Source organism: Paenibacillus sp. ACRSA, from assembly GCF_022346845.1.
Lineage (GTDB): Bacteria > Bacillota > Bacilli > Paenibacillales > Paenibacillaceae > Paenibacillus.
In genome coordinates, this window is sequence record NZ_JAKRNP010000002.1 from 288,358 (window position 1) to 346,028 (window position 57,671).

Sequence of the window (57,671 nt, forward strand, 5' to 3'; positions counted from 1 at the left end):
ACACCGCTTCGTATATTTTTTTGCGGGTAAATACTCTGCCCGGTTGTTCTAACAGCAGGTCCACAATTTTATACTCTGTTGAGGTCAACGTCACAGGTCGTCCCGAGCGATACAACATACATTTGGAACGATCAAGGGATAGCTCACCAAGCGTGCGGGTCGCCTCTTGAGGTGCCGAGAGTTCCATTGCATCAAACTGGTTGACCCGTCTTAACAAAGCCTCGACCCTAGCTACAATCTCAAGGGGGTTGAATGGTTTGGATATGTAGTCATCAGCTCCTAGTCCAAGTCCCAAAATCTTGTCATGATCCTGGCTCTTCGCAGACAAAAAGAGTACTGGCATATGATAGGTAGCCCGGATCTGTTTGATCAGTTGTAGACCATCCATTACAGGCATCATAATGTCCAAGATAACCAGGTCAATTGGGCCTGAATGTATGCACTGCAATGCTTCCTCTCCATTGGCAGCGGTTAAAATGTTGTAGTCCTTCTCCAAATACAGTTGAAGCAGTTCCACAATTTCGGGTTCGTCATCTGCAATCAACAATGTGTATCTCATACGTTCCCTCTCATTTCAGTGTTAAGTTAGAATGTTCATATACCTACTATAACCTACGTCTCTTAATACAACCTAAATCCTTTCTAAAGATAATCTAAATAAAACGCCCAGGTTCGTAAACCCAGGCGGTTGAATTTTGTACTACGATGTACTGCTTCAAACGAAATCGTTAGCAAAGTCACAGGTTAGGACGTTATATTATGCTTTCAGCCAAGGCTTGACTCGATCAACCAAGTGCTGTTTGTCATATTGCATATACTGATTTGCACGGTTGCGGAGTGGGTCACCTGCATAGAAGCGCTCATATAGATCATGTCTGGCACCCAGCGGACTTCCCGTAAGCTCCCAAGCAAGTTGAAAGAGTCTTGTTTTCTCCTGTGCCGATATCGTCACACCACCTAAATACTGATGGATCATATGCTCCAAGGGTTTGTTCGAACCTGGCATTCCGGAGGGAATCTGAATAAGTCCACCTGCGGCGATTGTTTTCAAAATTTCGATGGAACGTGGATAATAATGGTTGCCTAAGTTTCGCGCAGTTTCAATGTACTTAAATTCAGGAAGCCAATTTCCGTACACATCCGGCTTGGCTTTTGCTTCCGCAGCAATAATTAATCCCTCAATCGTTTGCATCTGGCTGATCATCTCTCCCAACTGCTCTTGCACATTGAGGAAGGAGTCCACGCCAATTTCTTGGGCAATGGAGGAGGTGATGGCCGTAACGAACTCTAGCTTGGAATACAGACGAATGACACTTTGATGGTAGGCTAGGCTGGCGGAGGCTTCATTGCAACGGATCTGCCATACCGCTTCTGGATTTTGATGAAGTAACACACGTTCCCAAGGAACCAATACATCTTCAAAAAATAAGACGGCATCCATCTCATCATATTGATGACTTAATGGGTGGGAAGACTGCTTATCCGTTGCAGCGAACGATTCTCTGCATAATACGTGCAAGCCCGGGCTGTTCAAAGGCACAATCATCATATGAGCCAGCTCCGGTTTATCCCCAGGAATACGTTGTACAGGATAAATAAGGATATCGTCGGCATACGGAGCCGCAGTCGCAATCATCTTAGCACCCCGGATCACAACGCCCTCTTCGTTCTTTCGTACAATACGTAGCATCGCATCCTCATCTTCACCTATCGGTAAAGAACGATTCATCTGTGGATCACGCTGCACAATCGTCAGGAACAGATCACGGCGTTTCGCTTCTTCGTAATACCTAGATATTTTGTCCGCATAATATGTATCATGAATCCCCATGGCATCCCGAGTTGCATACCACCCCGTCAGACGTGAGCGAGCATAATCGGATAATCGACTCATGACGCCATACGTACGTTCAGACCACAACCGAAATGCACCGGCACGTTGACGAAGGTCTTCCCCACACCTTGGTACTTGAAAGGCTCGATGCACATACCCACCGATGTTCTCGTCCCAATATGCTACGGTATCTCTTGATTCTGGTTCATCCACCAGATTGAAGAGGCCTTCAATCGTCTGTAATGTACCTTGGAACGCAGAATGATTGGTTACATGAATTCGATCACCATCTAGCCATACGTTACGTTCATCATTCAATCGGTGTATGTAAGCTTGTCCCCGAGACATGGTTATGCTCAAACTAAATCCTCCTTCAAAGGAAATATTCGCATCCCTTTTCGAATGATACAATATGTATCTAAGAAAATAGTACTTCGCTTTGCTTATGAAAGTCAACCAACACCAAACGCAGGTCTGGTGTTGGTTGTGAAGATGTTACATATATGCGTATCCGTTAAGCAATGAAAGATGTCCTTAAGTAAGATTTATAACAAGCCCCTAGGACAACTTCGTATACATGTTGCGTAGATAACGCCAGCGTACAAGTACAAAATATAGAACTTGCATGGAGGAGAACACCAAGAAAATTCGAAGTGTATACCCCACTACGGAGAAATCGACCAATTGTTGCAATGCGATAAAAGCGACGGAGCTGTGAATGATCGCAACCAGAATCGGCAGGAAAAACATCAGTAATAGTTGACGTGTGACCATTCGGCGAAGCTCTGGGCGACTTAATCCCATTTTGCCAATCATACGGTACTGCTCTTCATCCCGCTCCAGATCTGCATATAGCCGGAAATACGTGAAGCTTGCAGCGAAAGTAAAGAAGACGATGCCAATCAATCCGCTCAGAATAAGAATGATCCCATTCGTCTGCTTCGAATTCAGCCAATCTACAACAAGCGCGCTAACCGAGAAGTAACCGTGCTCCAGCGGCTCTGATCTAAGGGATTCGATGAGTTCAGGAGCGAAGCTGCGTGTTCCCATCCAATCGGTAACGACAAATTGGGTTGTTCGGTTAGAGTAGAACGTTTCGTCCAAATTGGCTTCTTCAAAGTAAGCCCGCTTAATCTTGTCAAACAACTCATCGGAAACGACATACAGATTCATTTCATAATCTACAGGAATCACGATCTCGGTACCTGGAGCAGTTAATCGAACCTGTTCATGCTGCTCTTCCACCTCCAGATTCATTTCCGTTGTTGAGAAGCCTGAATCAATCTGTGCACGCAACTTTTTACGCTCCGTTAGATTGCCTGGTGTGAGAAATACTTCATCCTGCTTCAATTCCCTCTCTTCGTAACCAAGTGCCTTCGCTAAATAATTGTATTGACTTAACTTGATTAGATTACCGTTATTGTTCTCATAAAGGGTTTCATAACTACCTCGAACATAAGGTACTTCATGTTCAATTAATGACTCCTCAATCTGATTAAGTTGCTTCTCAGCCACTTCGGTATTCCATGAATTCATATATGTGAATGCATATGGATTCGTCATGGACGACAGACCCGGATCAGCAATAGCTAACATCGTTCCAATCCCTGTGAAGGACGAAGCTGAGATGACACTCACCATAAAGAACATAATGGCATTATCTTTCATCCGATAGGTAAGCTCAGATAGAAACAGCAAATTCGTTTTGCGGAAAAATAGACGTTGATTACGCTTAAGTGCTCGTATGATATACACACTCAGTTGGGTGAATAGCAGGTACGTACCTACGATGACCAATAGCACACTTCCAAACAGTAGTGGGAATGAATACGATCCCCATACAAAGATGAATACACCCGCATAACCCCCACCAATGAAAGCTACGGACAACCATGCCAGCATGCGAGAAGCCTTCGGCTCGGGTTTCGGTTTTTCCTCTGATTTGACCAGGTCAATCAGTGTTCCTTTGCGAATGAGTAGTGATGATGACATAGCGATAACCACGAAGAGCAACAGAAATGCGCCCATCGTAAGTGCAATACCTTTCAAGGGTAAATAGAACGGCAAACCATTTTCCACAGCTAACATGGAGCTACAGATCAGCAAAATCAACTTGCCGAAGATCATTCCCAGTGAAATTCCTGCGATGATGGCGGCGAGGCCAATGCACATGTTCTCCATAAATAAAAGTCGATTCATCTGCTTGCGCGTCATGCCTAGGATCAGGAAAATACCAAATTCCTTTTTGCGTGTTTTGAGAAATGAACCAACGGAGTACAACAAGAAAAGAAACGAGAAGATAAATATAATGAACTCAGCAATAACAAATCCTTGATTGGCAAGCGATGTGACCGTTTCACTTGAGCCCTTCAACCCCTCGCTTAGATCGGGGTGAAATAATAACAAGGCATAGATAAAAAAGATCATGACAGAGAATGTACTGCTCAGGAAATGAGCCAGATAGATTCTTTTGTTCCGAACAACATTATTAATAGCGAACTGGCGAAAATTCATGTCCTGACCCTCCCATTAGGGATAAAACATTAATAATCTTTTGGTAAAAAGCCGCTCGATTATCGCCGTAATGTATCTCGTTGTACAACTTGCCATCTTTGATAAATACAACCCTACTGCAGTAACTCGCCGCCACAGCGTCATGAGTAACCAGTAACATCGTCGCTTGATCCTCCCGATTGCGCTGTTCCAACATTTCCATGACGTCACGGGCAGCCTTAGAATCTAAATTCCCTGTCGGTTCATCAGCCAAAATCAGCTTGGGTGTATGGATTAGTGCTCGTGCAATTGCCGTACGCTGAGCTTGACCACCAGAGATTTCATATGTGCGCTTATCCAGAATTGCTGTGATTCCCAGCTTCTCTGCAAGTTGGGCAACACGTTCATTCATCTCATGAAGGGCAACCCCATCCAGGGTAAGAGGCAAAACAATATTCTCCTTCACGGTCAGGGTGTTTAACAAATTGAAGGATTGAAAAACAAATCCTAACTGTCTACGCCTGAACAATGCGAGCTCGTCGTGCCCCAGTTGGAACGGATTCTGCCCTGCGATTCGAAGCTCTCCTGATGTTGGATGATCAATTGTGGAGATCATGTTCAGCAGCGTTGTTTTCCCGCTACCCGATGGTCCCATGATGCCTACAAACTCACCTTCTTGAATACTTAAATCGATACCTGACAATGCTTCATGTGAGACAATACCTTTATAAATTTTGCTAATCTGTTGCACTGAACATATTTCCATCAGATAACCACTCCTCTTGACCTGTATCTCATTACGTTGGATTAAGCATGTTGAATGTTCATTCCATTCCATAGCTCTTTCCTTCAACTTATACATTCAGTCTATCCGAATCGCTGTTTTTCTCCTATGGCTTAACCTTTCATCTACATGACAATAATGTAAGGTTACGGTTCAATACCGTTTCATTCAGAAAATAAAAAGAAAGACGCCGTTTCCTCTCATAGAGTTTCGGACATCTTTTCTTTTCACACATGGTTTTTAGTTCTGATATGAACTCCAGTATATGAACTCCATAGCTTCATGTATTAAATATAATCTTCACGGTTGTGCCTTCTCCTTGAACGGACTGCAATTCAATCTGATGATTCATCTGGGTCAACACTTCTTTTACGATATATAGCCCCATACCCGTGGATTCTTTGAAATGTCGGCCATTCTCTCCTGTAAAGAAAGGCTGGAACACCCGTTTATGATCTGATGTGGGAATGCCCACCCCGTAATCTTGTACTTCAAGTATGATTGAACTTTCGAGCTCGTAAGCTCGTACATATATCTTCTGCCCATTACCAGTGGTATACTGAATCGCATTAGATAATAGCTGGACGAGAACGAACCGTATCCATTTGGCATCGGATTGTACCACAATAGATGGATCCATCTGCATTTCCGGATAGACATGATTGCGAATGAAGAAGCGCTTTAACTCGTGAATCGCAGCTTCCCCCGCCGCTTTAAGTGATACAGGTTCTACCGTAAAATCCTGTTCAAATGTTTCTAGACGAGCAACATATAGAACATTTTCCAGACTGCGTCTCATCTGATCCGCTTCCTCCCGAATACTTCTGAGACGCGGATCATCATCCTCGTGATCCTGAATTGTTAATTCGATGACAGACAGCGGAGTTTTCATCTGATGAATCCATTGGTTCATGAACGTCACGTATTCCTGCTTACGCTTCTCCATTCGATGCAAATCCGTATGATAATGACTATATTGCGAATCTAGTAATTTGGCCAATGCGGCTGACAAAGGCACCGATGCAGAAAGCGGAACGAACTCTTTTAACGAATCCATCGGTTGAGACAGCCGAGTGTAAAATGCACGATGAGACATATAGCGATACGTTAAATAACCAATATACACAATGAGACCTAGAAAAACAGCATAGGCTGCGGTTAACCCATGATCATAACCATCGTACCAGAATACCGCCACCACAGTGAATAACATCCCAACTACCCAACAGGTTAACGCAATATGTTCTTTAATGAATAATTTCATGTGCGTGCGATGTCTTTCCAATTACTATTCAGCCGATAACCTGATCCGCGTACTGTTTCTAAGGCGTCTGTAATACCGATCTCATTCAAACGCTTGCGCACACGAGTAACATTGACGCTAAGCGTGTTATCATCTACGAAGGAGTCGTCCCATAACTTTTCTAATATTGTCTCTCGACTGACTAATTTCGGACTACGACGCAATAACGTTTCCAGCAATATCGTCTCCTTCTTCGTCAATTGTACCTTCTGTTCACCCAACTGCATTTCCATACTCTCTAAGAAAATCGTTAAACCATGCAACTCCACTTTACGTTCCTCATGGCGAGTAGCATAATCCCCATACACCCGTCGGAGCTGGCTTCGAATTTTAGCCATTACAATCTCATGCTCGAACGGCTTCGTAATATAATCGTCAGCACCATTCTCTAGTGCCATCACTTGATCCATCTTGCCACTCCGCGCGGAGATGAACAGAATTGGACAAGTAGAGAGTGAACGTATCTGTCGACACCAGTAGTATCCGTCATAACTCGGTAAGTTAATATCCATTAGGACAACATGAGGTTGGAGCAGCTCAAACTGCTGTAGAACCAGTTCAAAATCCTCAACAATGACTGCTCTATCCCCATAACGCTCAATATGAGATTTCAGCAAATCGGCGATTTTGGGATCATCTTCAATAATTAATACCGTATACATATGGGGCATCACCTCTAACCAGTAATCAAATTATAAATAGGAAAGGGCTTATTGGATCACTGCCCTTTCCTTATCTAATGCTTAGCTTCACTTCTGCACTTTGACCTCATTGCGCCAATCCTTGATGTCTTCATTCAACTGCTTCAGGTTGCCCGAAGCTTGCTGTTCATCCGAAAGTTTATAGTGTTGCTTCAGTGATAGAATTCGATATACACTCTCATCAATTCGGGACTCTGCAATTTTACCACTTCGTACTGCATTCAACAGTGTATCAAAGATCGTCTTGGCACTTTCATAGCTATGAGCTACAAGCAGAATATCACTTCCGGCCTGTACTGTCGTTATTGCAGCTTCATTCAGCTTATAGTTCTTAGCAATCGCTCCCATACTGAGATCGTCCGTAATTACTACTCCATCATAGCCGAATTTGCCTCGTAAGTGTTCACCGATAATGACATCTGACAAGGAAGCTGGATGATCTGGATCAAGCTTAGGGAACAGAATATGTGCTACCATAACGGCTTCTGCTTGTTCTTTCACGGCCGCTTGGAATGGAATCCATTCAAGCTCTGCAAGTTGTTTTAACGTTTTGTTCACCACCGGCAGATCCAGATGAGAATCTACGGACGTATCCCCATGACCAGGAAAATGTTTCACGACGGGAATGACGCCTTCACTGCGTAGCCCCTTCATCTCCGCCACACCCATCTTAGCGACAAGCTCTGCAGAACTACCGAAGCTACGATCACCGATAACCGGGTTCTTCGGATTACTGTTCACATCAAGCACTGGAGCAAAATCAAGATTAAAGCCAACGAGTTTTACTTGTCTAGCTAATAATTGACCCATCGTTTCTGCCAGCTTGGCCTGATTGGTGTCTCCAACTGTACGATTTGAAGGAATGGACTCCACAGAATCGGGCATACGGCTCACTTTGCCACCCTCTTGATCCACACTCATGAAGATTGGTACTGGATTGGAACGATTGGCCTCCTTAATGGACTGTATAAACTTAGCTGTTGCATCAAGAGTTGTAACGTTATTGGCATAGAAGATAATGCCGCCTACCTTTTGATTGGAGATCATCTTCTTGCCTTGATCATCAAGCTCCGTACCCTGTACTCCTGCGAGAATCATCTGTCCAATCTTCTCTTCTAATGACAGTTGGCTAAGCTGTTCTTTCACAGGGTCTTGTTCCTCCTGCGATGGAGTCACTTGATCAGATTCAGTCTGTGTTTCCTCGTCTGTGTCCGAGCCCGCTCCATTTCCCTCTCCATTATTCGGATTGTTATTCGGTTCAGGCGAAGGTGATGCGCTATCGCTAGTTCCTGAATTCGATTCTGGTGATGTAGCCGATGTATTCGTTTGTCCGCAAGCGGTTAATAGCACACATAAGCTGATGATTAGCAATAACATATATCGTTTGGCTAGCTGTGTGAGTATGGTGTTGGAGTGTGATTTGCTGTGATTCAAGGATGTTCATCTCCCTAGATAAGTGGTATGTACTGCTTTGCTTTTCAGGCATAACCTTATCATAAGGTGTACCATTTTCAAAATACCGTGGACAGAAATCTTACCTACGATTCAAATAGGTTGTCCAAGAACAAGTTGTCACAAAAAAAGCTTTGCATCACTAGGTGCGGTATGGTACTTTTCTGTATTTTTTCAATGCGCGTGTGCGATGGAAGGTGATGAGGATAAGAAGGTGCGGAGTGATTATTTTTTTCTATTGTGAATTTTTCATATGTTGAAATAATTATTATAGAGAGAAGTAACCCCGCTTTCTTTTGGTTCGTTTGTTTTTTTGGTTTTTATTGGAATTCCTCTGAGCTGGGATCTTGATCTTTCGTTCACGCTTTTATGGTTGTTGAGTGTTATTTTTTGAAATAAAAAATAGAGCAGACTTCACAGCAATTTGTCCATCTTACGTAGATCTGCTGTAATATACCTGCTCTTTGTTTGGATTATCGGCTGTTCTCCCGTAACCAATAATGTGGATGAAGCATATTATATAATCCATAATATCCCTGTAAATGATTTATTTAGAATTGATAGCAATATTGTCGCGCCTCACTCTAAGCAATTTACCCGAAGAAGCAGAGAGTACGTCTGGATCAGTTCCGAGGCCAAAATAAAAGTCTCCTTCACTCTCCTCAAACGACCTTGCATACGTATCCTGTTCAAAAGAAAGAATTTCAGTCCACGTCACCAGGTCGGTCGTCTCATACACACGATTAACATAGTTCAAATTTTGTCTAGTATACGTCAGCACATATGCCTTACCATCACGCGTGAGTACGTCAGTTGGGAGTGCAGCAGTATCCGGCAAAATAACACGTCGTGCTTGATTAATTGCTGTCATGACATTTAATGATCTTGGCGTCAACTGTCCATCATTGAAGACCTGGCCTGCAATATATAACAATTTATTATCGTAGTTTACATTCTTTCCTATTCGATTGTAGGGGGTTGTTCCAAGTTGATATGTTAGACCAGGCAACATTCTACTTCCATAGATAACGACATCTCTCTTTTGAAGATTCGTATTAATCTCTAGAATATAGGTTCTATCTCCCCAAATATTGTTCGCTGGGTACATCATACCCGAAGCATATAACTTACCGCCTATTTGAAACAACGTATACGCTCTATATCCATACGTATTGATCGTTCCGTAATGCTGCCAGCTCTCTCCTTGGTCGTGGGATATAAGAACCGTCGGTTTATCATCAGTACCTAAGGCCGCAAACAGCTTGCCCCTGTACGAAGCTAGGTCATACACATGTACGCCAAGCGGTAAATTACGATATTTCGTCCAGATCTCGCCGTCCAATCGATAGAAATTACCTAACCCCCAGCTCTCTCCGTCTGAATCATTACCAGGAATAAATAACTTACCGTCGAGCACTTTGTAAATATCAATCTGTTCTTCATCTACGAACATCTTCGTCGTGGGCAGAATTCCTGGGTTACTACTACTCACCGTTTGAGTCTGGAAGGTTGAAGTAATCGTGTCATAATAGATGACAGGGATTGGGCCAGCGTTAGGGGCTACCCCTACGTTACTGCTGTTTCCATGTCCCATATAGATCTTCCCCCTGTAAAGCTGCAGATCCCAGACGTTGTTGGCGTAGGGTGCTTTCTTAAACGGTTTACCCAGGGATTCAACCATAGCGGTTACATCAGTCGACAATACAGCTGCTGCGGTTCTGCTCGTTGCGTTGGTAACAGCACGTTCAGCTTTTGGCTGCACACTTGCAGAAGTACTATTTTTCAATTTCGTGCTGCCAATAATCATTCCACCTACACCGGCAACGACAGACAGAATAAGAGCTGTCCATTTCGTTCCACTCTGCATATCCTCTTCCTCCTTCAATTTAAATATCTTCATTTTGTGATGATACAAAATGTATCTTTGTATATTATGTAGAAGTATACATCTACGCAACAAATTTCGCCCGTTTCGTGCAAAAAAATAGACAACCACATTCTGAGATGGGTTGTCCATACGTCGTTTAACCGTAGCATTGAGCGGAAGCACTATTGTACTAACCGAAAGTTGCTCATGGATTAATACAAATTGCTGCTGAAGAATTGTTTTGTTTCTTTTTTATTCAGCCTTGACTAGAATTTTCACCTGATTCTTCTCTTTTAACAAAGCTTCAAAGCCATGATCAACGACTTCATCAAGTGAAATTCGTTTGGTAACCAGTTTATCTGCTGGGAAGAAGCCCTTCTCCATCAGACTAATTACCGCTGGAAATACATCACGGTAACCAATAATGCCATTCACTGTACGTTCTTTCATTACGATAGCGTTAGGCTGAATAGGTGCTTCCTGTTCAAAAATGCTAACAATCATCAATTCGCCGCCAATTCGAGTCGTGTCCATAGCTTGTTGAAGCACCTTCGGAACTCCCGTTACTTCGTACGCTACGTGGACTCCGCCTGCTGTGCGTGAATGAATCTCGGTCACCACATCATACTCGGTAGGATCGATCACAATAGCACCAAGCTCTGCAGCTTTTGCCTTGCGTTCAGCTGATAACTCCACTACATATATATCGGAGGCACCAGATGCTTTGAGAGCTTCAATCACCAATAGCCCAATCGGACCCGCGCCGAACACAGCGGCAGTATCCCCAACTTTTAGTTTACTCTGACGAACCGCGTGCAGAGCAACAGCGGAAGGTTCTACTAAAGCCCCTTGCTCATAGGAGATCGCATCTGGAATGGAATGGACCATGTTCTCGGCCGCTGTCACATATTCGGAGAATCCTCCACCCCCACCTGCAAGACCCAAGAAGCCCATTTGATCGCAAAGGTTATATCTGCCCTGATTGCACGCTTCACAATGACCACATGCATAGATCGGTTCAACTACTACCCGATCACCAGCTTGGAAACGAGTTACTCCTTCACCCACTTCAACAACTTGTCCTGAGAACTCATGCCCCATAACGATAGGAGCTTGTTCCCCTGTTAACGGATGCGGTGCTTGAGCAGGTATAAAAATAGGCCCTGCCGTATACTCGTGCAGATCACTACCACAAATACCGCACCACTCCACTTTTATTTTAACCTGCCCTTGGTTAGGACGGGGTTCACCAATGTTTTCGAGTCGTAAATCTTTGACACCATACCAACGTAATGCTTTCATTTTGTTCATCTCCTAGATGATAAATTATATATTATAATCGGAAACGTTTCCGTAGTTAAATATGTCATAGTTTAAATACGCTGTCAAACATATTTGCCCAGAAATATGTCGATTTTATGATTTTTTTTGCGTTTTAATTTAACTCACATCTCAGGTATCAGTAACTCATCCGTGACTATGAGGCTGTTTTTCAATCAGCTATATCATTAGCTATACCAGGATGGAATCCATTTTTCAGCATAGCTTCTCTGCATGCATGTATTGCAACATACGTACAAGTGATATAATCATAAAGTAAGCAAAAAAATATCGTTTATAGATCATATATCAGGAATCGTTTCCGGTAATTAAAGTGAGGTCATATCATCATGGGTAAAGATCAAAAAGTCACGATTAAGGATGTTGCAGAACATGCGGGTGTAGGTATCGCGACGGTATCCAGAGCCATCAACAATTCCGAAGGCATTAGCAGCAAGACGAGAGATCGGATCATACAAGCTATTGAAGAATTAGGATTTGTTCCGAATACGTCTGCACAAAGTCTGAAGATTCGTCAGACGAATCAGATTGCACTCGTTGTGCCTGATATTCGCAACGCAATCATTCCTGAAATATCTTGGTCGGTTGAACAAACAGCGAAGCAGCACGGCTACCACGTTGTTCAGATTAATACCGCCGGTAATGCACGCACAGAACTAGAAACGATTCGCACGATCAAAAAATTGCATGTTGACGGACTTATATTCATGCCACTCGCCTATCCGAAAACCTTGCCAAATCTTATCGACAAGGCTCCACTGCCTATTTCTCTGATTAATTATGGCAAAAAACTCGAACCAGGTATGAAAGCAGATATCGTTTCACTGTCCAAGCCGGAAGGAAAGCTCGTGATGGAGCATCTGATCAAGATCGGTCGGACACGAATCGCATATGCCGGAGCGCCAAAAGATATTATTGAGGAACGTTATCGAGCTTACGAACAGGCACTTGGGCAAGTCGATATCTCTCTCGTATATTTCGGGGAAGACTTCTCATTGAACACAGGAGCTAATGCGGCAGACTATTTCTATGGATTAACTCATATGCCGGATGCGGTGTACGCCATTAATGACATGGTTGCCATTGGGCTTGTGAATCGCTTCAAAGAGTTGGGAGTACGTGTACCAGAGGATGTTGCTGTTGTAGGTGTAGATAATAACCAATGGACTACAGTCACGTCGCCACAGATTAGTTCTGTTTCCATTATGGGTGAGGAGGTTGCTAGGCTAGCGACTGAATTGCTGTTAAAACGAATTCGAGATCGCCATACCGAGGATTATGAACATATTCAATTTGAACCACGTCTAATCGTGCGAGAATCCAGTCTTGCCATGATTCGGACTACCGACCCTCATAAAAGATAACCACAGAACAAAGAGTCGGAATATGCTTCCGACTCTCACACGAACAGGAATATCAATTTAACGAGCAAGCTCGTCAGGATCACGGCTACCGTCACTTGGATCACTGCACGTAATTTGTATACAAACTGGTCTAGCTTAAATTGGTCAGTAGTAGATAATGAAAAAACTATCGCATAGAAAGCAAGTATGAAAAATGTCGTTAATATAAATGATAGTAAGCCTATTTTGCCTGTAGCAAGTGCTAGAACCCAGATCAAATAATACGCAACAAGAAGACTTCGTTGCCAGACCACCTGCATCTTATCACTCCCTCTGGTATGTAATTACTCTGTTGAATCGTTCGATAAGTAAACCGAGTACTATGTATATATTTACGTTTATTTATACATATGGTTTCATATTATTCCATTTTTAGGTGTAGTTTCGGTTCATTTCTGCATAAGACATCGGGATATCCCTTCTACAAGCAGTCTGAGTTTAGCCCCCGTTACTCTTCAGACATAATAATGTAGCCTCAATACTTTGCTCGACAAATGAACGATCAGGTACTGATTTCATCATGACGGTCAACCCAATCATCGACACAACGAGTGACTGTGCAATGGAAGTGGCATGTAGATGACTGGATATCTCCCCGGAACGCTGACCACGCTCAATCAATTCCTGGAAAAGTACTGCCAGATACATCTGATGCTCACGTGTCAGAACCGCAAACTTGGGATCATGAGGCGCAAGTTCAACCATCGTATTAATGCAAAAGCAACCATGCCGAGGATCAGTAACGTCCCCCTCAGACCCAATATGCTCAAAGAGTCTTCGAAACGCCTCTATCACACTCTCTCCCTGTTGGAGCATCGCCCGAACTTTCGCTGCATGCTGGGTTGTATACCTGCGTAGTGCCGTTTCAAACAATTCCTTCTTATCTCCAAACGCAGCATATAAGCTGGGGCGCTGAATCCCCATGCCTGTTGTAAGGTCACTAAGTGACGCAGCCTCGTATCCTTTATCCCAAAAAATATGCATTGCAGCGTCAAGCGCTCGATCGAGATCAAATTCCCGCTGTCTTGCCATTTCAACACCTCTTTTTTTATATCGATAGGTACAAATAAAAACATATCTTTCACTATAGTACATGTCAAACAAGTTTATCATTTTGTCTAGTTCAATTTATAGTAAAATAATAAATCAATTGACTTCCTTCTAAAATGTGGAGTATGTTTTACATAAATATTATGTACCGATCAGTATATTATATTGAATACATACTTTATTATCTCGAAAAGGAGTCTACTATGAATACCTCAGCTCAAACGATACAACTTACCTCACAAAAACAACCCGGTATCTCCCGAATGGTCGCTTTATTATTTGCATTATGCAGCGGTCTTGCGGTCGCAAACATCTACTATGCTCAGCCTCTACTCGATTCCATGGCTCAAGAGTTTAACATCACGACTTCTTCCATAGGCATTGTAGTAACAGTAACGCAAATCTGTTATGCCATAGGTTTGTTGTTACTGGTACCTTTAGGGGATCTTCTGAATCGACGAAAACTCATCATCGTGCAAATGTCCCTATCTATACTCGCTTTAGTTGTTGTTGGAACAGCTGGGTCAAGCTCTCTTTTATTTATTGGCATGGCCATCGTTGGCCTGCTGGCTGTCGTTACACAAACTCTCGTTGCCTCTGCGGCTTCCCTTGCCGCCCCTTCGGAGCGCGGGTACATTGTAGGTTTGGTTACGAGCGGCATTGTTATTGGTATTTTGTTGGCTCGAACAGTTGCCGGGGTGTTAAACGATTGGCTCGGGTGGCGATCGGTCTATCTCGTCTCTGCCAGTTTAACCTCGCTGGGAGTGGTTGCTATGAGCCTGATCATGCCCAGACAGCAAACCAACAAAGCGAAACTTCGCTATAGCACGTTGCTGTTGTCTGTCCTTCAATTGTATCGTGACATGCGCATCTTGCGTGTACGCGGAGTGTTAGCCATGCTTGTTTTCACAGCCTTTAGTATATTGTGGACTTCCATGGTTTTGCCTCTAAGCGATTCACCGTTCAACCTTTCTCACACGGCGATTGGCGCATTCGGGCTGGCGGGTGTAGCCGGTGCACTTGCAGCTACACGAGCTGGTAAGCTCGCAGACCAAGGTCTTGGACAAAAGACCACTGGAATTTCGCTACTCCTATTGCTTGTATCTTGGCTGCCTATTAGCTATATCCATCAATCACTAGGATATCTGATCGTAGGTGTTATTCTTCTTGATCTATCTGTGCAAGCTGTACACGTAACGAACCAAAGTCTAATCTATGCAGTACATCCTGAGGCACAGAGCCGTTTAACCGCTGCGTATATGATCTTTTATTCCATTGGAAGTGCCGTCGGTTCCATCGCTTCTACACAGATGTACGCCTTAACAGGCTGGATCGGTGTATGCTGGTTAGGTGCAGGGGTGAGCGCCGCTGCTCTCGTATTTTGGATCTGGGACCGTTTCGCAACAAGGCAAGCCGCTCATGGATAAAAGCAATACGCTTTATCTTGACTGACTACTCGGCATCTAGTTTACTCGATAAAACTAGAAATAGTGTTGCCACTGGGCCAAGCAACAGGGAAAGCAGAAACCAATTTAGACCACTTCTGTTTTTCCCCTGTGCAAGTCCAGCATTAATTAAGGCAAGTGTTCCCCAGCCGACAAAATATCCATTTTCCATAAGAGATCGCTCCTTAGTTATTTTTATTTGTCCGTATATTCACATTTTGACTATTGTCATTATAGACAGGTCTGACATAACCTGACTCCACAATCATCTTCAACTTCTGATTTCGACTCTCTAAGAATGCCGTCATATATCGTTTCAATACAATTCGTTCAGCAATCCAACCCAGAACACCAAGAGGCGCCTCAAATTTAAGCGTATCGGTCATACGTGTAGTGTGATTACCCAGCTGGGTGAAGCTGTGTTCATGACGCATACTTTTGAAAGCACCGTTCAGCATCTGGTCAACAAAACGATAGGGACGCTCATACTCTGCAATCTCAGAGGTCAATCTCTGACGTACTCCTAAATGTGTCGCTTCGAAAGTTACCGTATCTCCATCCCCAATAAGACCTGTAGTCACCCCCGAAACTGCTTGTTCACGGGTATGTCCCCATACGGTCTGCGTATGTAAATCAATGTCACGAGCAGCATCGAAGCATCGTTCAATTGGAGCGTCAATGGTTATCTCCGTAACAACTTGAATCAAGTAGATCTCCCCTTTTGGATGTTCACAGTAATACTACGCTGAATCAGGATGAACTTCGTTGATAGAATCATAGGGTTCAGGGAAAGTATACCGTTCCTCGGTTGGAAGAACAATGTATTAGATGATATATGATGCCAAAAAAAGCCTCCCGGTTGTACAGGAGACTCTTTCAACTTCTTATCTATCATTCCTAATTTGCTGAAACTAGCTGTTAATAATTAAGTCGTCGATCGAGAGACTACGTTCCTTGGACAGGTCGCGGTACTGCTCTGATTCCACTTTAATCAATGGCTTGAAGATATCAGATGGATTATTCATAACAATAACCCCCTTCTCTCCATTGCTAAGCAACACTTGTTTACCAATAAAGTTAGGCAGTAAATGCTGCATTAACGCCTGAACTGGCTTTTCATTCAATTTACCGAAGCCCATGGAATAAATATCGCGCAGATTGTTGATCAAGTTAGGATTACTACTTCCGAAATCCCCAGATCTCATACTGATGTAAACATCCGCCACGGAGACGATTTGGGTATATGGGTGTATCTCGTCTTTCTTGATCTGCATTGGATATCCTGAGCCATCTTCACGTTCATGATGCTGGAGTGCAACAAGGGCTGTAGCCTCATCTCTCATGGAGCTCTTAATAATGTCATGCCCATAGATGGTGTGGCGCTGGTACTCTAACTGCTCATCTGGTGTTAAAGGCTCCGTCTTATTCCGGATGCGATGAGATACTTTGCATTTTCCGATATCGTGCAGGTATCCCCCGCGGCTAATTTGGTAACATTCCTTCGGGGAATATCCCAACCAGGTAGCCATATAGAAGGACAACAATCCAACTTGTATGGAATGTGTGTAGTTATTTACATCGTCCCGCTCCAGCATCATCAGCAAGTGAACAACGTCCTTTTGCTCATCCAAACCTTCAACCATTGGCTGTAGCGCATCGTCTACCATCGTGGCGTTAAATTTTCCCACAGTGAGTGCCTCAAGAAAAGCAGATTGATAATTATGTACGGTTTGCACAAATTGCGATTTCATTTCTTCTTCGGGAGGTATATCTCCATTCATTCTAGTCGAATGTACCGCAGCGGCTGCAAAAAATTCAGCTTCTGTAATTTCTTCCTCGCGTGGTTCGATATCCACATAGTCCACACGGTGCTGCATCAGTAAGGTAATATCCTCACTTTTTAGTACAGTCCCTTGACCCAAAACGTGTAATCCTGCATCGCTAAACGTGTCAGCAGTCAGACGATCCCCGTCTTGCAGGTTCATAATATGGATTCTCAACTCGGTATTCCCCCTGAATGTTTCATTTATAGTCAACGGCTCCCACGTAACATGGGTTCCAAAAATCCCTCTACTTCTTTATATCGAGTTTTTCGACCATTTTATCCATAGTTCTTATGACCTTAATCACAACGGGAAACACGAATATCTAAGACTTTATTCTCATGCGCATTACGATAAAAATGCTAATTCACCGCGAATTAGCTATATAATGTTAAGCGCCTTCATTTATGTATGTGAGAAGCAGCCCAAATCAAGTGTATGGACTGCTCATCGAGTTCAATCAAGTTGATTAGATCTTAATGGAAGCCAGGCTCCCACCTTTGGCAAATAAGCGTTCAATTCTTTTCTCTACCGCTGGATCAGCAATGAGTGGCGGAGCTTGATGTGGCTTCACACGTGCATCAATAATGATCTGGTCACAACCCCAATGTTTGTTCTCATATCCGCTGTTAACCCCGTACATATCATGGGATGGATTACTGCGAGTAAATGTTGCCCATAAGAAATTACTGAGGTTCTCGCTGATGAATGTGCTATCGTCGCACAAAATAATCATTGGACACGAAGACATGTCCCCCTTCTCCTTCAGCAATGTCGTAAAAGCGTCCATTTCCTTCACAGTATCTTCATAACTGATGAACGGCGACGTCTGAATGGATACAATTCCCGGCATGACCAGTTGAGGATTTTCATAACCACGGATTCCCTTCAATGTTTCAGGCACTTCCTTGCATAACTCTCTGACTGGATCTCCATAAGCTGCAAAAACAACCTTGCTCCCGCTATTCAAGCCCGTACCCGAATAATCGAGTGTATCCATTGTTGTATTCGTATAGAAATGGATATCTCTCTTCAGATTTAACCGCTCTAAGATATAAGTCAGGAATTCAACCTCCCGATGGGTGCTCAGCGGTTGTTGATCCTCAGCTGTAATAAATAGATACTTCGCTAAACTAAGCTGTCCTGTACCCAGAATGCGATTAGCGATGGTCAGTAGCTCTGTGGGTTGTTTGACCACTTGGTACGGTGTATAGCGCTCACTTCCAATGGCAAACAAGAGCGGGTGTACACCCGCAGCATCGACGGCATGTACTTCTTTAACACCTGGAATCTCCTGCTTGATTGCGTCACCTGTTATTTCGTGAATCAAGTCACCAAATGCCGTATCCTCCTGCGGTGGACGACCAACGACAGTAAATGGCCAAATCGCATTCGGTTTAGCATACACCTTGTGCACTCTCATTAGTGGGAACTCATGTGTGAGACTGTAGTATCCAAGATGGTCACCGAAGGGTCCCTCAGGTTTCGTTTCTCCAGGATAAATATCTCCTGTAATGACAAAATCCGCATCGTTACTGATGCAATAACCATCCTTGTAACTATACCGGAAACGGCGTCCGGCAAGCAGTCCGGCAAAGGTCATCTCACTGAGTCCTTCGGGCAGCGGCATTACAGCAGATAACGTATGCGCAGGTGGTCCACCGATGAAAATGCTGACTTTCAGTGGCTCTCCCTTTTTGACCGCTTTCGCCTGATGCACACCGATTCCCCGATGAATCTGGTAATGCAATCCGATCTCCTTGTTCATGTCATACTCATTACCACTAAGCTGTACACGGTACATCCCTAAGTTGGAGTTCATAATGCCCGGTTTGTCTGGATCTTCCGAATAGACTTGCGGCAACGTAACAAATGCGCCTCCATCCATCGGCCAATGCTTAATCAATGGCAAATCAGAGATTTGAATCTCCTGAGCAGACACCGGCAAGCTAATCGATTTTTGCTTAGGCAACGCTTGCCAAGCAGCCAGAGCTGTCCCCATATGGGCAAAAGGCCTTTTCAAAGCTTTCATCGGGTCTCCCCGTACCTCCATGACACGTTGCACACCTTCAAGCGTCTCACGGAATAGAAATTTACTACGTTCCATGTTGCCAAAAAGGTTGGAAAGTGCCCGGAACTTAGAACCTTTTACCTGTTCAAATAACAACGCAGGCCCTTGAGCTTCAAACACTTTCATATGAATCGCTGCCATCTCTAGATCCGGATCAACCTCTTCCTTCACACGAATTAGATGTCCATGCTGTTCCAGATCGTTAATACAATCTTCCATATTGCGATATTTCATCGGACGGCTCCATTCTTCAATAGATTCTGAGATAAGATTATATAATTATTGTTATGTTCAACTATTCACATACATTAGCAGACGTGTACCTGGCACAGCCTGAATGCACGATGTGCTTTGAGCAGCTTCACTACAAAGCTCTCCATATTAAACCATTTATCAGTTTCTATATTTGATTTAATCAGGGATTGATATTAATCGGAATGATTCTATCTATCTCTTTACATACAAATAATTCATTAGAGTTGTGAATCGGATTCAACTACTCTATATTATCAGATGTCCTGCTGCTTCGACAAACGCAATATGATTGGGCAACGGTGTAACTGTGACCCTTTACTACATCGGAACAAAAAAAGCCTCGCCCCTATCGGGACGAGCACTCTCTTTAAATTCTATCAAGTATATTAAGCATACTCTTTTACTTAAATAAGCCCTGCCTTGCTCAATAGGCGTTTGACAATAGCTACGGTTTGAGAACGACTAATGGATGAATTCGCCATTAATTTGCCGTCACTGCCTTCTACCAAACCTTGTTTAATGGCAGATGCCACCGGATCTGCAGCCCACGTCTGTACGTTATTTCCATCGGTATAGGAATTCAACAGAGCAGCCGTCTCAGATGAGGAAGCTTGCTCCAATTCCACTAGATTCATGGCACGAGATATGATCGTTAATGCTTCTGCACGTGTAATAACACCACTTGGACGGAAGCTATCATCTGAATAACCGTTCACTAGACCATAGGAAACTGCCGTCTGAACTTCATCTGCATACCAACTACTCTCTGAAACATCGGAGAATGCAATTGCTCCTGTTCCCTTTGGAGTATGCAACCCAAGACTACGCAGAAGAACTGCCGTGAACTCTGCTCGTGTAATGCTGCGATCTGGCGCAAAAGTGCCTTCGTTTGTACCTTGGATAATCATACGGGAAGCAAGATCCTCCACATCGTTACGACTCCAATGTGATGCGATATCATCAAATGTCGCCTGATGATACACTAATGCGTATGTGCTATTGGTCAGACTGTTAATAACAGCTGAGTAGTGACCGTCTGTATTGCTTACTTTGGTAGGTACATGAAGCACACTTCCGTCAGATAGAAGCACCACACCTGTCGTGATTTTGGTAGGATCAATATCATCCGGTAAAGTAATGGTACGTTCAACATACGTATCGAACTGATTCACTTGAACTTGCTTCTCACCTACAGTTGCCCTAACTTCAAAATCGATAGGTGAACCAACGATGCTAGTGTTACTTTGTTTGGCTGCAGCAGCTTCCACAGTGGCTTTGGTTGTGTCAGAGCTTTTGGAAACCGTCAGCTGAATTACGATATTTTCTAGCGAAGAGCCCGCTCCCAGTTCAGACGCAAGTCGATCGATTTGCAGCTGGTTCGCCGGAAGTGTATAAGTACCAAAATCCGTTTGGAGAATAAGCTCTGCATCTTTTCCATCCATCGCCTTCACCAGTTTACCATTCAGTTCACCAACTACTTTGTCAGCACCTGTGCCAGTAATTGGGAGCATGACCGATCTTAGTCCACTGCCGATTTGAGTAATAACCTTCTCATTATCCACCTTTACAGTAGTCGTTATCTGATTGCCAATAGTCGATGTGGAAGCCGTTGCCGACTGTTCTTGTTTTTGTCCATTAACATAAATATCTACACCTTTGGTTACTGCAGGCGTTGTAGGAGTCGTCGTAATTGCCGGCGATGTTGTACTTGTAGATGGTGTTCCACCTGTAGAAGATGTAGGTGGTGTAGATGGGTTCGTTGGTGTAGGCGTGCCCGAATTACCACCACCAGATGAACCTCCACCTGTAACCGTAATCGCTCCGCCGGACCATTCAGCTGGTTGTTCGTAGATCGAATTGGTAAAGTTCCAGTGCTCGGAATCATCTTTTATATTAAGTTGTTTGATTCCCGATGTTGCATTGGCTTTAGCTTTAAATTCGATATCAAATAGTTGCTGTTCAGATGAAATATTGTGATCTCCAGCCGTAAAATCTGCCCAGATAATTCTTACAAAACCGGATTGATTATCATAAAAATACTGGAAGCAACCTTCCGTATCCTCTACACAGCCAGGAAATTCATTATTGCCATATTTCGGGGTAATTCGAACAATCTCCAAAGCTGTTGAATCGTAGTCCACCTGCATATTGTAACTGGTTACCTTATTACGTTCTGGTTTTTTCAGGGTTACCGGAACATGAACCGTCTGACCTGCTTGTACACTAACATTATCAATCTGAACTTTAAACGACTCCGATGGTGCCGCTCCTACGCTACTCGGTATTGCGAGCGATGAAAGAAGTGAGAGAGCAATCAAGCCAGACATCGTTTTTTTGACTTTTACACGCTTCTTACTCGGTTGAATCATGTGATAACCTCCGTGATAATTTTATAAATTGAAAAGAATATATACTCTGCTTAGATTGGTGACCACGTTGTAAATGTCCAAGGTTCCTTACCTGATCCAGTTCCGATACTCGGCCCTTCAACAAGTGAACCATCTCCGTTGTCAAAGTATAGGAAATCTGCGGGAATTTCAACTGAATATCTTGTATAAGGCTCCAAATCCTTTAGGAAAACAATTAACTTTTCACCATTTATTACATACTCTTCGGTCGAGTTATAGCTTGCTACTACATCACCTGTAGTTGCATCTTTAATCACAAATCCAATAAAAGGTTGATGAGTATGAATCATCTTGTCATAAGTAATTTCTATCATTCCAAAGGTACTCACGTTTTCCGTCCCATTTGCAGGCGATAAACTTTGCACTTTGACGCTTGACTCCGTCTTACTTACCGTAGTAGACGCTTTTACGGTCACAGGTTTCCCTTCTCCACCATAATTTGATCTAGGCGTAATTTTTAATGAAAGTTGTCTGCCTTCATCTTCTGGTCGAATCAGATACTCTCTTGATGCGGCTTCAGCAATCGCATGTTCTACTCCCTGATCATCCGTCCAGTACCATTGAAACTCTGTATGAGACTCTACAGCATCACTATTTTCTAAATCCCAATATTCGTAGTTCCCAGTTACTGTGCTTCCTACTTTCAGATCACCTGAAAGTTTAGCATCAAGCGCAAATGGTCCATCTTCGACCTGCTGGAATGTAAGGACATAGTGGTTATCCTTAGCACCAAGCTCTTTCTTGGTGTAACCTTGCATCAACGCATGTACATCGTCTAATTTCACTTTTCCGTCTCGATTAACATCCATCCGATTCAATTCCACTTGGTTATACGAACGTCTGAATATCTCATTACGGATGTGAGAGAGAATCTGAGTTGCATCGGTTGAGTTAACCTTGCCATCATAGTTGGCATCACCTTTTTTACTGATGTACAGTTTAATTTGATCCGTTACTTTCTCTTCAGAATCAATATAATTTGCACTTAGTGAAATTGTAATTTCACCATCTTGTAGAGGCTCCACAATTAAATTACCAGAGGATTCAAACACTCTTGCTACATGTGAGTCTTCGGTAGAAACACTTATGTTGCTAAAAGAATTGTCTGGAAAATGGCTAGACAGATCAATAGAAATAACTTCATCATTAAGTACGTTGATAGGAACATGGTTCATGATATAGTCCGTATTATTTAAAGCTTTAGATGATGTATTAAGCCAGCTAATATCATCGTTTAGAACCGGTTGAGAAATAATAATTCCGTTCCCACCAGCATCAGCATTAGCCTGAGGAAGTGATGCACCTACCGGTAAAGCAATGCTCAAGCCGAGCGCAGTTAACATGCTTTTTCTCATCAACGGAGCAAGTTGTTTTTTGTCTGTTTTCCCCTTCACGTTCATGTTCCTCCTTGATTAACCTTCAAATTTGAACAACTATATGCTCAGTATAGAGAGCAATTCTGGACCAATTCTGAACATCAAATTTCTTCATTTTCCAAGTAATAACGACAAAAAGCGCCACGAACATTCAGTTCGTAACGCATAATTTATAATTCAGATGCTATAAAAGGTTTTTATTCCCAATAAATTTATATAAATATATTTTTTCAGCAGATCTTTTAGATTCCTTCAACAATCCGTTTAACGCGTGTACGAGCCTCGTGAAATAGTATTTCTTCATCAATCGTAAGCAGCTGTCTGCCCTTCATCAAGATTTTACCGTTCACAATGGTTGTATCTACATCTGCACCGTTCACACTGTAGGCTACGAGAGACTCCAGATTATGGACAGGCTGCAGATGTGGTTTTAACAGATCTATCAAAATGATATCCGCTTTACGTCCTACTTCCAATACTCCCACCTGCTCTTCAAGATTTAACAATTCTGCACTCCCACGGGTAGCCATCTGCAGCACCTTTTGTGCTGGTAAACGCGTAGGATCACCGTAATCGAGTTTTTGCAACCAGGTTGCTGCCTTGATCTCCTCGAACATATCGACCGTTGTTGCACTACCTGCCCCATCCGTGCCAAGTCCAACTTGAATTCCTTGTGCCATCATCTCGGTAATAGGGGCAATGCCACAGCCGAGCTTCAGATTACTTACCGGGTTATGGGATACCCCTCCACGCATGCCCTTTAACCTACCGATATCTTGCTGATCCAAATGAATAGCGTGAGCTAACAGCAGATGTGCCTGCTCGAACATTCCTAGATTCTCAAGATATTCGGTTGGGGTCATCCCATATCTCTCCTGGATCTTGATCACTTCTTCTCTCGTCTCTGCCAGATGAATATGGATGGGGACATCTTCCTTCACCGCCATGGCGATCACATCCCGTAGCGGTTCTGGTGCACAGGTATAAGGGGAGTGTGGTCCGTACATGGTTGTAATTCGCCCTTCCGCCTTACCCGACCAACGCTGTACAAGATCAATGGCTTCCTGCAACCTGCGTCCACCATCATCCTCCATAAACACCATACCTCGTGTTAACGAAGCTCGAATCCCGGTTAACGTCACAGCCTCTGCGATCTCATTCATGTGTACGTACATATCGGCATATGTTGTTGTGCCTGATCTAATCATCTCAGCATGGGATAACTGCGCGCCCCAGTAAATATCTTCAGGAGTCATATTCGCTTCTGCAGGCAGCATTTTGCGATCTAACCAGTCCATAAGCTTCAGATCATCCGAGAAACCACGCAATAAACTCATTGGGGAATGTTGATGCGCATTTATTAATCCAGGCATGGCTAGCATGTCTTTTCCACGAATCACTTCTTCTCCCGGTTGACTGGTGATATGCTTCGCAATCTCAACAATCCGATCTCCTTCAACACGAATATCCCCCATAAAGGGGGCATCGTTATCGTTCATCGTCATAATCATCGCTTGCTGAATCAATATACTCATTCTATACACAGCTCCTCTTCGTTTGGTTTCGATCTTCCAAACTGAGGATAAGCCTTAACGTAACGTGAAGGTCAAGAAAGAAATGGGATACGAGCAATCATCGACGACCCCTTACTTTGCGGTCTTTTGTGAAAGTACGCCAATAAGATTTTTCTTAGGTTAAGCGCTTAGATGTTATTGTCCGAAATTTCTGAATGAAGGGCTTGGGATCGATTTTGACCATATATGGATAAACCCCAGTACTTGTATGCAGATAAAAGAAACCACCCTCATTCCCCATTCTGCGAAAGGACATGTCGAACACTTCTGTAATCTTAAACTCGCGATACTGAGTTACAATCTTGTCTTCGTATAGGATCATCGAACGGTCACTGGATACGATTTCCTGTGCGAGACTTGTCAATTCTCTCTGTATTTTGTAATAAGGTAATACAGCAATCGTGCTCATGATCTCCCTCCGTCCTCGCATCATCTTGAAGTTATGATAACAGAAGTCGAAGGGGTTGAGCAAAATCAGCCTATATACTAACTAATCCTCGTTGTAATCTGGAGTGGTGTATGAAGCACACGCTGTATATCCTGAATGGAGAGCGCCTGCTCGATATGAAATACACCGGGGGAAAGCTTCTCTTGATACATCTTTTCCGCCGTAGCTGCTGCAACCGCTGCCGTCACATCCGCTTCGCGCTGTCCAACAATAAGCTGCTGCATTACAATAGGTTTTCCACTCGTCCATCCTTTTGCGTCCACCTTAACAGCATACATTTCTTCGCCGCCTGGAATCAGACCAAATGCCTTAACCGTAGCATTACGAATCGAAGAAATACGCAACAATCGGAATATCCCTAAACGTTTGGCAAGTGACATCGCTTTTGTAATCCATCGTGAGTCCAGACACAGCCTGGTAGAAACCGTTGGAATCTGTAATGTACGAGCTACGACATGCTGGTCAGAGAAATTAAATCGATACGCTTTTCTGCGTCCAAGTTGTTCTCCAAAATCAATCCATCTGCCATCGTCAAAACTATCTACCTCCGCATACTCTCCCTTCTGGGTAACCTGATATGTCGTATTCATCTGATCCACCGTCCACTCCACGGCTGCTTTTCCATGTTTTTCACCAAGACCTAACATCACCGTAATATTTACTTCATCCGTCTGATCCATGCCATCTACAGCTTCACGAACGAGTAGATTGGTGACTCCAGGTGATAGCCCAACACTCAACATCGCCGTCGCTTGTTTAGCCTGCATATGTTCGTGTAATCGTTCTACTTGAGCCAAAAAATCGTATTTCGCTGTAATATCCATATAATCTGTTCCTGCCTCCGCACATGCTTCGACAAAATGAGTATGCATCTGATCTACACACATCACCACAAGCTTAACCGTAGATAACATCACAGGATCGATATGCTTTCTTACATCAAGCTGGAGCGGAAGGACAGCTCCATTCGTAGATCGACTGAATTCCTCAGCCCGATTCAACCTCGGACCCACAGCCCATACCTTTCCAGGGAAAGCTTGCCCTAGCTGAGTACATATCATTTGCCCAACCTGTCCATACCCACCTACTACCCAGATTTGATCCTTAACCGTTTCAACCTTAGATGCGTCTTGCATAATAACCCTCCACCCAGAACGACCCGAAATATCGTGTAATATCGGTAAACCCGCATTCCTGTAGCAACTGAATCATCACCTCAGATGATATAGGATCTGACTCTTGACCTAAGGAATCAGCGAATCGTTCCCATTCATCCACTGTTATTCCGGCATGCAGCATATGTTCTCGCCAAGCGTTCATAATCGTTGCATTGGCGGGTGCATGTAGGTCGGCATTAACGGCAGCAATGACGAGTGGTGCTCCAGACTTGAGTTTAGCCGCAAGACTATGCAGTAAACGTTTTTTCGCTTCCAGACCCTGAATAAAATGAAGCATTAGCATACAGGTAGCGCCATCGTACATCACCTCTTCCAACATCGCTTCAATGGAAGTCATACGAAGGTCTACTCTAGATTCCAACTTCAATTCAGCGACCCGTCTTGCAGCAAGTTGAAGCATGGGTTCTGATAGATCTATACCTGTAAAAGACCATTCAGGATGACGATTTCCGAGCAGTGTGATCTCTTTCCCACCGCCAGCCCCAACAATGATCAATCTAGCTTGTGGTTGATTCATTAGCGAAGCAGCAAGCAGCCTTTCCATTAGGTCATGCATGTGCGCATAACCTGGGATTTTCATCGCTATTGATTGTTCGTAACGATTCTCGTCCGCTGTATCCCAGCTCATTCGTTGTGAATCATCGTTCTCTCTCATATGTGCTTTACACTCCTTGTTGAGAATCTATAATTAACAAACGAGGAAGATCGTTACTTCTGACATGGCTTTATGAAGTAAACGTTTAGAAGAAACGCATGCATTTGAAGCAGACTTCTCACTTGAGAAGTCCTTAGCTTAGCTTAGCTTCTTCCCTTCATCCTGCTCTCTTCGTTCCCGTGTTAAATATGGCGTTAACTGATATACTTTCATTATAGAAGCATGATCCACGCACTCCTATCCCAGAACATTGGGATTCTTAGGAGAAAGGAGCAACAAGAATGAACATACCTACCGGACGGAAAGAGCAATCCATCACCTATCTTGAAAAAGAAACCTGGACCTCTCGTACTTACCGCGAGGCAGCTCTCCAACATATCCAAACTCGGATAACTTATGATGCATATTGCTTCACAACGGTTGATCCCCATACCCTTCTCTCGACAGGTGCCGTTACGGAAGATGGCATTGAGGCCATACACGATCGTCTTTTCTTGAATGAATATACGGAAGAAGACCTCCATAAATATGCGGATATGATTCGTTTGGGCAAACATACAGCTATTCTTCGCGCCGCTTTAGATGAAACAACTGAACGTAGTGCTCGCTACGAAACGATTTTGAAACCAGCGGGATTCAGTGATGAACTACGTACTGTCTTGATCTGTGATGGTGCTTGCTGGGGATACCTAACCTTATATCGTAGGACGGAAACTGGCCTATTTATGGAGGAGGAACGTGTACTTTTGCAGGAGTGGACAGGCTCTCTTGCACGAATGCTGCGTAAGACTCAGCAGAGTCTTATGGATGAGATCCTGAACGGGAGTCCTCAAGAACCCGGGATTATGGTTGTATCGGATGGTTTCAAATTGTTGTCACTGAATGAAGCTGCCGAACATTGGCTGACACAATTACGTGCGCTGGAGCAATTAGAAGATGACGTGATTCCCCGTCCAGTCCGTGCTGTCAGTTCTCATCTACTAAGTCGCCTACTGCGTCCATCTAGTCTGAATACGGGTTCCGAACCCAGTACAGCCTTTACCTCGCAGTCCAAGGCTTGTATCCAACTGTTAGATGGTCGGTATCTTGTGCTTCATGCTACTCGTATGCGAACACTAGACGGCTCTGGACAGATTGCTATCCGTTTAGAACAAGCCATGCCACAGGATTTACTCCCCCTACTCGCAGACAGTCATGGGTTATCTCATCGTGAACGGGAACTGCTCGGATATGTTCTTCGCAGCTATTCCTCCAAAGAAATCGCTGCAGCGATGTTCATCTCGGCGTATACCGTACAGGATCATCTAAAATCTATATTTGCGAAAACAGGTGTCTATTCACGCCGTGAGCTAATCTGGTTTTTCATTTCCCGTTTTCATCTAAGCGACAATCAAATGAATTAAAAAAGAAGCCTACTCCGCTCTTGGGATAGGCTTCTTACTCATCAAGCATAGGTTTCATGCCCAATCATTATGATTTTGCTGGTTTCGCAGGTTTAACGGTTTTGGTCGCTTTCCCCTTTTTGTTATGAACGTTCTTCACCGAAGCAACGGGTGTCTCCTGCGGATGTTCAACTGGGTACAGTTTGCGGAACAATAACGTTTGTAATACCAAGAATGAGCCACCGATCGTCCAATACAGCGGCATTGCAGCAGGTGCTGATAAGGAGAAGAACGCCATCATCACCGGAGAGAGGTAACCCATAATGGCGAACTGCTTACGCTGTTCAGGTGCCATATTCGCTTGAGATACCTTCGCTTGAATGAGATAAATGACCGCCACAACAACAGCAAGTACATAGTCTGGTGCACCAAGCTTAAACCACAAGAAGGAATGTGACGACAGTTCCGGCGTGAGCCGAATTGCAGTGTATATCCCTGACAGAATCGGCAACTGAATCAGAAGTGGCAGACAGCCAATATTCAGTGGATTGAACTTGTGCTTCTTGTATAACTCCATCGTCTCCTGGGATAACTTCTGACGATCCGTCGCATCATTCTTGCCCTCATACTTCTTCTTAATCGCATCAAGCTCTGGCTTCATGGCGTTCATAATAACACGTGTGCCTTGTTGAGACTTCGCTTGACGCATCATCAGAGGCAATAAGGCTAAGCGAATGATCAGTGTAATCGCGATAATGGCAACTCCATAGCTCCCATTAAAGATCGTTGCGATGTGCTGAATCAGGTAAGACAGCGGGAACACGATATAGTGATTAAAGAATCCCGGTGTCGTCGAATTAATCTCCGATACATTGTTACTACATCCGGCCAATAACATAACTGCGAACAAAATCGCAATCAGCCCAAACGTCCGTCCCCTGCCCGATGTAAAAGTGAATCCCTTGTTTGATTGTTGATCCATATATATATCCTCCTCGTTGATTTGTACGACGTTCAATCAACGAGGACACACAATCCGGTTCATCTTCATCTGGCGCTTCTCTTCGTCTGACCATGCGACTTAGATCTTCTCTTCTGTATTGGCTATGCAGAGAAAGTGCCGGAAGAATGGGATCTAGTCCACCACCAGCTCGATCTCCAATCCAATACTCAGTCATGCCACAGTGTAGATGTGCAATATATGCATAACTTACTGTGAAGATGAGCCCAATGGAGAAAATGTAAGGTAATAACTCATGTAATTCAAACAAGGGATTCACCCCCTTTATAGGTTTATTTTTATATTATAACACTTACATATTGAATTTGCATGTACTGGATCGGCAAAGAGCGTTCCCTTATTTTACTGTTTCCGAAGCTCTGCTAGTTCACGTGACGCGATGGTTCTCGATACGTTAAACGAAGACCATGAGCGGTCATTCTTTTCTAATAAATACTGTGATTGGTTCAACAGCAGCAGCTCGTGAAGCTCCGGGTAACTCTCATCAGCAAATTGCTTTAATCGTGGAACCGCATCTGCTGATAGATTAGCCAAATAATCTACATCAATCTGACCCGATTGGTGATATCGCTCGATGTTACGTTCTGCAATCTGATTATCCATCCCGACGTAGTTCATCACCACGTACGCTGTGAGTGCTAGTACGATATAACAGCGGATTAGAGGAATCGTCGTGTACCGAATACGTAAACCCGCGATCATCAACAAGAGTGCGAGAAAGATCATAAATGCATGCACAAGGAATCGGATGTACGTATATCCATACGCCTCTTCATAGAGATTTAGTCGCATGAAGGCCGAATACAGCATGACAGCAGAACACACGATCAACAACGTCAGCAATACCTGATGTACAATGATGCTTATTTTGCCGCCTGATCGTGTAAATTGCAGTGCAATAATGAGAATGAAGAAGTTAATGCCTGTCACCAGAACGAGTTCAATGAATCCACTTCGGGCATACTCCGCATACGACAATTCTGAAGGCAAATTACCCACGCCTGCCCCGAAGAGATAAGAGAATTGAACAAAAACAAATAACAAATATACACTGTTGATAACGAATAACACGGTTCCAATAATGATTGGATCTAGCCGTAACGGTTCCACGAGGTGAGGTTTCGAATGATTCGAATTTGGTGTTGTGCCTTCATAGGATGGGCTTACCATGACCGAATCCGAGCTCTCTACATCATCTTCATCACGCTGCGAGAGCGGAAGCGCTAAGGACAGATTTTTCCAATGAGCATTCTCCCGCTTCTCCGACTCATACTCCATCGGTTGCACAAATCCCCATACGTAGCTAAACAAAAATACACTTAATATAATAATCCAGATGATTCTTGGTAATCCAGGTGTTAATGTTAGTTGCCCGAACCATTCGGGTATACCTGATAAATACTGATCAAAGATGCCATCGGCAGAGGTTAACAACCCCACTACAACAATCAGGATGGGCAGCGATACGATTAAACCAATGATTACTTTGGTAACAACAACTTTCTGCTTGCTAGCCAGCTTGCGTCCACCTTTTTTCATCAGAGTTCTTCCGATGGTCGGCCAATGGCGTATAGACTGAGGCAGCAGATGATCCACAGCTAAACCAATTAAACTGATTTTCCACCATTGTGTCTGCTTCCGGCCAATCAGATAAGCCATATGTAAGATAATTAATCCCGGTACAGTTAGGAAATTAAGCGCATGAAACAGTTTATTATCGAACAACGCAAATGTTAGAGCTAACAGCAGTACCACACTGGCGATGAACAGATCTACCCAAGCAAATGCCTTTACTCGATCTCTCGCAAATACAAACATATAACCATAGAAAAGCACAACAAACAGTGGATAAGATACACCTACCCCTTTGTCAAAGAATAGATACTGATGCACAATAGCCAATACCAACGCAGAACATAGCGTAATTAACGCACGATTGGGTGAATCCAATATTTTCTTAATCATGGGAATTACCTCCATTAAACTTTCTACGTTTCATTCTAGATGATAAAATAAGAAGATAAATAGAAATATCGAATCGGAAAAGTTCTTATTTTAGGAAGGGAATGAATTACATTGAAATTACATCAACAATATCTGCTGTTACATGAACAATTTGGTCTCTTGTCTGAACATGAGGTTACACTCGCTGAACTTGGAGAATTGCTGGATTGCACACATCGAAACACATTAACCATTGTCAAAAAAATGTCCGGACTCCACTGGATCCATTGGGTGTCCCAGCGTGGACGTGGGCGAAGATCCACGCTTGCCCTGCTCATCCCCGCTGAGAAAATTGCGGCAGAATATATGATGCAAGCCATGAATCGTCGTGAACTTCAGCAGGCGGCAGAGCACATTGGTGCATTCTCCAGCTCGGTCACGATGCAGCATCATCTAAACCAGTGGTTGCTCGGTTATTCCGGACATCATACCGAAGAAGGAATACATAATGAACGAATTGATACCTTACGACTGCCCATTAGACAACAGATCCATGCCCTTGACCCTATGTATATTAATCTGTTAGCTGAATCTTTCATTACCAGTCATGTATTTGATGGATTGGTTCAACGCAATGAAGTGGGAGAGATTAAACCTTGTTTGGCGCACACTTGGGATGTAAGTGAGGATCGTATGACTTGGATTTTTTATTTGCGTAAAGGCGTGAGCTTCCATGATGGTCAGTATCTCACTGCTGAGGATGTGGTCTATACATTTGAGAGATTACAATCTACGAAGCGGAGGAATTTATACAAGGATGTGAGTAGACATATCTTGTCGATCGAAGCATGGGATTCGTTAACGGTATGCTTCCGGCTCACCAAACCGCATGAGATGTTTATCGATTTTCTCACAACCAGCCGGGCATCCATTGTATCTCCACGGCTACACCCCCTGTCTGACTCATCCGATTCAGTAGTTCTGGAAGAACCTTATCCGCCATTGAAACCTGTGGGAACTGGTCCGTTCAAGGTTAGTGTGTGGGACGAGCATCTGTGTAGACTTGATGCACATCCGGCTTATTTTCAAGGTAGAGCTCAGTTAGATCAGGTAGAGATTTTGCAAATTCCATGGAGCGCACCTGTGAATTGGAACGACCATACGGCAATGGAGTCACCTTTCTTCCATCTTGTCCATAACCCTTTACCCTCTACAGGAGCAGACTGGAGCCAACTTAGCGCTGGTGTGACGGTTCGCAAATTAATTACCTGTAATACGCAAAAAATCGGACCGCTCAGCGATCCGACGATTAGAGCTCATGTGCAAGCATGTGTTGCAAGCGAGGATCATTCACATTTCAAAGAAGCCACTGTCGCAACCTCTTCACATGATTCAGAGCATGTATCAACCAATCGAGAGCATACTAATGACTCACTAGATAGAACTACGCCCATCAACCCAAAAACGCTCCAGATCGCAACCATCGCACAATATCGTGAAGATGCAGCCCGATTAGCGAAGGCTCTGGAGCGTCACGGATATACCTGTACGATTCGCACCGGAACAATGGAACAATTCAAGGGTGATTTGCGGCTCCAATCCGATATCATTCTATTCTCTCTGATTCGAGATCGAGATGTGGAATTGCGCAGATACGATCTGTACATCACTTTATCTGAACACCTGGACGAACGAAGCAAGGAAACGGTGCAGAGTATGCTGACCCGCGTGATTTCTTCGAGACACCGCACAGATCGAACGTTACGCTTAGATCAGATCGAACAATTCTTACAGGAGCAGTCTCTCCTCATGCATTTAACTGAAAAACCGATAGAAACAGCCTATCTACCATCTGTTCGTGGTGTATCCTTCAATAGCCAGGGCTGGGTGAACCTACGTCATATCTGGTTTCCTACAAGTGTAGATGAAGTCATAGTAAAGTCTTGAGGTAGTTAATGCCTCCGTCACTCCAGACCGAGCACATACAGGGCATCATTGCATACTGGTCTCAGCCTTGTGATCCAGCAACCTTCTCATTTCGGATTGAAATCATATCTTTGCGACGGTATATGCCAAGAACTAACCCCAGCACCGCGTATTCAAAGGTCAGATGACTACCGTGACTAAGAAAAGGAAAGATCACACTTACGATAGGCACGTAGCCTGTGGTCATTACAACGGAATAGAACATCTGTATTCCAAATATCATGGTAATCACCACTATCATCATGCGACCAAATTCATCTCGTATGCTAGGAATCATTGTAATCATGTGAGCGATAAACCAGACGATGCCTAGGACGAATACGACACCCGCTGACCAACCAAATACATCGATAAGCATGACTAGCGGATAATCAAGGTAACTAATTCCAAATGCAGTGAATGTAGACTCCAATCCGTTGCCCCACCATCCTGCTGACTGAACAATGTCAATAATCGAGCGATTGTAATATCCCATGCCATAAGGATCATCTTGGAGATCAAATACAATCCATATTTTCTCTAAGCGATGGTAGTTATCATTGGCTAACATTAAAATAGAAATTGGGATTGCAGTAAAAATAACTGTCACGGTAGTGTAAAGCCATTTTTTCGTAAAATACGCAAATAATAGGACCATAACAACTACAAATAGTACCAATCTCACCCAATCAACTAGTTGGAAGAACAGCACTGCTGGGAGCAACACAAGCCCAATATAGGTTAGTAAAAATCTTATTTTAATTTCGGAACGCAACTTGTCCAACATAATTGCACCTATGGCAAGCGGTAATATCCATAAAGCAGCGCTACTCAGATCAAAAGCGAAACCGGGAACTTTAAAGAAACGGTTCTGGCCTTCCATCAATGGATAAATTGCACTCATTAACATCATTAAATTTAACAAGATGTAGATTGGCCAAGCAAGCTTTCTCCATTTCCGATAATCAAACCAGATAAAAACGCCTAAAACTAGTAAACATATGACGGTACGGACAATATGACTAACGTACAAGAACTGATAAGTCTCTTGTAGAACATTCGTCGTATAGATCCACATTGTTAATAAACTAATCAACGCCATAGTTAAAAGCCCTGTCAGTAACCCCCAGTGTATTCGTTGACGGTGCAGTCGATGCAGTCGTTTGCCTACTACCTCTGGATTACCCATCTGCTCAATTGCATATGCGGCTGCCTCGCTACGGCTGAACCCCTTTTGCTCTCTGTCGAGCATCATTTCCTCCATATGATTACCTAACTCATCACGCAAATCTTTATGTACTTCACGTGCTTTAACTTGACTGCATATCTCATCCAAGTAATGCTCTACATCACGATTAGGCTCCTTCATGTTAGTCCCCCCTCTCCAAGAACTTGATCCACAGCACGGCGGAATAGACGCCACTCTTCTTTCTTATTCTTCAGTGCTTGAATCCCCTCATCCCGAATAGAGTAATATTTACGTTTTCTGCCCTCTACCTCCATCCAATACGACTCAACCCAACGTTCAATCTCCATCGCATGCAAAATAGGATATAATGTTCCCTCTTTCAGATTGAACACACCTTCCGACTGACGGTGAAGCTCCTTAATTAGCTCATACCCATATAGCGGCTTTTCCTGAAGTAATGTCAAAATCAACGTTTCAGTGCTTCCTTTAATCATTTGTTTATTAACATGCAATACGTTCTACCTCCTTTCCAACTAGATTCACACCTCTTAAATAAGCTCCAAATGATATACATCGGAAATCTATGCATAGATAATCTAGGTATTATATTACCTAATCCTTCCTTTATTGTCTATCCTTTTAACTTCATCTTTTATGATAAAATAATCTATATGTTTGCAGTAACGGTGTCTTCGTTACGAATGAGACAAACATTATCACTAACTTTTAACTACATATATCGTTGATTACAAGGAGGGCTAACGTCTGTGAGTAAACTCATTTTCTTCTTAGGTGGGGCTGGGAGTGGTAAGACAACCCTTGCCAAAACCCTGTCTCGTAAATATAAAGCCGCTTTCTTCGATATGGATATTCTGCTTCGCCCTGCCGCTGAAGCTATTATGACACTGCAAGGGCTTGACCCTTCCGATCGTGACTCACCTGAGTACAAGCGGCTCTGCAGGGATCTTGGGTATCGTATTACGATGGATGCTGTGCTCGATAATGTGCAACTGGGTATCGACAGCGTTGTTGTGGGTCCCTTCACCAAAGAAACCGATACACCTGATTGGATCGAACAGGAACTTGCCAAGATCGGTCGTTCACTTCAGGATACTGATGTGCGTGTAGCTTACATTTATTTGAAGGACGAAGCATTATACCGTGAACGAATTATGGCAAGGCAGTCTCCGTTAGATGATTGGAAACTCGCCAACTGGGATGCCTTTGTAGCCTCCCTCGCCCGAAAACAAGTGGCCTGGCCACTTCCCGCTAAATCCGTGACGTATATTGACAACTCGGCGGATGATCCAGGGATTGCTTTTGCAAAACTCGAACAACACATATACGAGTAATGCCCGTACCTTATGCGGATGGTCTTACTCTGATTCTTCTCTTCCTGTATTTCTGATTCTTCTTTTCACGCAGCAAAACAAAAAATAAAGGGATAGGTTCGCCGAGCTAAGATGCTCGTGTTGACCCTATCCTTTTTTTTGCATCATACGATTTCAACTATTACTTTGCGGAAGCACGCAAAAGGATTGCGGAAGCACCTCAATATTTCACGCTTACTACGGAATCGCTCATTGTGTCTAAGTGATAGATTACAAATGTAGGCTGAATATTATTGAGCTTAACCACATCTCAACTCAAAGGAGTATTTCATGAAATCTATTTTTGTAACTAACCAAGGTTCTAAATGTAATACCATGTGGAAACGAAAAGTCGTTCATTTGATGCTGGTTGTGTCCATGAGCTTAACACCATTGGCACATGTATCAGCAGAACACGGATCACTGAATGGCCCCTCGAATTCCCAAGAAACCGAAGCATTTATGGATAATTTTATGGAGAAACCTGAAGTACAGTCCGTACTAAAAGGTGCTGTCGTCACCGTAGTTCACAACAATCAGGTTGTTCTTAATAAAGGTTACGGTTATTCCAATGTAGAAAAAAACACTCCTGTCGATGCCAACTCAACCCTGTTTCGAGTAGCTTCCATCTCTAAAACATTCACCGCAACCGCCATCATGCAATTAGTTGAAGGAGGTAAGATAGATCTCAATCGAGATATAAGCGCATATACAGATGATCTTAACATTACCAACAACACAAAGACTCCGTTGACGCTGAAACATCTAATGACCCATACGAGCGGGTTTGATTACACCGATCCCATAACTTCGGTTAGCGAACCGAACGACTCTTATCCGCTTGAACAATTTGTAAAGGATAATAAACCGGCAATTGTTCGAAGTCCCGGAGAAGTGTTCCGTTACGACAATTACGCTTACACCCTTCAAGGATACATCGTTCAAAAGCTATCTGGTATTCCGTTTGAGACTTATGTACAGCAGCATATTTTCGATCCGATCGGAATGTCCAATAGTAGTTTCACTCTTACTTCGGAAATGTTAAAAAAACTCGCTATTCCTTATGATGCCGAAGGGAAAGAATTGTCTCAGTACCCTAATGTACCCAGTAGTTCACCTGAAGGCGGATTAATTACAACGGGACGAGACATAGCACATTTCATGCTTGCTCAGCTTAACCAAGGTTCTTACCAAGGGTCACAAATACTTAAACCATCTTCTGTACAGGCCATGCAATACCTGGATGTGTCTATACACCCTGATATACCAGGTACGGGTTATGGTTTCGAATCCACTTACTCACAGTATAATCACGGACATCAGGTTGTGAGCAAAGCAGGTGACCTTACTGGCTTCCATTCCAATATGTGGTTGCTCCCCGACCAACACACTGGATTATTCATCGTATTCAACAGTGATGGTCCTGATCTTAGAGAAGCGCTCTTCCAGGCATTTATGGATCATTATTATCCCAATACCAAGAGCGATGATGTCGATTACAACGTACCTGAAGCTACACTCCGTTCTTATGAAGGGCTGTACCGTGATATCCGACTGCCAGCATGGTTATATGAAATTTCAGCAACAGAGAACATGTTACAAGTTACCGATGCTTATGGCATACACATACTAACACCTGTGAAGGACATGCTGTTCCGTGATGAGAACGGCACATTCGCAGGTTTTAAGAAAGATACTTCGGGCAAAATTGCCTATTTCTACTATAACAAACCAGATAGCTGGTCTGAGAAACTACCTGAAGCCCAGAATTATCAAGACGTTCCCACAGACCATCCATATGCTCCCTATATCTATCGTTTGGCACAGATTGGTCTATACTCACAAGATCATGCTTTCTTTGAACCTGCGAAACCCATAAGCCGAGGAGAATTTGTCGCACAGATTGTAGGTATAACAGGAATAACGTTATCCACTCAGACTCCGAAACTACAAGATACAGCAACAAGCCCTTATGCCGCCTATATTCAAACGGCTCTTGAACTTGGGATTGTGCAAGGAGATCCCCATGGTTTGTTCCGTCCCAATATACCCATAACCCGACAGGAAGCCGCACTAATGATCTGGAGGACAGCATCTCTCCTACTTGGAGCACCCTCCCAGCAGGCTAACCTTATTGGTTCACATGATGCATGGGCAGCGGAGGGCATTCAATTCGTTGTCGCTCTTGGTCTGTATGGGCCCGAAGTAAAGATATCGAGCAGCGGTGCTGTCGATTACAAAGCAAAACAGCCCATGTTGAAACAGGAATCCTCGGTTTTGATGTACAAAATGCTAGGGACTCTGCTACATTAAAGAGCGTGATCAATCGCAAGCCTTGCCATTGCAGCATGGCTTGCTTTTTTCATATATTCTATCAATAACCTATCTACATTATAAGAACGGATGATTTCTCTCAATGAGCCCAACCTCTTCATTACATAGATTCATAAGGCATAAAGTGAGCATGTTATGGTTTGCAACAATATTGTGTTTTGTGCTGACAGCCACTTATCTCCATATCTCTTCTTATCTTCATCCGTATATAGGACTATCTCTGAAACTTTCTCACACTAATCAATGGGTGGTACACGAGGTAGACCCGGAAGGTGTAGCTTCTTCATCAGGGATCAGATCAGGTGAGATAGTTGTCTCTATTGAACCACAAGGAATAACCAAATTGCTGAATCAGGATGACATCTATACTGTTAGTGATGCCTCTGCGATCCATGTAGAGAATCCTCTCGGTCAGACCGTTCAATACTCCATGAAGCCCGGCATTAGAGAACTGTTCAACATTTTGTTCTCATCTACCATGGAGCTGCTGCTTTTGTTTACTGGAAGTTATGCATTGTTTAGCCAGCCTGGTTCACGAGTGATGCGTCTCTTCTATCTTCTGAACCTGTCTATGGCGATATGTATACTCACCATCTATACCTCTCAACTGTCCTTATCTAATTATATCTTGGCTTTTTGTGCAGCATGGTTACCTTATTGGCTGATCGCTTTCTATTTATCATTTGCATTCCGCACCCAACAACATCGCTTCCGGTTACTGTTGTTCATTAGCAAATGCGTTGCTATTGCGTACAGCGCTGGCTTAGTTTTCCTATATATTAAACGTTGGCTATTGTCCGAAATTCAGCTGAATCATGGGATGACCATTCTTAAGACATCCATTGCACAGTCTGGCCCTACAAACCTACTTAATTTCATTTTTTGTATGACGCTTCTGATTGTGATCGGGATTACATGGTTTAATCGCAAAAACTATAGTCGCAAGGAGCAGAATCAGCTGTTGCTTATGTCGACAGGTATAATCGTTAGTCTGATACCCTTCATCTTTGGTTTTGCTGTTCCGACTCTGCTGCAAGGTGATCCGCTGTTACCTGTTGAATATACATTAATCGGGTTCATTCCTTTATCATGGATGTTCACGTACGTACTTGTACAGAGAAGTATGCTTGACTTCAAGCTGGTGATGCCACGTCTAATCATCCATGTGATGTATGCTTTAAGCGTATTTGCATTACTCGTGATTGCTTCAAAGCTAGATAAATTAATTCAAATTGGCATGCTCTTTGTCTTATTTCTCCTAATCACTTGGGTTTACCAGTATAGCCAAACCTACTCCCGTAGGAAGAATAAACTCAATAAAGAATGGCTCGAACGTCAACAACTACGGTTAACCGTTCGTATGGCCGAGCAGCAGAGCATGCGAGATATGTTTCGCCTATTTGCCGAGATGTTTCACAAAATGTTGGATATTGAAGGTGTAGCTATTATTTGGGCAGATGATAATAATAGATTCTCTCAAGAAGGTACAGGTACATACGCTACCATTGGAGATATAAACAACGACACTTTGAATGCTGAGGGTTTACTACAACAATATGGACTTGCCCAGGTTTGGGAATTGTCAGGGGAACCAGGAGCAGAGGTAGCTGGATATTTGGGGATTGGTCACAAAAGAAATCATACTCTTTTTTCGGCAGAAGAACAGGATATCATTGATCAAGGTAGACTCGAAGCAATTCGAATGCTCGTGAACAGCAGGCTTCTCTCCGATCTGCAGAAGCGTTATGAACATCGTGTGAGTCAAACCGCGCTCCATGAACATCAGATACGTCGTCATCGTGAGTTGAATGATATTTTAATGGAAGCCCAGCAGGCTGAACGAATAAAGACCTCATATTTTCTCCATGACCAACTACTTCAAAACCTAATATTTCTGTCACGTGATTTGGAAGAATTCCATGATACAGGTGAGACAAATACGGAACAGACCGCCGTTTGGCTAGATTGCCTATATACTTCCCAGAAAGATATTCGCCAGTTATGTGATGATCTGTACCCTCATATCATAGATCGTAGTGAGCTTCAGGAGTCTCTGCAATGGCTTGTTCGCACACTTCAAGTAAAGAGTGACATCATTTTGGAACTGAGCTGTGGCACTCTTTCTGCTGAAGTGGAGCAGGAACCTCTGAAATCCACTGTATTTCGAACCATACGTGAACTCATTATTAATGTGATGAAGCATTCCCAGGCTTCGCGCTGCTCCATTCAAGTGTACATTAGGGATAATCATTTGATATGCCAAGTCAAGGATGATGGCTTAGGTTTCGATGTTCATTCCACATTTGATTTTTCAAAAGCTACATCAGGCCACTTTGGTTTAATTTCTATACACAGCAATATCCAGCATCTCTCTGGAGAAATCACTATAAATTCTTCCCCTGGTAAAGGAACTTCGATAAACATTGGTCTGCCTTTACGAGCAAAGGAGCTACATAACAATGAGTGAACCTATAACTGTCGTACTACTTGATGATCACCCTCTTGTCATGGAAGGTCTCAATAATCGCCTAAATCGAGAACCCGGCATACAGGTGCTAAAAACATTTAATGATCCTGTGCTTTTCTTATCTGAAATAGAGAAGTTAGAACCGGACGTGGTTGTGATGGACATTCGCATGCCTCAGCTTGACGGATTTGAAGTAACAAAAAGGTTGAAGGAGCAGTACGGCTTATCCGTCAAAATCATACTACTCTCAGGATACAACTACCACGAATTTCAATTAAAGGCTTATGATCTAGGCGTTCATTCCTATCTATCAAAGCAAGCAACATACGGTCAAATTATAAATGCCATCCATCAGAGCATGTTGGGTCATGTGCTTGTACCTGAGAAAATGCTTTCTGCTAATTTGGAAGAATCCCTCACACCAACAGAGCGTGAGGTTCTTAATCGCATTGCAATGGAGATGACTAACAAGGAAATTGCACAAGATTTGAATATCAGCCCGCGTACAGTGGAGTATCATATCACTTCCATTACGCAGAAGTTTGGAGTCAAATCAAGAATAGGAGCGGTAGTGAAAGGCTATCAGGCCGGAATTCTCGGAGATATCATTCTCCCACCCAAAAATTAAGCACAGCGATTGTAACTGTAACATCAATAGAGCGGCAGAACTTCCAAAAGTCCAACAAAAGGAAGGTTCTGACCGCTCTATTTATTTTGGACACTCATATGCTTTATTAGAATGTTCTTATTCAGTGAATCGCGCTGCTTGGCGCTGTGTAATACGATTCGTGATTAACTCATGACTTGCGTCAATATCTTCCGGTGTGCAAGCGGATTTGAGCTCATATACTTTTACCGGGGAATGTTCAATGATATCCAGAAATGAATCAAAGAATGTCATATCGTTACTATGTACATATGGACACCAGTGATCTGACAGACCAACCGTTTCATGGATATGCACCCCAACGATGTTATGGATCAATGCATTAGCTTCACGTACATTATCATACAGTCCCATGCGATCCATCATCATGCCATGACCAATATCGTACCAGAGTCCAAGGGGGGCACCCTTCAGATTATCGATCAGGGTTGCTGCTTCCTGTAAAGTAGGCATCTGATAACAGCGTGATCGGGTCTCAATTCCATAATTCACTCCATATCCACGCTGCTCAGAAATTTCACATACCTCTTCCAGACTTTCTTCAATTCGTTTCAAATAATGCGCACTATCCGCTTCCCGTTTTTCCAGCATTTCCTGCCATAAAGCTTGATATGCCGGAGAGTCTTTCCCCTGGTCATGATAGATTTTTTTGAGTTCTTCATCCACATTATATTCAAATGGAACTTCCCCTGGATGAACCACGACAGCCTGTGCGCCATAGCGGTGTGCATACTCAGCTGAACGGAGCAATAATTCGATAGCTCGCTTCCGGCGAGCTTCATCATCGAAACCAAGCAGTACAGAATCTGTGCCATAATCCGGATCAGCCAGATGAGGAAACGTATTGTGTACACTGGAGATGCCAATCTCTCCCCGCTCAATCATAGGTTCAATCGTCCGCAGCATATCAGCCGTAACATTATAGTTTAATTCCACTCGTCTAAATCCTAACGACTTGATCTCCTGGATCATGCTTGATCCTGTCGTATGACGTTTAATATTCCAGCACGTCGAAAAGGAATATTCCTGTTTGTCGATATTCATGTCATGTCCTCCAATCGATGTGATTCGGTCATTAGTACGACTGCGCTATATTTATTCTTCATCAGTACATGTTCAACTAGGTAACGTTTAATTGAACGTTGATCACGTTACGATACTTCGTTATTGAAAATTCAACTTAAATCGCATCGTATTGGAACTTACTCCGGGTACATATCGATAGATGATTTCGGTATATTGAGGATAATTAAGTACCGATGGAGCAGGCGCTTCAGCCGTCACTGCACATATTAACCCCGGTAAGCGCCACTGATGATCTTGAATGTTATCCTTTTCTATGAATGAGCCTCTGATCTCAAAATAAACTTCAATCTCATTCACTGTCTCTAAACGAACCTCGATCGTTAATGAATCTTCCGTCAGATCAGCTTCAAATGTGATCCCCCGGAGATGTGTATTCCAGCTCTCCCCGACCTCCCGGCGCGTTAATCGTAGATCATATAGGTCACCCTGATCCGATTGCCAATGGATTGTAGCGGGAAACATCTGTCCATTGGTGTTACGACTACCCGACATCGCTCCAATCATTCGCTTCTCACCAACCCACGCTTTAGCAGTACACAGATTACGATTCGACGCAGGTTCATCGCGCTCACATAATTCAATGAACTGCTTCTGCACGAGTCGATCTCCTTGATGTTCCTTCAAAAAAGGGATCACCTCTAATGGCGCTTCTCCCCCGACTAATGCAATTAAAGGCCCATGCTCTACTTCACAATTAACATCAGCCAAGCGTACATACGTTTCACCTAATAGGAGATAGATGAACATGCCCACCGAACTGTGTGCAGTCATCTCCATATCATAAGCCCGGGCGAAGGGACCGGACAAATTTTCCAAATTAGCATTGTAGAACAGCGCAATGTTGTTCCAAAGCCCCGCTTCGACCATACGACCAATTTCAATAAACTGTGCAGTACTTCCATATGTTCTCCATATCCCGAGTACCGTGAGATCCACTCCGTAATAGGTGGTCGAATTGAATTCAGCGAAGCTGTCATAGACCATGAATTCTTTCAACATACGCTCAGCCTGTTCATCCGAATGGGCGATCCAATCTCCATGCTTGAACCGATGTCCGTAGAAATGAGTGATAAAAATATGCATGAGTTCAATATTCGTATTCATCGGAATGACATCCGACTTCAAGCGATCCATTGAAGCCGCGACAGCCAGTTTCATCGCATACTCCATCTGCTCTACTAACTGCTGTGGTAATCGGTGAGAGAATTCAGCTAGAATCACTGCAAAAGCACAGGCAATAAATTCGCGCCAGTTGGGATCATAACTCGTCCATACAGGAGGTAAAACCTGGTCCATCGCGGATTGGAACATTTTCTTCACTTGTTTTCGCTCAGTAGATTCGTTCAGTATTGATTCCTCGTTCCATAATGCATCAATAAACTTGGCTGACACCTTTTCGAACGTACGCTCCAAAAAATAAGCAGTTCCTGGCGCAAACTCTTTCCAATTGTAGTTACCTCTCGGTGGATCACTCACATCTGGACGAGTTCGAAATGTCCCATGATATATTTCATCTGGAGCTTCATATTGCATAGCAAGCACCTTTTGAATCACTTGTTCCGCACGATGCGCATCCCCTTCGCCGTTACGAAGAAGGAGCCCGAGTGCATAGTGGGCACTCCCCCGTGTGTCCAGCTCTTCCGTATTTTCGTAACTTTGAATTAGTCTGGCATCATCAACATAAAGACCATCCATGTAAGCCATCGATTGATTCACAAGATGTTGCTGCGCTTTGGTCATATGCTCTAACACTTGTTCAGTCATCTTCAATGCGCATCCCCCTCAAAATTTAGCCTTTTACAGCACCAACCATGACCCCACTAATAAAATACCTTTGCAGCCACGGGTAGACGAGCAGAATCGGTAATGTGGAGAAGATAACGCTAGCTGCTTTCAGACTTTCTGGAAGAACTTTAACAGAACCTATACCTTCGTTCTGCATCAATTCAGTGATTTGGTTTTGCTGGATCATCTGATACATTTTTAATTGCAATGGAAATAGATCAGGTTTGGTAATATACATCAGCGCATCTTGGAAACCGTTCCAGCGTCCCACAGCATAGAATAGACTTAACGTTGCCATGACCGGCAAGGACAGAGGTAGAATGATTCGTAATAGTGTGCCAAAATGTGTACTTCCATCAATCTGGGCAGCCTCCTCCAGACTTTCCGGAATGCCTTTGAAGAACGTAATCAAGATGATCATATAAAATGGACTAATCAGACCCGGGAGAACAAGTCCCCAAGTGCTATCCAGTAAGTGAAGGTTTTTGATCAGAATGTACTCTGGAATAATCCCACCACTAAAAAACATCGTAACGACGATAACAAGCATGAACCATTTCCGTCCTTTGAGACTGCTCTTAGCAAGCGGGTATGCCGCTGCAATCGTCATCACCATACTGAGCACTGTGGTTAATACCGTTAACCATACCGTGTATAGAAGTGAACGAATCATCGACGTATCGGCAAATACTTTGGCGTAAGCTTCAAATGATAACTCTTTTGGAAAAAATGAAACCTCCCCTGAACCGATCGCCCGGTTCGAACTAAGTGAGATAGCAATAATGTGAATGAATGGCGCAAGACACAGTACCATCGCAATGATAATAAGAATAACGTTCACCGTGTTAAAAATCCGATTGGCTGTGTTCTCAGACATGCCTGCCACCCCTTACTCTTCAGCTATAAGTAAATGAACTATAAAAATCAATTAGATCTTTCAACTGTTCCACCAATTACATAATGCTCTCATCCGTTAGTTTCTTCGATGCATAGTTAGCTCCTAAGATGAAGACAAGTCCCACAATTGCTTGGAACAAACCTACAGCAGTCGCAAGAGTAACCTGACCGGACTGGAGTCCAATACGGTATACAAATGTGCTGAGCACATCCGAATATTCTCGTACAGCAACATTACCAATAATGAAGGGACGATCAAAACCGATAGAGATCATGTTACCGACATTGATAATGAGCAAGGTAACAATTGTTGTTTTGATACCAGGGAGCGAGATATGCCAGATTCGGCGCAAACGACTTGCACCATCCACTTCCGCTGCTTCAAACAGTTCCCGATTAATTCCCGTTAAGGACGCTAGATAGAGAATGGTTCCCCAGCCTGCACTTTGCCACACCCCAACAGCCAGGTACGTGAAGAGCCAGTAGTTTTTGTCACTCAGGAACGGCAGCGGATCCAAGCCGAAGCTTATCAGTGCGTTGTTAATGAACCCGGATTGTGTGCCGAATACCTGAAGTACGATCCCTCCGATAATAACCCATGAGATAAAGTGTGGGATGTACAGCAACGTTTGAGCCATCTTTTTGAACCAAGCCTTCTTCAGTTCGAAGAGTAGAATCGCCAATATTAATGGTGCCGGGAATGAAACAATAAGATCTAGAAAGTTCAGCATGATGGTATTGCGGAGAGCATCGAAGAAATCCTGATTTTGGAACACTTCTCGAAATGCTTCTAGTCCAATCCATTCACTACCAGCAATACCCTGAAAGAAGTTAAAGTCTTTAAAAGCGATCTGCACGCCATACATTGGCCCGTATTTAAAAATAATGAAGTAAATCATGGGCAGCAGGAGCAAGGCATACAATTGCCAGTTTCTACGGAGATACGTACCGTTCTTCATCAACTCTTCCCCCCATGTCAGACATGTTCCGGAAAGTCAGTATCTTGTGGGATCACTGCTCTCCGGATTCGTGTCTCTATCATTCTTCATCTATATCTCAGTCGTAATATGTTCGAATTATTTCATCTCGTTGTAGGCTGCTGTACGCTCGTCCAGAATAGCCTGACCACCACTTGCCATATAATCCTTCATCATATTCTCATATGTCGCTTCAAAATCCGCCGGCTTAGCAATGGTTGTTTTTACGATAAACTCCTGGAATTTATCTCTTAGTCCATTGCCATACTTAGCTTCAGCTTCAATAGGTTTAGGGAAACGCACGGGCTGGATCGTATCGATGTTCGAGATTGCTACTGATTTACGCATATCATCACGATACTTCGACTCCACCTGAACAACATAGGCTTCTTCATTTTTCTTATCGTCTCCAACGTACTTCCCGTTAACGATAATGGCGATGTCACCTGCATTGTAGATACGACCAGAGATTTCTGGTGAAGCGTCGTCTTTGATCAACGGTACACCGTCTACAAGCTCATAGTTTTCATTTTCAACACCGAATTGCAGATCGAACAGATTGTTGCCCGAAGCCATCCAATCCAGATATTTCATTGCATTTTCTGCGTTCTGGCTTGATTTTGGGATCATGACATACATCGCATTGGGTGCGTATGCTGGTTTAGCAAACTTACCTTCTGAGTTTTGGAATGCGTCGATCGGTGTCATTACAGCATCAGACTGATTCGTTTGCAGGTTTTTGTAGGTGCCAGAGATATAGATCTCCCCTGCATCTTCAGAGTAAAAACCAACCTTACCGTTCGATACATCTTCCCATAGCTTCTTCTTGTCTTTGTCGAGCCCAAAGTCTTTGCTCATTAATCCTTCGTTATAGAGTGTATTCATATATTGAAGTCCTTCTTTGAAACCAGGTAACAGTGTTGGATAATCATTAGAACCGAGTTGTTGCGTTAAAGTGTACTTCTGCTCTTCGGTCAATGGTTCGATGAAAGACCAAAGTAATGGCTCATATTGCGCAGAGGCAATGGACATCCCGAATGGAATCAGGCTCGACCCCATATTGCCTGGATCTTTTTCTTTGAATGCCTTCAACGTTGCATGCAATTCTTCTGCCGTTTGCGGAGCAGACAAGCCCAACTTATCTAACCAGTCCTGACGGACATAAGAAGCATATTTACCCAACACTAGACGTTTGCCTGGAACTGCGAACTGCTGACCATCATATTGACCGTAAGCCAGCGTTTCATCTCCAAGTAACTTCTTCAGATTTGTACCATGCTGATCAATCAGTTCGGTAAGCTCTGTTAGCCCGCCTTGTTGAGCGTAACGATTAAACGTCCCCGAATCATACGTGAATACAATATCAGGAACTTCTGAGCCACTCGCCATCAGAACATTAAGCTTCTGTACTTCTTCAGAGCGTGGAACCGGAACGAATTGAACATCAATATTATTCGGTGTGCCGAACTTCTCTTGAATGAATCGGGTTAGATAACTATCTGAGATGGTGTAACCCGCTGGTGTGTTACCCCGGTCAAATATTTCTACTTTTAATGTTGTTTTATCCCCCGCGCCTGTTCCTCCTGTTGACGATGCGGATTCACTCCCTGACGAACACGCGGATAATAATAGAGTGAAGGCTGTTACCACTGCAAGAACCGAACTAGACTTTTTACCCCAACGTTTTTGTAATAACTTCATCTGACCTTTCCCCTTTCGCACACACTCTGATTAGATTCACAGGAATGACATGCCAACTCGGATGTCCACTCCCCATTTGTAGCACCTGTGAATGTCACTAATTATTACATCGAAACTATGGAAAGCACAATAAACTATTTTCAAATGTAAGCAAACGCTTCCAAATGGTGTTTTTATAGTGATACTAAACTGAAATCCTGTAACTATACAATTTTCTCGATATATATGTAATATGTATGTTCATAAAATTAACTTATAACGTTATTAATATGTAATATTTTAAGACTTACAATGTTTATCTTTTCCTATTTGGTTTAGCCTAAATGGATTTATCTCCATACAAAAAGACCACATTTACCGTGGTCTCCATTGTCCAAGATGTACATTGTAAGTACATCTTGGTTTATATTAAGTTTAATCTCATATCTGCCCTCGTGAACGATTATCAACATAGCCTGGAAAGAACTTAGCTTTCGTGTTTACCCTGTTGCTTGCGGTAATCGCCAGGAGTAACCCCTGTAATCCGTTTGAAAACTCTCCCGAACGAAATGGCGTTTGCGTATCCCACCTGCTGAGCAATATCTTGAACGGTTGTATCGGACGAGGTCAGCAGTCGGCATGCCTTTTCAACTCTCAACTTCATTAGAAAATCAACAAATTTCATATCAAATTCTTCTTTGAACAGATAACTTGCATACTTGCCAGATATTTGAAAACGATCACTAAGATGTTTAAGAGACAGATCAGGATCATCAAAATGTTCTTCAATATAGGTTCGCAGCTCATTAATCATCGCTCTATGGCTCTTCGTCTCATGAACAGATACATAGTTCCGATAGAGCTCTTTCAGCCAGCCTAATAAAATCTCTCGGATATGAACTAACGTATCTGCCTGCTGAATCTCGCTGCGCAGCGTGTTTAGAACTTCCTCATTAAACTGACCCTGTAATCGTTCAGACCAGTCACCAAATTCACGCGATAACATCTGTATTAGAGCCTGAAGCATCATACGAATCTCATTATCCTTGATCTGATCCTCATTAAAGGCAATAAACATTTCGTCTAGTTTTGCCCGCCAGCCATCACCGGTTAACCTAAATTCCCGAACAATGTCAGCCAGCATTTGCAAATACTTGTAGGAGTGCAGCTCCGTACGATCTGGTAATTGCTCACTTAACACGATGGCATCTTTCCCCAAGGTCAGTCGATGCTGTAAGCCTGCGTCCGCACTCGTATACGATTGCGTAATCTGCTCCCATCCCGCAACAGTGCGTCCAATCCCGAACGTAAATCGAATGCGGAAATGTTCCGCAATCCACATATGTAGCTGTTTCGCCTGCTCCATTAGCATCTCGCGGTCTAACCCTTCCTTTTCATCCGAGGTGATGACCACAACAAGTCTACGATTGCCAAACCATTCGGCCCATGCACCTAAATTGGGCTCGTTGTGTACAAGCTCCTCCACGACATTCATGATGGCGAGTTTCAATATACTCTGATTCGATGACAGACCCTCACTATTCATCTCAGCAATCAATACAGCAACGCTTGCAGGTTCCATGAAACGTTCATCAAGTGGCCCCAGGTGACGCAGTCTTTGGCGAAATGAATCCATTCGTTCGCCTTCCATCAGATCGACGAGTAGCTGCCTACGGTGAATAAGCAGGTTTTCATGGTGCTGCTTCTCATAATCCACCGTCTGCGCGATAAGATGTTCCAACGCCCGATCAATGAGAGCCAATTCATCCTTAACCGAAGGTGTTGCTTCATCCTCTTCTGCACGTGGTTGCAACGCCTGAATTCGGTTCATCATCAACTGAATGGGTTTATAATTCCGGCGAGTAATATAGATAATCCCAGCGATAGCGCCAACGATAGTAAGCACTCCGATGCCAATCCACACATAAGAGATTAAGGATACCCAAGCATACAATTGGCCGGATTGAATACCACTCTCAAAGACCAAGCCAATATTGTCAGCAGACACCCGATTCAGAACTTCACCGACAGAGCCATCTGTTGCATGTGTCTTATAAATGATATGGTCACTGGGATCTTTTATCTGAATAAAAGATAATTGTTCATTCGTCATAGCTTCAATCTGACGCTCTACCGCATACATTTTCACTGAAATAACGAGTAAACCTTCACCACCCCACGGCAGAGGTAACCACTTATTCATGCTAATGACCTGGGTTGGCGTATCAAATGAACGTTCTTTATACTCTCGGGGCAGATTCCAATTTAGATTTTGGCGACTGTTCAACGATTGCTCGATATATGCACGATCTTCGAAGTCCTCCACACGAACCAAACCTCTTGAGGTCAAAATCTGAGAATCAGACGTGCGATACAGGTAAATGGATTGGATCATATCCTGTTGATCCGTCATTTGGGCTAGTCCACTTGCAGCATCGTAAATAAATTGTGTTGATTGTTGCCCTTGACCCGCTTCTAGAAAGCGACTATATAGCTTATTAGAGCCGATGTCTTCAAGTAAACGAAGTTCGATATCCCCCAGTTGGCGTTCCAATGTATCCACAATATAACGTGTTGAGATCAGATCAGCTTTTTTGGTTTCGTTGCGTGAGAGTTCATTAACGATCAGGAAGGAGAGAAAAATTAAGACGGAGATTGTCAGCAAAAAAATAGGAAAATACGAATATAACAATTTAGAATACCAATTCCGCTTCAAATGTATTTTCAAAAGCATCCTCTCCTTCCACTTCATGCTGTAATCACAAAATTAGAACATGCTTCTGACCGCTGGTTTGGCTCCATTGTTGAGCTCTCTTCCTCTACATCAGTTCAACGATTGTTGAGTCCTGGCCTGTCTGCTAACGAAAAACAAAATAAATGCTCCCAGCGCAGCGCTGATTGTACAAGCCAAATACATAAGTGAAGGCCCACCTGAATCTAATAAATAACCATTTAACATGTTGCCTACAATGCCACCAAGTCCTGCAAATACCATATTAAATAGGCTTTGACCTGTCGCTTGCATTTCCCGTCCTGTAACGGAAGCTACATATTCAACGGCTGCAATATAAAAGAACCCAAAAGATAGCCCATGTAATACTTGAATCCCGATCATTACTTCGGGTGTTGGCCAGAGCCATTGTATTCCCCAACGAAGCATATACGCGCCTGCAGCCAATAACATGGTTCGTTCATGTCCCCATTTTCGGAGAATAAATGCAGCAACGAGCATTGATGGCACATTCGTTATAGAGGCTAGGAGCAGTGCTGTGCCTGTCATAGCAACAGATCCACCTGCCATTTGAAATGAAATCACAAAAAAGGAGTTAAACGCCGTTAGCGTTTGATTTACTAGGAAACAGCCGATTAAAAATAGAAGGAATGTTCGGTTACGCAACAATCTTGCTAATCCTACGGAGAAAGTCACCGAGGAAGAAGAAATACTGGTTTGCCGGGGAAGTGTGCTGGCCAGAATGGCGCTTAGCACATTAAATACTAGAAAGGGCAGCCATAACATATGAATGGAGAATTGGGAGAGATATATCCCGGCTGCAAATCCTCCAAGCCCTGTTCCTAAACTTCCAAACAATCGAATCATACCATAGGAAGTATTGGCTGCCTTAGCTGCGGTAACTGCATAAGAGTCAGCAACAGGGATCTGAGTCACTTGAAATATAGTGCATAAAGTATAAATCAATATTAATATAATGTACACTTCAATATTGTAGAAGTACGCTAACAATGCAGGAACTAGCAAACTTAGTACTAATACAAAGCGAGTTTTTCTAAACTTATCTACCATAATCCCCCATATTGGTTGAAGGATTATGGATATAAGTGTGCCGAACGCCATAATAAATCCGGTCTCTTTACTAGAGAAGCCTTGTGCAACCAAAATCGGATTAATATAGGGATTGAATATCCCTCCAGCAAGACCCATAAACAAATATAGACCCTGCAATTTCATTAATACATGCTTTGCTTCGTTGGAATCGGCTTTTTCTATCTCTCTGTATGCCTTCATATGTCTTCTCATCCGGATCTCCATCCTTTAATCCTGTAATGGCATCTCTTTCTATATAAGTTGTATATAAGTTCAACCTAAGAACGTTTATCTGACCACTCCGATGACAGAATAACATTCCGTTTGCTGCTAATTAGATTCATTTCTTATCGTTGTTGCAGTCTCAGACGGATGGCTGCCATTGCACCAATGGCTCCTGCCGTATTGCCAAGTTCAGCAGCAACGACTTTAGTAGCCAGTGTTGTATATCGACTTAGGCGGCCGCGCGCCTCGTTTAAGTAATAATCAGGATTCGAAGCGGATACTCCTCCGCCTACAACAATAATGGATGGATTAAGTAATGCGACGATATTAGCTAAGCCTCTCGCCATATATTGGAATGGTAGCGTTAGAATCTCAAGAGCAGCAGCATCCCCCGCTTCAGCAGCCTTGAACACATGCCTTGCCTCAATCTGACTGATATCTCCATCAGCGAGACTATGAAGTAACGAGTGTGTATTGCCAGGTCCATCTGTAAAATAACGCCTTGCGTGTTGCGTAATGCCTGTGCCTGACGTGTTCAGTTCAAACGCACCAAATGTATCTGGAGATGCCTTGTATTGATGATCGATTCCTTCGTCTCCAACTATAAAATGCCCGATCTCTCCTGCTGCTCCGTCTTGTCCACTATATAGTTGTCCGTTAAGGATAAGCGCCGAACCGATTCCCGTCCCCACCGTTACCATCACACAATGTCGATGACCCTGTGCTGCTCCACGATCGAACTCTCCCATGGCTGCCATATTTACATCGTTATCGAGATAAATTTCTCCATTAAAATATGCTGCAATCACAGGTCTGATATCTTCCTCTGCCCATTGGAACGCTGGCGCACTGCGAAGAATCCCTTCATCATTGAGGATAACTCCTGGAAAGCCCATCCCTATTCCAGCTACCAATCCTATTTCAATTCCACTATCACTACAGAATTTTGATACTTCATCAAATAACCAATTGAAGAACACGCTCGGTTGCTCGGTTGCACAGGTTGGAATCTTACGCTCCAATACTTCACTGCCTGGTTTCTCCGATGACAATAACATCAATGTTTTGGTACCACCAATATCAATTCCTATGATCCAACGATCTAATGCATCCGTTTGATCAAGAGAACGAACTGGATCTGTTGCCTGAAGAGGTTCTTCAAGTCTGTTTTCTTGGGTATTACCGTCTAAAATGTTCATACTCGTCGCCTACCTCTCACCCTTGTTGTCAGTCCATCATTCGTCTGTCTCTTGTTGGAGCTTCAGCATCGTTTGCTGTAGAGCAATATGCACCGCTCCAGTCACAACTGCCCGTTCACCAAGCTTGGAGCAGATTAATTCAGGTTGAACAGGAAATGGTTCGTTAATCATCTCTTTCAGGTAAGGCAGCAACACATCTCCATTACCTCCGATCCCTCCACCAAGTACAATTAAATGTGGTGCAAGAAGCACGCTGATATTTCGCAATGCTAATGCCAGCATCCGACAGTACTTTTCGATAACCTCCATTGCATAGCTGTTACCCAGACGAGCCGCCTCAAACAAATTCTCAGGAGTCAGTTGACTCCGTAGCTCTATGATTCTTGGGTCGTTATGCTGAATCTGAGCTTCATCCAGTAGATTGGCGGCCATATCTATCAAACCACCAGCAGACAGAACGTCCTCTAATCTTCGACCCTCCTGCATCATCTCGGCTACTTCTCCAGTTAGCCCTCTCATGCCACGCAGTAATTGACCATTCACCATAATACCCGCACCAGTGCCCACGCCAAGAGAAATAAATACAAACACTTCTGAAACGGATGCTGCACCATCCCTGTATTCCCCTAACGCAGCCAAATTGACGTCATTATCCAAGATCACTTCACAGGGAAAAGCGGCGGATAGGGACTCCAGGGACAACGCTTGTTCTAACCCAACTAGAGGGTCTACAATTCGACTGATCTCTCCGGAGCCAGGCAGGACAACACCAGGAATACCAAACCCTATACACTGAATCTCGTTCCAGTTCAGATGATTGTGCTGTAATAGTTCATCCATATGCTTCCGAACAGTCTGGAGTAATTGTTCCCCTTGCCCAGGCTCTGACTGCTGAATAGACATCGGATAGGTTTGGTAATCTAAGATTTCTCCATTCAGATTAGATAGAGCTATGCGAATTCGGGTAGCTCCGATATCAACTCCGCAGATGTAATAGGCTAGTTCATTGAAACGAATGAGCGTGGCTTTACGTCCTTGTGCATTATCTGCTCTTCCAGTTTCCAACACAAGATTCCGTGCAATTAGATGCTCAACTGCCGACGATACCGTAGGTTTGCTCAGTCCGGTCTGCCGGCTAATATCCGCTCTAGACAACATCCCATGAGTAATCAGTGCATCAAGAATTAGATTCTCGTTCAGATTGCGTATGTATTGTGGTGTACCAGCCACCTAAATCACCTCCTTATAATAGTTAGTTAAGTTTATTAACTAATTATATTCAATATAGCATCGAGATTGGGGTGTGTACAGCGTTTTGTCTGTAAATTAGTCTGTGATTTAATATGATCTAATCTATCTCACAATATAGAAAAAGCTGCAGTGTATAAACACCACAGCTCTCACATATTTCATTTTAATACCCATTACGATTTGGACAACTCAATAAATCCTTCTCCAAATACGTCACGTACATCATGAATCGTAATAAAAGCAATTTCGTCCTCTGCGCGTACAATTTTCTTCAACATGGAAACCTCTTGTTTGCTAATGACAATATAGAGGATTTCTTTTGGGTTTTTCGTATAATAACCATGACCGGACAAGACCGTAACGCCGCGATCCATTTTCTCAATAACTTGCTTCGCAATCGCATCCTGTTTGGTCGAAATTATCGTGACTGCTTTTTTTGGATTCAAACCTTCTATAATAAACTCCATCGTTTTGGTGCCTACAAAGAGCATCACGATCGTGCACATCAATCCTTGTGGTCCTATAATGAAGAAAGACGAGAACGCTACAATCAGATCAAAGAACAATAAGCCGTAACTGATGTTCCAATCTAAGTACTTGTTAGCTAGACGAGCTAGTATTACGGTACCCGCCGTAGTTCCACCAACTCTTACAATTAATCCAATCCCAAGTCCGGCAAATAATCCACCAAAAATCGTATTAATCCAGAGCTCATGCGAATCTATCGTCCAGCTCTCTGTTAAATGTAGGAATAGCGAGTTAAACACGACCGCAATAATCGTATAAATCGTCGTTGTTCTATCCAGAAATTTATAACCTACAAGCAATAATATCCCATTGAGCAGCAAGTTCATTAATCCAGGCGACCACTCAAAGAGATAATACAAAATAATAGTAATCCCTGTTACACCACCCTCAGCCAGATCATTCGGGATGACAAACAGGTTAACAGCCAGCGCAAATAGAAATGCACCCGCCATAATGAATAAAATATCCGTTATTCTTTTTTTCATCATGCATTCCATCCAATCCATCAAAAATTCAACCTATACTTCATAACTCATAAGTTGTCATGTTTTACTCCAAAATTGATTCTACCATGTCACCGCCAAAATTTGTATACAAAATACAAACTGTTGCACAAATTGTACAAAGGATTTACAAAACGAACTAATTTTTGCCCCATACACCATGTTTTCATTGGTTCCGTATATGACAAATGTCATGGTTCACCCTTGATATTTATCATTATGAAGCATGACATTTATGACTTACCATCATAAGCTGATTCTCTTACAATAATAAAAACGCTTCCCATACAGAATATAACGGGAAACGAGAATTGCAACTTAAAGCCCGAGTTCATGCTCGTTAAGTTGTAATGATTGAAGGAGGACATTCGCTAATGAGCAAAACGAAAGAAATGGCATTAAAAAAAGAAGTCACCCCTTATGAAAAAAACAATCTCAAATTAAGTATCCAACAAATGATTAATACTTTGATCCCATTATTATTGCTATGGGCTGCAGCATATTATAGCTTATCCATATCCTACTGGCTGACAATACCGATCGCTCTCGTAGCCTCGGGATTTGTACTCCGAACGTTTATTATTTTCCATGACTGCTGCCATGGTTCATTCTTCAAGAGCAAACGTGCAAATGACATTTTGGGAACCATTACGGGTGTAGTGACCCTGACACCTTATCTGCAATGGAAAAACGAGCACTCTATTCATCACGCTACCAGCAGTAATCTGGATAAACGCGGTGTAGGTGATATATGGATTATGACCGTGGAGGAATACCAAGCTGCTTCTCCTTGGGTTCGCTTGTTCTATCGTATTTATCGCAATCCACTTGTGATGTTTGGCATCGGTCCCTTCTATGTGTTCCTCGTTGCTTACCGATTTAATCGTAAGGCAGCACGACGCAAAGAACGCATCAATACACACCTTACAACTGTACTGATCATTGGGCTTTATGCATTCATGTGTTGGCTGATTGGTTGGCAGGCTTTTGTCTTGGTGCAGACACCTGTTTTCTTCTTCTCTGGTTTCTTCGGCATCTGGTTGTTCTACGTGCAACATCAGTTTGAAGAAACTTACTTCGAGCATGAAGATGAGTGGAGTTATGTCAAAGCTGCAGTGGAAGGAAGCTCGTACTACAAGCTACCCAAACTGCTTCAATGGATCAGTGGTAACATCGGTTTCCACCATGTGCATCATTTGAGCCCACGTGTACCGAATTATTACCTTGAAGAGGCTCATAATTCAACACCACCTTTGCAAAAAGCAACGACAATCACTTTACGTTCAAGTCTAGCTGCTTTGCGATTCCGCCTGTGGGACGAAGAATCTAAACAATTTATTAGTTTCAAACAGATCAAAACCCTTCCCCGCAAGCCTTATGCTCAACCAACGATTCGTGTAAGTAACCAAGCGGGTCTGACAGAGAAGCCTTAACTCTGTCGGATTCGTTTTCTTGTATTCAGGCCAAAGTCGTGCTACAGTCAGGCTAAGTTTGAGTACACTATAGACGCTGTTCAAAAATCAGTGTGTTTGAGCAATGCCTTATAGTTCCAAGGAGGAGAATTTCCATTCAGAAGTGGTCGCAACTTTTTTATAAAAACACGGGATTAAACCCCTATGTATGGCTTGTTTTCTTCATTCTGCCGTTCTATTATATCTCCCAATATTCTAAATTGTGGACTTTAGTTACAGGTATTGTCATCATCCTGGTGTTCTTTGTGTGTTATCTGCTCGCCTTCATCACCAAGGGCTGGCAGGTCTACATGTGGATCGGACTTTTAATTGCCATTTCCATTACGATGACTATCGCCTATGACTATGCTTATTTCTCTTTGTTTCTTGCTTTCTTTATTGGAAATATTAAAAATAAAGCAGGATTCATTACACTATACTCGGTGAATCTAGGAACCAGTTTTCT

At 43.2% G+C, this 57,671-nt stretch carries 46 protein-coding genes (2 of these 46 only partly in view); 10 read left to right on the forward strand and 36 right to left on the reverse strand.

Translation table 11 applies throughout. The features are described from left to right. From MH215_RS06160 to MH215_RS06200, 9 genes are all read right to left on the reverse strand, one after another. Positions 1 to 559, reverse strand: partial view of a response regulator transcription factor gene (locus MH215_RS06160; RefSeq protein ID WP_239289164.1) — the 5' portion only. 149 nt of this gene lie to the left of the window's left edge; the window shows 559 of its 708 coding nt (coding positions 1-559); its start codon is at positions 557 to 559; its stop codon lies off the left edge, out of view. Positions 560 to 757: 198 nt separating this feature from the next. Then, a complete protein-coding gene (locus MH215_RS06165) occupies positions 758 to 2,182 on the reverse strand; it encodes a 4-hydroxyphenylacetate 3-hydroxylase family protein (RefSeq protein ID WP_239289863.1) in 1,425 nt (474 codons plus the stop codon). Positions 2,183 to 2,392: 210 nt separating this feature from the next. Continuing rightward, positions 2,393 to 4,348 carry an FtsX-like permease family protein gene (locus tag MH215_RS06170; RefSeq protein WP_239289166.1) on the reverse strand — a complete coding sequence of 652 codons (1,956 nt, stop codon included), beginning with the start codon at positions 4,346 to 4,348 and terminating at the stop codon, positions 2,393 to 2,395. After that, a complete protein-coding gene (locus MH215_RS06175) occupies positions 4,323 to 5,093 on the reverse strand; it encodes an ABC transporter ATP-binding protein (protein ID WP_056692241.1) in 771 nt (256 codons plus the stop codon). The genes MH215_RS06170 and MH215_RS06175 overlap by 26 nt, the downstream gene beginning before the upstream one ends. Before the next feature lie 298 nt (positions 5,094 to 5,391). Continuing rightward, complete coding sequence (locus MH215_RS06180) at positions 5,392 to 6,375, reverse strand: sensor histidine kinase (RefSeq protein ID WP_239289167.1); 984 nt, start codon at positions 6,373 to 6,375, stop codon at positions 5,392 to 5,394. After that, on the reverse strand, positions 6,372 to 7,076 hold the full coding sequence (locus tag MH215_RS06185; RefSeq protein WP_239289168.1) for a response regulator transcription factor: 705 nt from the start codon (positions 7,074 to 7,076) through the stop codon (positions 6,372 to 6,374). The genes MH215_RS06180 and MH215_RS06185 overlap by 4 nt, the downstream gene beginning before the upstream one ends. 87 nt (positions 7,077 to 7,163) lie before the next feature. Beyond that, positions 7,164 to 8,549 carry a beta-N-acetylhexosaminidase gene (gene nagZ / locus MH215_RS06190; RefSeq protein ID WP_239289169.1) on the reverse strand — a complete coding sequence of 462 codons (1,386 nt, stop codon included), beginning with the start codon at positions 8,547 to 8,549 and terminating at the stop codon, positions 7,164 to 7,166. A gap of 565 nt (positions 8,550 to 9,114) precedes the next feature. After that, complete coding sequence (locus tag MH215_RS06195) at positions 9,115 to 10,434, reverse strand: hypothetical protein (RefSeq protein WP_239289170.1); 1,320 nt, start codon at positions 10,432 to 10,434, stop codon at positions 9,115 to 9,117. Between the two features lie 252 nt (positions 10,435 to 10,686). Next, positions 10,687 to 11,736 carry a 2,3-butanediol dehydrogenase gene (locus MH215_RS06200; protein ID WP_239289171.1) on the reverse strand — a complete coding sequence of 350 codons (1,050 nt, stop codon included), beginning with the start codon at positions 11,734 to 11,736 and terminating at the stop codon, positions 10,687 to 10,689. Between the two features lie 368 nt (positions 11,737 to 12,104). Between MH215_RS06200 and MH215_RS06205 the strand changes: the two genes are divergently transcribed. Beyond that, a complete protein-coding gene (locus tag MH215_RS06205; RefSeq protein WP_239289172.1) occupies positions 12,105 to 13,139 on the forward strand; it encodes a LacI family DNA-binding transcriptional regulator in 1,035 nt (344 codons plus the stop codon). Between the two features lie 35 nt (positions 13,140 to 13,174). Here MH215_RS06205 and MH215_RS06210 read toward each other — a convergent pair whose 3' ends face one another. Continuing rightward, entirely contained in the window at positions 13,175 to 13,438 is a 264-nt protein-coding gene (locus tag MH215_RS06210) for a hypothetical protein (protein ID WP_239289173.1), read from the reverse strand. Positions 13,439 to 13,616: 178 nt separating this feature from the next. After that, positions 13,617 to 14,210, reverse strand: a complete 594-nt coding sequence (locus MH215_RS06215; protein ID WP_239289175.1) for a TetR/AcrR family transcriptional regulator — start codon at positions 14,208 to 14,210, stop codon at positions 13,617 to 13,619. 221 nt (positions 14,211 to 14,431) lie between these two features. On the opposite strand from MH215_RS06215, the gene MH215_RS06220 reads away from it, so the two are divergent. Further along, on the forward strand, positions 14,432 to 15,655 hold the full coding sequence (locus MH215_RS06220) for an MFS transporter (RefSeq protein WP_239289176.1): 1,224 nt from the start codon (positions 14,432 to 14,434) through the stop codon (positions 15,653 to 15,655). Between the two features lie 25 nt (positions 15,656 to 15,680). Here MH215_RS06220 and MH215_RS06225 read toward each other — a convergent pair whose 3' ends face one another. From MH215_RS06225 to MH215_RS06270, 10 genes are all read right to left on the reverse strand, one after another. Continuing rightward, positions 15,681 to 15,845: a hypothetical protein gene (locus MH215_RS06225; protein WP_239289177.1), complete on the reverse strand. Its 165-nt coding sequence runs from the start codon at positions 15,843 to 15,845 to the stop codon at positions 15,681 to 15,683. A gap of 13 nt (positions 15,846 to 15,858) precedes the next feature. Next, positions 15,859 to 16,380, reverse strand: a complete 522-nt coding sequence (locus tag MH215_RS06230; RefSeq protein WP_239289178.1) for an SRPBCC family protein — start codon at positions 16,378 to 16,380, stop codon at positions 15,859 to 15,861. A 204-nt stretch (positions 16,381 to 16,584) separates the two neighbouring features. Continuing rightward, entirely contained in the window at positions 16,585 to 17,673 is a 1,089-nt protein-coding gene (locus MH215_RS06235; protein ID WP_145048497.1) for an HD-GYP domain-containing protein, read from the reverse strand. A gap of 292 nt (positions 17,674 to 17,965) precedes the next feature. Beyond that, complete coding sequence (locus tag MH215_RS06240) at positions 17,966 to 19,801, reverse strand: UbiD family decarboxylase (protein WP_239289179.1); 1,836 nt, start codon at positions 19,799 to 19,801, stop codon at positions 17,966 to 17,968. A gap of 425 nt (positions 19,802 to 20,226) precedes the next feature. Further along, positions 20,227 to 22,191 carry an S-layer homology domain-containing protein gene (locus MH215_RS06245; RefSeq protein ID WP_239289180.1) on the reverse strand — a complete coding sequence of 655 codons (1,965 nt, stop codon included), beginning with the start codon at positions 22,189 to 22,191 and terminating at the stop codon, positions 20,227 to 20,229. A gap of 50 nt (positions 22,192 to 22,241) precedes the next feature. Next, the gene (locus tag MH215_RS06250) at positions 22,242 to 23,624 is read right to left on the reverse strand and encodes an Ig-like domain-containing protein (RefSeq protein ID WP_239289181.1); all 1,383 of its coding nucleotides are present in this window, start codon (positions 23,622 to 23,624) and stop codon (positions 22,242 to 22,244) included. A 224-nt stretch (positions 23,625 to 23,848) separates the two neighbouring features. Beyond that, positions 23,849 to 25,141: an amidohydrolase gene (locus tag MH215_RS06255; protein ID WP_239289182.1), complete on the reverse strand. Its 1,293-nt coding sequence runs from the start codon at positions 25,139 to 25,141 to the stop codon at positions 23,849 to 23,851. 154 nt (positions 25,142 to 25,295) lie between these two features. After that, entirely contained in the window at positions 25,296 to 25,589 is a 294-nt protein-coding gene (locus MH215_RS06260) for a hypothetical protein (RefSeq protein WP_056692285.1), read from the reverse strand. A 77-nt stretch (positions 25,590 to 25,666) separates the two neighbouring features. Further along, positions 25,667 to 26,764 (reverse strand): saccharopine dehydrogenase family protein, encoded by a 1,098-nt coding sequence (locus tag MH215_RS06265; RefSeq protein ID WP_239289184.1) that lies wholly within the window; start codon positions 26,762 to 26,764, stop codon positions 25,667 to 25,669. Next, on the reverse strand, positions 26,748 to 27,461 hold the full coding sequence (locus MH215_RS06270) for a class I SAM-dependent methyltransferase (RefSeq protein ID WP_239289185.1): 714 nt from the start codon (positions 27,459 to 27,461) through the stop codon (positions 26,748 to 26,750). Before MH215_RS06270 ends, MH215_RS06265 begins: the two co-directional genes overlap by 17 nt. A 281-nt stretch (positions 27,462 to 27,742) precedes the next feature. On the opposite strand from MH215_RS06270, the gene MH215_RS06275 reads away from it, so the two are divergent. Continuing rightward, the gene (locus MH215_RS06275) at positions 27,743 to 28,864 is read left to right on the forward strand and encodes a helix-turn-helix transcriptional regulator (RefSeq protein WP_239289186.1); all 1,122 of its coding nucleotides are present in this window, start codon (positions 27,743 to 27,745) and stop codon (positions 28,862 to 28,864) included. A 67-nt stretch (positions 28,865 to 28,931) separates the two neighbouring features. On the opposite strand, the gene yidC is transcribed toward MH215_RS06275, so the two are convergent. From yidC to MH215_RS06290, 3 genes are all read right to left on the reverse strand, one after another. Beyond that, positions 28,932 to 29,825 carry a membrane protein insertase YidC gene (gene yidC, locus MH215_RS06280; protein ID WP_239289187.1) on the reverse strand — a complete coding sequence of 298 codons (894 nt, stop codon included), beginning with the start codon at positions 29,823 to 29,825 and terminating at the stop codon, positions 28,932 to 28,934. Beyond that, the gene (locus MH215_RS06285) at positions 29,722 to 30,114 is read right to left on the reverse strand and encodes a hypothetical protein (RefSeq protein WP_239289188.1); all 393 of its coding nucleotides are present in this window, start codon (positions 30,112 to 30,114) and stop codon (positions 29,722 to 29,724) included. The genes yidC and MH215_RS06285 overlap by 104 nt, the downstream gene beginning before the upstream one ends. Positions 30,115 to 30,206: 92 nt before the next feature. Next, a complete protein-coding gene (locus MH215_RS06290; protein ID WP_239289189.1) occupies positions 30,207 to 31,829 on the reverse strand; it encodes a DUF4153 domain-containing protein in 1,623 nt (540 codons plus the stop codon). A 111-nt stretch (positions 31,830 to 31,940) separates the two neighbouring features. On the opposite strand from MH215_RS06290, the gene MH215_RS06295 reads away from it, so the two are divergent. Beyond that, positions 31,941 to 33,755, forward strand: coding sequence for an ABC transporter substrate-binding protein (locus MH215_RS06295; RefSeq protein ID WP_239289190.1), 1,815 nt, complete (start codon positions 31,941 to 31,943; stop codon positions 33,753 to 33,755). A 61-nt stretch (positions 33,756 to 33,816) separates the two neighbouring features. On the opposite strand, the gene MH215_RS06300 is transcribed toward MH215_RS06295, so the two are convergent. Next, entirely contained in the window at positions 33,817 to 35,142 is a 1,326-nt protein-coding gene (locus MH215_RS06300) for an FtsW/RodA/SpoVE family cell cycle protein (RefSeq protein ID WP_239289191.1), read from the reverse strand. After that, positions 35,139 to 35,474, reverse strand: a complete 336-nt coding sequence (locus MH215_RS06305; RefSeq protein WP_239289193.1) for a PadR family transcriptional regulator — start codon at positions 35,472 to 35,474, stop codon at positions 35,139 to 35,141. The genes MH215_RS06300 and MH215_RS06305 overlap by 4 nt, the downstream gene beginning before the upstream one ends. Positions 35,475 to 35,729: 255 nt before the next feature. Here MH215_RS06305 and MH215_RS06310 point away from each other — a divergent pair, with 255 nt between their 5' ends. The 4 genes from MH215_RS06310 to MH215_RS06325 all read left to right on the forward strand — a co-directional run bounded on the left by MH215_RS06310 (position 35,730) and on the right by MH215_RS06325 (position 41,761). Next, positions 35,730 to 36,314: a P-loop nucleotide/nucleoside kinase family protein gene (locus tag MH215_RS06310; protein ID WP_239289195.1), complete on the forward strand. Its 585-nt coding sequence runs from the start codon at positions 35,730 to 35,732 to the stop codon at positions 36,312 to 36,314. A 309-nt stretch (positions 36,315 to 36,623) separates the two neighbouring features. Beyond that, positions 36,624 to 38,645 (forward strand): serine hydrolase domain-containing protein, encoded by a 2,022-nt coding sequence (locus MH215_RS06315; protein ID WP_239289197.1) that lies wholly within the window; start codon positions 36,624 to 36,626, stop codon positions 38,643 to 38,645. A 151-nt stretch (positions 38,646 to 38,796) separates the two neighbouring features. Beyond that, the gene (locus MH215_RS06320; RefSeq protein ID WP_239289864.1) at positions 38,797 to 41,133 is read left to right on the forward strand and encodes a sensor histidine kinase; all 2,337 of its coding nucleotides are present in this window, start codon (positions 38,797 to 38,799) and stop codon (positions 41,131 to 41,133) included. Continuing rightward, positions 41,126 to 41,761 (forward strand): response regulator transcription factor, encoded by a 636-nt coding sequence (locus MH215_RS06325; RefSeq protein WP_239289199.1) that lies wholly within the window; start codon positions 41,126 to 41,128, stop codon positions 41,759 to 41,761. Before MH215_RS06320 ends, MH215_RS06325 begins: the two co-directional genes overlap by 8 nt. A 117-nt stretch (positions 41,762 to 41,878) precedes the next feature. Here the strand turns inward: MH215_RS06325 and MH215_RS06330 are convergent, their stop codons facing one another. From MH215_RS06330 to MH215_RS06375, 10 genes are all read right to left on the reverse strand, one after another. Further along, positions 41,879 to 42,844, reverse strand: a complete 966-nt coding sequence (locus MH215_RS06330) for a sugar phosphate isomerase/epimerase family protein (RefSeq protein WP_239289200.1) — start codon at positions 42,842 to 42,844, stop codon at positions 41,879 to 41,881. 120 nt (positions 42,845 to 42,964) lie between these two features. Continuing rightward, entirely contained in the window at positions 42,965 to 44,650 is a 1,686-nt protein-coding gene (locus MH215_RS06335; RefSeq protein ID WP_239289865.1) for a hypothetical protein, read from the reverse strand. A 25-nt stretch (positions 44,651 to 44,675) separates the two neighbouring features. Beyond that, the gene (locus tag MH215_RS06340) at positions 44,676 to 45,548 is read right to left on the reverse strand and encodes a carbohydrate ABC transporter permease (protein WP_056692320.1); all 873 of its coding nucleotides are present in this window, start codon (positions 45,546 to 45,548) and stop codon (positions 44,676 to 44,678) included. A 76-nt stretch (positions 45,549 to 45,624) separates the two neighbouring features. Then, positions 45,625 to 46,527, reverse strand: coding sequence for an ABC transporter permease (locus tag MH215_RS06345; protein WP_239289201.1), 903 nt, complete (start codon positions 46,525 to 46,527; stop codon positions 45,625 to 45,627). Between the two features lie 117 nt (positions 46,528 to 46,644). Further along, positions 46,645 to 48,246 carry an extracellular solute-binding protein gene (locus MH215_RS06350; protein ID WP_239289202.1) on the reverse strand — a complete coding sequence of 534 codons (1,602 nt, stop codon included), beginning with the start codon at positions 48,244 to 48,246 and terminating at the stop codon, positions 46,645 to 46,647. Positions 48,247 to 48,712: 466 nt separating this feature from the next. Continuing rightward, positions 48,713 to 50,953 carry a helix-turn-helix domain-containing protein gene (locus MH215_RS06355; protein ID WP_239289203.1) on the reverse strand — a complete coding sequence of 747 codons (2,241 nt, stop codon included), beginning with the start codon at positions 50,951 to 50,953 and terminating at the stop codon, positions 48,713 to 48,715. 96 nt (positions 50,954 to 51,049) lie between these two features. Continuing rightward, positions 51,050 to 52,261, reverse strand: a complete 1,212-nt coding sequence (locus tag MH215_RS06360; RefSeq protein ID WP_239289204.1) for an MFS transporter — start codon at positions 52,259 to 52,261, stop codon at positions 51,050 to 51,052. Positions 52,262 to 52,395: 134 nt separating this feature from the next. Next, positions 52,396 to 53,472: an ROK family protein gene (locus MH215_RS06365; protein WP_239289205.1), complete on the reverse strand. Its 1,077-nt coding sequence runs from the start codon at positions 53,470 to 53,472 to the stop codon at positions 52,396 to 52,398. Between the two features lie 36 nt (positions 53,473 to 53,508). Further along, complete coding sequence (locus tag MH215_RS06370; protein WP_239289206.1) at positions 53,509 to 54,702, reverse strand: ROK family transcriptional regulator; 1,194 nt, start codon at positions 54,700 to 54,702, stop codon at positions 53,509 to 53,511. A 194-nt stretch (positions 54,703 to 54,896) separates the two neighbouring features. Continuing rightward, positions 54,897 to 55,736: a YitT family protein gene (locus tag MH215_RS06375; RefSeq protein WP_239289866.1), complete on the reverse strand. Its 840-nt coding sequence runs from the start codon at positions 55,734 to 55,736 to the stop codon at positions 54,897 to 54,899. A gap of 392 nt (positions 55,737 to 56,128) precedes the next feature. On the opposite strand from MH215_RS06375, the gene desA reads away from it, so the two are divergent. Continuing rightward, positions 56,129 to 57,187: a Delta(5) desaturase DesA gene (desA, locus tag MH215_RS06380; RefSeq protein ID WP_275446014.1), complete on the forward strand. Its 1,059-nt coding sequence runs from the start codon at positions 56,129 to 56,131 to the stop codon at positions 57,185 to 57,187. 134 nt (positions 57,188 to 57,321) lie between these two features. Then, positions 57,322 to 57,671, forward strand: partial view of a sensor histidine kinase gene (locus tag MH215_RS06385; RefSeq protein WP_239289868.1) — the 5' portion only. 799 nt of this gene lie beyond the right edge of the window; the window shows 350 of its 1,149 coding nt (coding positions 1-350); its start codon is at positions 57,322 to 57,324; its stop codon lies off the right edge, out of view.

Excerpts from the sequence above, each read along its gene's own strand:
- MH215_RS06315 (WP_239289197.1), top strand. The coding sequence starts at position 36,624 with ATGAAATCTATTTTTGTAACTAACCAAGGTTCTAAATGTAATACCATG.
- MH215_RS06225 (WP_239289177.1), bottom strand. The coding sequence starts at position 15,845 with ATGGAAAATGGATATTTTGTCGGCTGGGGAACACTTGCCTTAATTAAT.
- MH215_RS06255 (WP_239289182.1), bottom strand. The coding sequence starts at position 25,141 with ATGAGTATATTGATTCAGCAAGCGATGATTATGACGATGAACGATAAC.
- MH215_RS06340 (WP_056692320.1), bottom strand. The coding sequence starts at position 45,548 with ATGTCTGAGAACACAGCCAATCGGATTTTTAACACGGTGAACGTTATT.
- MH215_RS06330 (WP_239289200.1), bottom strand. The coding sequence starts at position 42,844 with ATGAATATCGACAAACAGGAATATTCCTTTTCGACGTGCTGGAATATT.
- MH215_RS06210 (WP_239289173.1), bottom strand. The coding sequence starts at position 13,438 with ATGCAGGTGGTCTGGCAACGAAGTCTTCTTGTTGCGTATTATTTGATC.
- MH215_RS06170 (WP_239289166.1), bottom strand. The coding sequence starts at position 4,348 with ATGAATTTTCGCCAGTTCGCTATTAATAATGTTGTTCGGAACAAAAGA.
- MH215_RS06325 (WP_239289199.1), top strand. The coding sequence starts at position 41,126 with ATGAGTGAACCTATAACTGTCGTACTACTTGATGATCACCCTCTTGTC.
- MH215_RS06195 (WP_239289170.1), bottom strand. The coding sequence starts at position 10,434 with ATGCAGAGTGGAACGAAATGGACAGCTCTTATTCTGTCTGTCGTTGCC.
- MH215_RS06260 (WP_056692285.1), bottom strand. The coding sequence starts at position 25,589 with ATGAGCACGATTGCTGTATTACCTTATTACAAAATACAGAGAGAATTG.
- MH215_RS06220 (WP_239289176.1), top strand. The coding sequence starts at position 14,432 with ATGAATACCTCAGCTCAAACGATACAACTTACCTCACAAAAACAACCC.
- MH215_RS06185 (WP_239289168.1), bottom strand. The coding sequence starts at position 7,076 with ATGTATACGGTATTAATTATTGAAGATGATCCCAAAATCGCCGATTTG.
- MH215_RS06175 (WP_056692241.1), bottom strand. The coding sequence starts at position 5,093 with ATGGAAATATGTTCAGTGCAACAGATTAGCAAAATTTATAAAGGTATT.
- MH215_RS06215 (WP_239289175.1), bottom strand. The coding sequence starts at position 14,210 with ATGGCAAGACAGCGGGAATTTGATCTCGATCGAGCGCTTGACGCTGCA.
- MH215_RS06365 (WP_239289205.1), bottom strand. The coding sequence starts at position 53,472 with ATGAACATTTTAGACGGTAATACCCAAGAAAACAGACTTGAAGAACCT.
- MH215_RS06290 (WP_239289189.1), bottom strand. The coding sequence starts at position 31,829 with ATGATTAAGAAAATATTGGATTCACCCAATCGTGCGTTAATTACGCTA.
- MH215_RS06350 (WP_239289202.1), bottom strand. The coding sequence starts at position 48,246 with ATGAAGTTATTACAAAAACGTTGGGGTAAAAAGTCTAGTTCGGTTCTT.
- MH215_RS06200 (WP_239289171.1), bottom strand. The coding sequence starts at position 11,736 with ATGAAAGCATTACGTTGGTATGGTGTCAAAGATTTACGACTCGAAAAC.
- MH215_RS06205 (WP_239289172.1), top strand. The coding sequence starts at position 12,105 with ATGGGTAAAGATCAAAAAGTCACGATTAAGGATGTTGCAGAACATGCG.
- MH215_RS06360 (WP_239289204.1), bottom strand. The coding sequence starts at position 52,261 with ATGAGAAGACATATGAAGGCATACAGAGAGATAGAAAAAGCCGATTCC.
- MH215_RS06180 (WP_239289167.1), bottom strand. The coding sequence starts at position 6,375 with ATGAAATTATTCATTAAAGAACATATTGCGTTAACCTGTTGGGTAGTT.
- MH215_RS06270 (WP_239289185.1), bottom strand. The coding sequence starts at position 27,461 with ATGAGAGAGAACGATGATTCACAACGAATGAGCTGGGATACAGCGGAC.
- MH215_RS06335 (WP_239289865.1), bottom strand. The coding sequence starts at position 44,650 with ATGACTGAACAAGTGTTAGAGCATATGACCAAAGCGCAGCAACATCTT.
- MH215_RS06275 (WP_239289186.1), top strand. The coding sequence starts at position 27,743 with ATGAACATACCTACCGGACGGAAAGAGCAATCCATCACCTATCTTGAA.
- MH215_RS06240 (WP_239289179.1), bottom strand. The coding sequence starts at position 19,801 with ATGAAATATCGCAATATGGAAGATTGTATTAACGATCTGGAACAGCAT.
- MH215_RS06345 (WP_239289201.1), bottom strand. The coding sequence starts at position 46,527 with ATGAAGAACGGTACGTATCTCCGTAGAAACTGGCAATTGTATGCCTTG.
- MH215_RS06165 (WP_239289863.1), bottom strand. The coding sequence starts at position 2,182 with ATGTCTCGGGGACAAGCTTACATACACCGATTGAATGATGAACGTAAC.
- yidC (WP_239289187.1), bottom strand. The coding sequence starts at position 29,825 with ATGGATCAACAATCAAACAAGGGATTCACTTTTACATCGGGCAGGGGA.
- MH215_RS06320 (WP_239289864.1), top strand. The coding sequence starts at position 38,797 with ATGTTATGGTTTGCAACAATATTGTGTTTTGTGCTGACAGCCACTTAT.
- MH215_RS06245 (WP_239289180.1), bottom strand. The coding sequence starts at position 22,191 with ATGATTCAACCGAGTAAGAAGCGTGTAAAAGTCAAAAAAACGATGTCT.
- desA (WP_275446014.1), top strand. The coding sequence starts at position 56,129 with ATGAGCAAAACGAAAGAAATGGCATTAAAAAAAGAAGTCACCCCTTAT.
- MH215_RS06300 (WP_239289191.1), bottom strand. The coding sequence starts at position 35,142 with ATGAAGGAGCCTAATCGTGATGTAGAGCATTACTTGGATGAGATATGC.
- MH215_RS06375 (WP_239289866.1), bottom strand. The coding sequence starts at position 55,736 with ATGAAAAAAAGAATAACGGATATTTTATTCATTATGGCGGGTGCATTT.
- MH215_RS06265 (WP_239289184.1), bottom strand. The coding sequence starts at position 26,764 with ATGCAAGACGCATCTAAGGTTGAAACGGTTAAGGATCAAATCTGGGTA.